The following is a 57,671-nucleotide window of genomic DNA, read 5'->3' as shown; positions in this document are numbered from 1 at the left end:
CCAGCCTCCTGTTTTTTGTGGCTTTTGCCCATTGACGGCGGTGGAAAAGCCGGGTATGATAAAGCCAGACCAGAGATCTGAAAGGTCCCGGCTTTCTCACTCACCCGGCCTTATGTTTTCCGGCGGTTCCGCCAAAGTTTCCCGAAGAAATCGTTGACTTTTTCCTGGAAGTATATTATGATTGGAATATAACAGAACATTTGTTCGCATTTGGAGGATGAATATGAATAAAGAAGATAAATTGAAAGCCCTGGACGCGGCCCTGACCCAGATCGAGAAGGCCTATGGAAAGGGATCTGTGATGAAGCTGGGAGACTCCGGCGCAAATATGAATATCGAGACGGTGCCCACCGGTTCCTTAAGCCTGGATATTGCCCTGGGACTGGGAGGCGTTCCCAAGGGACGTGTGATCGAGGTCTACGGCCCGGAGTCCAGCGGTAAGACCACCGTTGCCCTTCATATGGTGGCGGAGGTACAGAAGCGGGGAGGGATCGCCGGCTTTATCGATGCGGAGCATGCCCTGGATCCCGTTTACGCGAAGAACATCGGCGTGGATATCGATAACCTGTATATTTCCCAGCCGGATAATGGAGAGCAGGCCCTGGAGATCACAGAGACGATGGTGCGTTCCGGAGCGGTGGATATCGTGATCGTGGACTCAGTGGCAGCCCTGGTGCCCAAGGCGGAGATCGACGGCGATATGGGAGATTCCCATGTGGGCCTTCAGGCCCGGCTCATGTCCCAGGCCCTCAGAAAGCTGACAGCAGTGATCAGCCGGACCAACTGTATCGTGATCTTTATCAACCAGCTCCGTGAAAAGGTAGGCGTGATGTTCGGAAATCCGGAAACCACCACCGGCGGCCGTGCGCTGAAGTTCTACTCCTCCGTCCGTCTGGATGTGAGAAGGACCGAGTCCTTAAAGCAGAGCGGTGAGGTGATCGGAAACCATGTGCGGGTAAAGGTAGTAAAGAATAAGATCGCACCGCCGTTTAAGGAGGCTGAATTTGATATTATGTTCGGCAAAGGGATCTCCAGAGAAGGCGATGTGCTGGATCTGGCGGCAGATGCCAATATCGTGGAAAAGAGCGGCTCCTGGTACGCCTATAAGGGCGCAAAGATCGGTCAGGGCCGGGAGAATGCCAAGCAGTACCTGGCCCAGAATCCGCTGATCTGCGAGGAGATCGAAAACCAGGTGAGAGAGCTCCACGGCCTGGAGGCCCAGCATGTGGCGGCCGGAGAACCGTCTGGTGAGGCGGCCGGAGAGAGCGTCGCGCCGGCAGATGCTGGAAATATGACCGCTGGAATGGAAAAGGAAGAGGCGGAGAGATAATGAAGGAATGGAAGCTGGAAGGCGTATCCGGGTTGGAGGAACCGTCCTTACAGTCTGGGAATGCCGGGGATGAAAAAGAGGCCAGGAACAAGGCCGTCTACTATCTCCAGTTTTCCAGTAAGACCGAGTGGGAACTGCGTAAGAAGCTGGCAGAACAGGGATTTCTGCCGGCTTCTGTTGATTCTGCCATCCGTTTTGTGAAGGCGCACCGGTATCTGGACGATGGAGAATATGCAGCCCGTTATATAGAGCGGAACCAGAGGAAGAAAAGCAGGAAGCAGATGGTCTTTGAGCTGCGTCAGAAGGGGATCGATGAGGAGACGTTAAATGCGGCCTTTGAGGAAAATCCTGTGGACGAGGAGGAGCAGATCCTAAGGCTCCTGGAAAAGAAGGGCTACCGGGGAGAGGAAGCCGAAAGGGAGGAAAAACAGAAAATCTCCGCCTATCTGGCCCGAAAGGGCTTCGCTTATGAGGCCATCCAGAGGGCTATGATTAATTATGCACGGAAAAACAGAGATTGAAAGCAATATACTTGACATAATGTATAAAACAGTTTAAAATTGAAGTGTTGTACAATGAAAACTAAATAAAGGAGGTGCTCCTGTGTCACCAATAATAAGCGCGTTGATCGCAGCGGTTATTGTGGCTCCTATTACCTGGCTTGCAGCTGTGGCTTACCGGAAGAAAAGCTATGAGAGCAAGATCGGAAGCGCAGAGGAAAAGTCCAGAGAAATAATAGATGAAGCATTGAAGGTCGCAGAGACGAAGAAAAAAGAAGCTCTCCTGGAAGCCAAGGAAGAGAATTTGAAGGCAAAAAATGAGCTGGAGAAGGAAACCAGGGAACGAAGGGCAGAGATTCAGCGCTATGAGCGCCGCGTACTCAGCAAAGAGGAAAATCTGGATAAAAAAGCAGAGGCAATGGAACGGAAAGAGTCCAGCCTGGTGTCCAGAGAGGACTCTTTAAAGAAACGCACTGCCGAAGTGGAGGAACTGTTTGCGAAAGAGCAGGAGGAGCTGGAAAAGATCTCCGGTCTTACTTCTGATCAGGCAAAAGAGTATCTTCTGAAGTCTGTGGAAGCGGATGTGAAGCACGACACTGCCAAGCTCATCAAGGAGCTGGAAGCCAGGGCAAAGGAAGAAGCAGACAAAAAGGCCAGGGAGTATGTGGTCACAGCCATCCAGAGATGTGCGGCTGACCATGTGGCAGAGACCACAGTTTCTGTGGTACAGCTCCCCAGTGATGAGATGAAGGGACGCATCATCGGAAGAGAGGGACGGAATATCCGTACTCTGGAGACCATGACCGGCGTTGAGCTGATCATCGACGATACTCCGGAGGCCGTCGTACTGTCCGGCTTTGATCCGGTCCGCAGAGAAGTTGCCAGGATCGCCCTGGAGCGTCTGATCGTGGATGGACGTATCCATCCGGCCAGGATCGAGGAAATGGTGGAGAAAGCGCAGAAGGAAGTCGAGAACATGATGCGCGAAGAAGGAGAGGCAGCCGCCCTGGAGGTGGGGATCCATGGAATCCATCCGGAGCTGGTGAAGCTCCTTGGAAAGATGAAGTTCAGGACCAGCTATGGGCAGAATGCATTGAAGCATTCCATCGAGGTTGCCCAGCTTTCCGGTCTGCTGGCTTCTGAGATCGGCGTGGATGTGAGACTGGCAAAGCGTGCCGGTTTATTACACGACATTGGAAAATCTGTCGATCATGAGATGGAGGGCTCCCATGTACAGCTGGGATCCGAGCTCTGTAAGAAATATAAGGAGTCGGCTACGGTCATCAACGCAGTGGAATCCCATCATGGCGATGTGGAACCCACCAGCCTGATCTCCTGTATCGTCCAGGCAGCAGATACGATCTCTGCCGCAAGACCCGGTGCCAGAAGAGAAACGCTGGAAACATACACCAACCGCTTAAAGCAGCTGGAGGATATCACCAATTCCTTCAAGGGAGTGGATAAGTCCTTTGCGATCCAGGCAGGACGCGAGGTACGTATCATGGTCGTACCGGAACAGGTCAGCGATGACGATATGGTTCTGATGGCCAGAGAAATTTCTAAGAAGGTGGAGTCCGAGCTGGAATATCCGGGACAGATCAAGGTCAATGTGATCCGGGAATCCAGAGTAACGGATTATGCAAAATAAGAGCACAGAACGATAAGAAAGATCCGGAGGTATACGGGGAGACCTTGTACCGCCGGATTTTTTATGTCATAGGGGCGGAAGGGGGACTGGATCCGGACACCGCATTGGGGCAGACGTTTATCGGCGTTAATTTGTGACAGTTCAGCCATGCGGAGAACCAGACAGGAAAACGCTTATGAAAACAAGTTTTCAACGCTTTTTCCCATCTGGTTCTCCGCATGGCTGAACTATTACGTTAATTTGTAAAAAAGTATTGACGATTCAGAAAATGTGGTGTAAAATCCAGAGTAACGAAAAGTTACCAGAGAAAGCCGGGGCGGTACAAACGCCCGGGAGGAAACAGGATGAACAAGAAAACGGCGATCGTATCAGTACAGATGAATATGATGGGTCTGATGTGCGGCATGGCCATGTGCGGCATGATTTTTTGCGTGGAAAAAATTGCAGACCAGAATCATTCCTGTATGGATTGTGAGTAGTCAGATATCCTGTGATCAACAAAGAGGGTAAACCGCAGTTCCTGAGGGGCTGCGGTTTTTTGTTTGCGCGGGCGGCGAAAAAAAGCGGCCGGTCCGCCGGAGAAAAGGAGAAAAACATGGAAAATAAGACTCCGATCATCCGTATGGATGGTCTTGGAAAAGCGTTTACAGGGAGCCAGGGAACGGTCCGGGCGCTGGAGGACATCAGTCTGGAGATCATGCCTGGGGAGATCTTCGGGATCATCGGCCTTTCGGGGGCAGGAAAAAGCACCCTGGTGCGGTGTATGAATTATCTGGAAGTCCCCACCGAGGGAGAGGTCTATTATGATGGAAAGCCCCTGTCGGAAATGCAGGATGCTGAGTTAAGAAAGGTCCGCCAGTCCATGGGAATGATCTTCCAGCAGTTCAATCTGCTGGCCCAGAGGACAGTCCTGGGAAATATCTGTTTCCCCATGGAGATCGCAGGGACGCCCAAGGAGGAGGCAAAGGCCAGGGCCCGGGAACTTTTAAAGCTGGTGGGACTGGAGGACCGGGAAAACGCATATCCGGCACAGCTTTCCGGAGGCCAGAAGCAGAGGGTAGCCATTGCCAGGGCCATTGCCACCAATCCAAAGGTACTCCTCTGTGACGAGGCCACCAGCGCCCTGGATCCCAATACCACCAAAGCGATCCTTCAGCTTTTGAAGGAGATCAACCAGTCCATGGGCATTACAGTCGTCATCATCACCCATGAGATGGCCGTGATCGAAGCTGTCTGCGACCGGGTGGCCATCATCGACAAGAGCCACATTGCAGAGATCGGCGAGGTGTCCCGGGTGTTCGCAGAGCCCAAGTCCAAAATCGGCCGCCAGCTGATCCTGGGCGACGCAGCGGAAAAAGTAGAATTTGGAACGGGACGGCTGTTCCGTATTATCTTTGACGGCCTGGCGTCCAGTGAGCCGGTGATCTCCAACGTGGTACTGGCATGCAAGGTGCCGGTGAACATCATGTACGCAGCCACCAGGGATATAAAGGGAAAGGCCGCAGGACAGATGATCATTGAGCTGCCGGATCATGAGCCGGACATCGAAAGGGTCCTCCAGTATCTGGACCGGGCGAAAGTACCTTATGAGGAGGTTGGAAAAAATGAACTCTAATCTGGCATTTCTGTTTTTAGAAGAACTGGGAAATACCCTGATCATGACGTTTGCATCGTCGGCTCTGGCCTATGTGATCGGGATCCCCCTGGGAATCCTGCTTGTTGTCTGGGCAAAGAACGGGATCCGTCCCAACCCCAGGGCCCAGGAGGCCCTGGGCGTGGTCATCAACCTGATCCGTTCTGTTCCGTTCCTGATCCTGGTGATCGCCATCCAGAACTTCACCAGAAAGCTGGTGGGCACCAGCGTGGGAACCAAGGCCATTATCGTGCCTCTGACTCTGGCGTCGGCCCCCTATGTGGCCAGGATCGTGGAAGCATCCTTAAACGAAGTGGATCCCGGGGTCATCGAAGCGGCCAAATCCATGGGCGCTTCCACCTGGCAGATCATCGTAAAGGTGCTCCTTCCGGAGGCGAAGCCGTCTCTGATCACCAACGGGGCCATTGCAGTGACCACCATTCTGGGATACTCGGCCATGGCCGGCTTCTGCGGGGCCGGAGGCCTGGGAGCCGTTGCCATCAACTATGGCTACTACCGGTTTGAGGACGGCATCATGTGGATCGCCATTCTCTTCTTAGTGATCCTGGTACAGGCGATCCAGTCCCTGGGCATGACCCTGGTGAAAAAGGTGGACCGGAGGGCCCGTTAGGCTTACGGAAGAAAGCTCTTTAAACGTATGGATCAGATCCTGACCGGCCAAAACCAAAGCGCGCAGGCGGAGGGCGGAACGGTTTTGATATAAATGAAAACATCAAAAGGAGAAAGATCATCATGAGAAAAAACATTTATACATTCCTGGCAGTCGCTTTTGCGGCCGGACTTTTAGCCGGCTGCGGTTCCAAAGATTCCGGTAAGGACACCACCATCGTCGTAGGAGCCAGCCCGGCTCCCCACGCAGAGATCCTGGAGGCGGCGAAGCCGGTGCTGGAGAAGGCAGGCTATACCCTGGAGATCAAAGAGTATAACGATTATGTACAGCCCAATGTGGCCCTGGATGCCGGAGACCTGGACGCCAACTATTTCCAGCACCAGCCGTATCTGGATGAATTTAATGCGGAGAAAAAGAAGGAGCTGGCTTCTGCGGCTGTGATCCATTATGAGCCCTTTGGGATCTATGCCGGAAAGACCGCTTCCCTGGAGGAGCTGGCAGACGGAGCCCAGATCGCCGTTCCCAATGACACCACCAATGAGGCCAGGGCTCTCCTGCTTTTAGAGGCCCAGGGGCTCATCGGCCTGAAGGAGGGCGCAGGACTTACGGCAACCAAGCAGGATATCGTTGACAATCCGAGAAATTTCGATATCATTGAAATGGAGGCAGCCCAGCTTCCCCGTTCTCTCCAGGACGTGGATCTGGCTGTCATCAACGGAAACTATGCCATCGCAGCAGGTTTAAAGGTGGCGGACGCTCTTGTATGTGAGGATTCAGAATCCATCGGCGCCACTACCTACGGAAATGTGGTAGCTGTTCAGAAGGGCCATGAGAATGATGAAAAGATCAAGGCTCTGGTGGAAGCCTTAAAGAGCGGGGAAGTAAAGAAGTTTATTGAAGAAACGTATGAGGGGGCCGTGGTTCCGCTTTCATAGAAAAGCGGCCCTCCCCTGTGCGGGAACATCTCAGGAGGGAATGGAAATGGCAAAAATCGGTTTTATTGGAATGGGCAACATGGCGACTGCCATCATGAAGGGGCTTTTAAAGGAATTTTCCCCGGAGGATATGATCTTTTCCTCTGCCCATGAGGAAAAAATGGAGCAGGTCACCAGGGAGACGGGGGTTCCCCATGCGGGCTCCAACGCAGAGTGCGCCAGACAGGCAAAGTACCTGGTCCTGGCTGTAAAGCCCCAGGTGCTGCCCCGGGTTTTTGGGGAGATCAAAGACGTGGTGACGAAGGACCAGGTGATCATCTCCATCGCAGCCGGATACACCATTTCCGACCTGACAGAGGGCCTGGGAGGCCAGGTCCGGGTGGTCCGCTCCATGCCCAACACACCGGCTATGGTGGGTGAGGGCATGACGGGAGTCTGCTATGATGAAGCCCTGTTTACCCAGGAGGAAAAGGAGCTTCTCCATACACTGTTCACTTCCTTTGGAAAAATGGAACTGGTGGAGGAGCGGCTCATGGATGTGGTGGGAAGCGCCAGCGGCTGTTCCCCGGCTTATGTATACATGTTCATCGAGGCCCTGGCCGACGGCTGTGTGAAGAACGGCCTGCCCCGCCAGATGGCGTACCGGATGGCTGCCCAGGCAGTCCTTGGAAGTGCAAAAATGGTCCTGGAGACCGGAAAGCATCCCGGCGAGCTAAAGGATATGGTCTGCTCACCCGGCGGCACCACCATCGAGGGTGTGGCGGCCCTGGAGGAGGGAGGCTTCCGCAGCTCCATCATAAAGGCCTGCGACGCCAACTACGAGAAAAATAAGCGGTTAAAATAGGCGGGAGGAGAAAGCGGTTATGGAAAAAACGATCCGCCTGGAGCGGGAGCTGGCGTACACCGGGACGATCCTTAAGGTATACAGGGATACGGTGGTGGCTAATGGGATCCAGGAAACGTATGATTATATCCACCACGACGGGGCGGCAGCAGTGCTTCCGGTGACAAAGGATGGAAAGCTCTTAATGGTGCGCCAGTACAGGAACGCCCTGGACCGGTTTACCCTGGAGCTGCCGGCCGGAAAGGTGGATGCGCCGGACGAGCCCCGGATCGAATGTGCGTACCGGGAGCTGGAGGAGGAGACCGGGTTTAAAGCGGAGACCATGGAATACCTCATGACCATCAACACAACCGTGGCATTCTGCGACGAGGCCATCGATCTGTTTGTGGCCAGGGATCTGGTAAAGACAGAGCAGCACCTGGACGCAGACGAAAGCATCGATGTGGAGGAATGGGAAGTAAAGGACCTGCTGGAGCTGATCTACGGAGGAAAGCTCACCGACGGGAAGACGGTGGCTGCCATCATGGCATATGCCCAGCGGGAAGGGATCCGGTGAACGGATAAAAATGGAATAGACCGGACATGGCCGTCATATAGTGGGAACAAAAGAAGCCTGTACTGTATGGGGGATGCCATGGGAAATTTCGGAAACAGGAAGGACAGCCCAGGATTCTGGCTGTCCTTTTTTCTGCTCCTGGGAGCCGCCGCCGGGACGCTGTTCTGCAACTGGCCGGATTCCGGATGGAAGGAGGCGCTTAGGGATGCGGGGAGTGGGATGGTCACGGCAGCCATGCTGTTAAAGCTGGATTTCATGGGGCTGTTTTTTACGGTTTTAAGAAAACGGCTGGGGGAGGCCTTCTGCCTAATCTTGTTCTCCATGACGCCGACGGCTCCGTTTCTTTTTATGGGGACGGCGGCCTACCTGGGTTTTTCCACGGCGGTGATCGTCAGCAGCCTGACCATGGGGAGCGGGCTTTCCGGGATCTTCCGGTATCTGGCCCTGGTCTTTCCCCAGGCTGTGCCGTACATGGCTGTATTTTATGTGACGGCCTGGTGGATGGAGGAGGAGAAAAAGAAGATGACCGCGCCTGCGGCCCTGGCGCTGGTCTTGGCAGCGGTCCTGGGAGCGGCGGCGGAAAGCTTTGTGAATCCGTGGATAACTGCCTGGATCACCGGATGAACGGTGGAAAATTCTTTTTACAATATGTGGAAGGCCGCTGTCCGGGGAGCGCCACATGTTGGGCTTTTTATGGAAACCGCCTGGAAAGTGGGAGAAAAGGGGTAAAAATGTGTTTGATTTTATGGAAAAGTGAGACTATAATGAGGAAAACAGCCCGTTTTGGGCAGGATCGTGTATGAGAGAAGATCACGGGGGATCGTGCAGATTGAGATGAAAGAAGAGATCAGACGGTTCGCGGAGTATCTGGAGGCGGAAAAGCATGCTTCAGAAAATACCCGCGTTTCCTATCAGAGAGATTTAATGCAGATGGCGGCGTTCCTGGAAGGAATGGGGATCCGGGAGCTGTCCCGGGTCACAAGGACAGCGCTGAATTCCTATGTGCTGATGCTGGAAAAGGAAGGGAAGGCGGCGTCTACGGTGTCCAGGAACCTGGCGTCCATGAAGGCGTTTTTCGGATACGAATTCAAGCGCGGGCGGATCAGAAAGGATCCGTCAGAATCCATCCATGCGCCCAGGATCGAAAAAAAGGCTCCGGTGATCCTGACCGTGGAGGAGGTGGACCGCCTGCTGGCCCAGCCGTCGGGGGATTCTGCCAAGGAGATCCGGGATAAGGCTATGCTGGAGCTCCTTTACGCCACCGGGATCCGCGTATCGGAGCTGATCCATCTGGAGCTTTCCGATGTGAATATGGCTGTGGGCTTCATTACCTGCCGGGACGAATATAAGGAGCGGGCCGTACCCTTCGGCCGCGTGGCCAAGGAGGCACTTTCAAGATATCTGGAAACAGCCCGCCCGGCTCTTGTAAAGGGCGGGGACGCGCCCTGGCTTTTCATCAACTGCAGCGGCGGCCTCATGAGCCGCCAGGGCTTCTGGAAGATCGTGAAATATTACGGGGAAAAGGCCGGGATCCAGGAGGACATCACGCCCCATACCCTGCGCCATTCCTTTGCGGCCCACCTGATCGGCGGCGGGGCCGATGTGAAGGCCGTCCAGACCATGATGGGCCATGCCGATCCCGCCACCACCCAGATGTACGCCGCCTATGCCGGACTCTGCGGGACAGACCCGGAAGCACATCACAGGAGATAGGAGATCCCCCTTCCCAGAGAACGCGCCGCTCTGTGAAGGGGGATCTTCTGGATGCATACCTGGCAGAAGAACTGGAAGAGGAATACCGGAAAACGCAGATACCGGATCAGGAGGAGGAAAGAGAATGACACGACAGGAACTGTTCGCCTGGTGCATGGACCAATACGGCACAGAGCCGGAGTATCCGTGGAAGGACAGAAACGCTGTCCTCCGTCACAAAGACAACAAAAAATGGTATGGAGTGATCCTGGAAACAGGAAAAAATAAACTGGGGCTTCCGGGAGAGGGGACCGCAGAGCTTCTGAACGTAAAATGCGACCCGGTCCTGGCCGCCTCCTGCCGCACCCAGCCCGGATTCTTCCCCGCCTGGCACATGAACAAAGAAAAATGGCTCAGCATCCTTTTAAACGAACCAGAGCTGGACACCGCCATAAAAAACCTCCTGGCCCTAAGCTTCGACCTGACCTCCCCCAGCTCCAGACCCCAGCATTCAAAATAATCCCTCCAGAAGTTCCCAACCCATCCCCATCCCTCACTCCCCCATATCTTACCGCAGCCCGCACTTTATCAAAGCCCCCATGTCCTCCCAAAGCGATGCTTTCTTTGGGAGGATATGGGGGCGTCCCTATTTTACAGCTTCCCCAGAATACTCCTTGCCACCGACAGTCCGTTGGCGGAGGCCTGCTGGAGTCCGCGGGTCACAGACGCGCCGTCTCCGATGGCCCGGAGTCCCGGGATACTGGTCTCGAAATCCTTATTTACCACCACCTTATTGGAGTAGAATTTCACCTCCACGCCGTAAAGCAGGGTCTCGTCGCTGGCGATCCCGGGCGTTACCTTGTCCAGGGCCAGGAGCATTTCCTTGATGTCCACCATGATCCGGTGGGGCAGCACCAGGGACAGATCTCCAGGCACCGCGTCCTTTAAGGTGGGGATCAGATTGTTCCGGCAGAGCCGTTCCTCAGTGGTCCGGCGGCCCCGGAGGAAATCGCCGAAGGTCTGCACCAGGATCTTTCCGTCACACAGCATGTTGGAAAGCTGGGCCACATGCTTGCCGTATTCGATGGGCGTCTTAAAGGGCTTGGTGAAGTTTTTGGACACCAGAAGGGCAAAGTTGGTGTTGTGGGTCTTATATTCCTGGGACTTGTAGGCATGGCCATTGACCACCGCCAGGCCATTTTCGTAATACTCTGTGGCCACCTCTCCCGACGGATTGGTACAGAAGGTACGCACCTTATCGTCGAAGGTGGGGGTATAATACACCAGCTTGGCCTCGTAGAGGTTCTTATTTAAAAACTCCATGACCTCGTCCCGGACCTCCACGCGGACGCCGATGTCCACGGTGCCGACCTTTGTCTCGATCCCGTGATCCCTGCACACATGGGAGAACCAGTCGGAGCCCTCGCGGCCAATGGCGGACACGATCTCCCTGGCGTAATACGTTTCTCCCTTATCGGAGATGATCCCTCTGGCACAGCCGTCCTCGATGAGGATATCCTGGACCATGGTATTAAATTCGATCCGTACCCCGCTGCTTAACAGGTGTTCCTGGAGGCGGGTGTAGATCTTATAGCCCTCTTCAGTGCCCAGATGACGGATGGGACATTCGATGAGCTTTAAGTTTGCCATGATGGCCCTCCGGCGGATCTCCTGGATCTCCTTCTGCTTATCGACGCCGTAGACATTTGTGTCTGCCCCGAATTTCAGATAGATATCGTCGGATTCATGGATCAGCTCCAGGGCCTTGTCATATCCCAGGATATCCGGCAGGTTCCCTCCCACATCCGGAGACAGGGAGAGCTTTCCGTCAGAAAACGCGCCGGCTCCCGCAAAGCCGGTGGTGATGCTGCATGGCCTGCACCCCACACATACCTTGGTGGTACGCTTGGGGCATACCCGCTTTTCAATGGGACGGCCCTTTTCCACCATGAGTATGTTTAAGGAAGGCCGCTCCTTTATGAGCTCGTAGGCGCAGAAGATGCCCGACGGCCCCGCGCCGATGATGATCACATCAAAATCTGTTCTGTTGTTCATAGAATACCCCCAATCATAAACTGGCCGCAGTCCGGGAACCGCAGCCAGTCTATTATACCATAAAATACGTCTGGGAACAATCGATCAGAACAGCACCGGCATTTTCAGCCAGCGGCCCCGCAGCAGGCGGATCAGGAACACGATGCCGCGGGTGATCAGCTCGGCAGTCATAGAGATCCATACGCCGGTGACGCCGAACCGATGGGTGAACACCAGAACCGTCATGACACGGACGCCCCACATGGTAAACAGGTTGATGAAGAACGGGGCCTTGCTGTCCCCGGCTCCCCGGAGCGCGCCGGTGGCGACGATGCTGACGGCAAACAGCGGTTCTGAGAAGGCTACGATCCGCAGAAGTCCGGCGCTGACCTCCGCTACCTCCGTGTCAGCTGTCAGGAGGCTGGTGAGGAAGGGCGCGAAGCCGAACATTAAGAGCGCCATGAAAAATACCAGGATGGAGCCTAAGATCGTGGTCCCGTAGGCGAACCGCTTTGCCATATCCAGCCGCCGGGCTCCGATGCTCTGGCCCACAAGGGCGGTGGCGGCAGAGGCGACGCCGAAGGCGGGAAGATAGCAGATGCTCTCAGTCTGGACAGCTACGTAGTTGGAGGCCACGGCCACGGTGCCCATTCCGGCCACCACAGAGGTCATGACGATCTGAGCCAGGGAAAGGGCCATGCGCTCCAGGGCAGTGGGCGTGGACAGGCGCAGCATGTTGTTCATGCACGGCTTTGTGAAGCGCCAGGTCTCGTTTCCCTGGAAGCGGAGCGGTCCCCTGCGGCAGATGATGCCCAGAAGAAGGGTCACGGCCACGCAGGCCTGGGCAAGTCCTGTGCCCAGAGCCGCGCCCTGGACGCCGAGGCCGGCTCCCCAGACGTGGAAGCCGCCGATGTCCCGGGACGGGTAAATGAAGATAAAGTTAAAGATCACGTCAAACACGCACATGCCCACGTTCATGATGCTGGGCAGCAGGATGTTTCCGCTGCACCGCAGGATGCTGGAGTACAGGGCGGAGGCCATGGAAAACGGGAAGAAGAAGGCCACCGTACAGAAGTAGGACCTGGCCGCCGGGGCGATCTCCGGATCAGAGCCCAAAAGCTCCGGCAGGACCTGGCCGATGCCGATGGCTGCTGCGGCCATGACCACACCGAACAAAACGTTAAACAGGATGGACTGGCACAGGACGTTCCGGCTGTCTCCGTCCCGTCCGGCTCCCAGGTACTGGGCGATCTGGACGGAAAAGCCCACGGCAATGGCGCTGGTCAGGCCGTTCATTAGCCAGATGGAGCTGGCTACCACGCCGATGGCCGCCGTGGCTCCCGGACCCAGGCTGCCCACCATGGCGGTGTCGATATAGCTCATGAGCGTCATGACCAGCTGTTCCAGGATCGCCGGAATGGAAAGGGCGATGATCAGCTGGGTCTGGCTTTTTAAGGAGATGGAGCGGCCGTCCCGCATGGCCTCGCTCATCTGAAGCATGTTCATAAAAGATACCCCCAATGTAAGAATTTAATAAAATACCCCATGCCCATAGTATACTGGAAAACGGCAGGAATTGGAAGAGGAGGAGCAAAGGATTTGGGACTTGTAAGTCATGGATAAAACTGATAGAATAGTAAAACCATAAATCATGGGATAAAGGAGAAAATATACCATATGTTTTTAATAGCAGGTCTCGGGAATCCGGGAAAGGAATATGAAAATACACGCCATAACGCCGGCTTCATGGTGCTGGACGCCCTGGCAGATAAGCTGGGAGCCGACATATCGGAGAAAAAGCACAAGGCCCTCTGCGGCAAGGCTGTGATCGGAGGGCAGAAGGTGATCCTTTTAAAGCCCCAGACGTATATGAATTCCAGCGGCGAGAGCATCCGGGCGGCTGCCGATTATTATAAGGTGGACCCGGAGGACATCCTGGTGGTCTATGACGACATCAGCCTGGCTCCCGGCCAGCTTCGGATCCGGGCCAAGGGAAGCGCCGGAGGCCACAACGGGATCAAGAGCATCATCGCCCATCTGGGGACCCAGGAGTTCCCCAGAGTCCGGGTGGGCGTGGGAGAAAAGCCGCCCAGGATGGATCTGGCCGACTATGTGCTGGGCCATTTTTCCCAGGGCGAGAGAAAGATCATGGAGGACGCAGTAAAGGAAGCGGCCGACGCGGTCATGGAGGCAGTGGAGGAAGGGATCGACCATGCCATGAACAGCCATAACCGGAAGAAGGACGGCCAGGCGTAAAAGGATCGGGAGAGGAGAAGAATGGGAGAGATATTTGCAAATCCGCTGACGGAGCTGGCAGAATATGGAGACATGAAGCAGGATCTTATGAAAGGGAAAGGACCCGTCCAGATCTGCGGCGTCACCGATTCCCAGAAGGTCCATGTGATGTACCAGGTTTCGGAGGAGAAGGCCTGGAGGTTAGTTGTGACTCACGACGATACCAGGGCCAGGGAGCTTTACGATGACTTCAGCTATTTTGAAAAGAATACATGGCTGTATCCCGCCAGGGATCTTCTGTTTTACAGCTCCGATATCCATGGAAACCTTCTGACCAGACAGCGGATGCAGGTGTTTAAGCACCTGATGGAGGATGTTGGCGGGACCGTGGTGACCACGGTGGACGGCCTCATGGACCATCTTCTCCCTCTTTCCATGATGAAGGAGCGGCGGATCCTGGTGGAGTCCGGAGAGGTCCTGGATATCGGGGATATGAAGGAACGGTTCCGGGATCTGGGCTACGAGCGGACGGGCCAGGTGGACGGAATGGGCCAGTTTTCCATCCGAGGAGGAATCATTGATATTTTCCCTCTGACCGAGGAGCTTCCGGTGCGGATCGAGCTGTGGGGAGACGAGGTGGACTCCATCCGGTCCTTTGATCCGGAGAGCCAGAGATCCATTACCCAGATGGATTCGGTGCTGATCTATCCGGCGGCGGAGCTGACCTTAACAAAGGAACAGATGGAAAACGGCACAGACCGGATCGAAAAGGAAGGGAAAAAGCAGGAAAAGGCCTTCCGGGAGGCAGGAAAGCCCGAGGAGGCCCACCGGATCAAGACTGCCGTGGGGGAATTGTGCGAGGCCTTAAGGGAGGGCTTTGACATCCACGCCCTGGACGGATATATCCGGTATTTCTGTAAGGAGACGATGTCGTTTCTGGAGTACATGAAGGAAGCGGCGGGAACGGACCGGACGGACGGAGCTCTCGCCGGAAACGGCGGCTCTGGGGAGCGCGCAGGCCTTGCCATATTTTTAGATGAGCCCCAGAGGCTTTTGGAAAAGGCAGGAGTGGTGGAAACTGAGTTTCGGGAGAGCATGAGCCACCGTCTGGAAAAGGGGTATCTGCTTCCGGGCCAGACGGATCTTTTATTTTCCGCAAAGGCTGTGCTGGCGGCGGCCCAGACGCCGGAGGCCATTTTTATGACGGGCCTGGACCAGCGGCTTCCGGGCATGGCCGTTAAAAAGAAATACAGCATCACGGGAAAAAATGTCAGTTCCTACCAGAACGGCTTTGAGCTTCTGATCAAGGACCTGACCCGCTGGAAAAAGGAAGGCTACCGGGTGGTGCTCCTTTCTGCATCCCGGACCAGGGCCAGCCGTCTGGCAGGGGATCTGAGAGAGTACGATCTGCGGGCCTTCTGCCCCGAGGATCCCAGCCGTCCGGTGAGCCCGGGGGAGATCCTGGTGACCTATGGAAAGCTCCATAAGGGCTTTGAATATCCGCTGATCAAATTTGTGGTCATTACGGAAGGCGACATGTTCGGAAACGAGCGCCGCCAGAAGAAGAGGAAAAAGTACAATTACGAGGGCAAGAAGATCAGCAGCTTTTCCGAGCTGTCCGTGGGAGACTATGTGGTCCATGAGAGCCATGGCCTGGGTATCTACCGGGGGATCGAAAAGATCGAGCAGGACCATGTGATCAAGGATTATATCAAGGTGGAGTATGCCGACGGCGGAAATCTCTATCTTCCGGCCACCCGCCTGGACGGGATCCAGAAGTACGCCGGAGCCGATGCGAAGACGCCGAAGCTCAATAAATTAGGCGGGGCCGAATGGGGAAAGACAAAGACCCGGGTACGCACGGCCGTGCGGGAGATCGCAAAGGAGCTGGTGGAGCTTTACGCCGCCCGCCAGGACGCCGAGGGCTTCGTTTACGGGGAGGACACGGTCTGGCAGAAGGAATTTGAAGAGATGTTCCCCTATGAGGAGACCGACGACCAGCTTTCCGCCATCGAGGACACAAAAAAGGACATGGAGAGCCGGAAGATCATGGACCGACTGATCTGCGGCGATGTGGGCTACGGAAAGACCGAGATTGCTCTCCGGGCGGCCTTCAAGGCGGTCCAGGAGGGAAAGCAGGTGGTCTACCTGGTTCCCACCACCATCCTGGCCCAGCAGCACTACAATACCTTTATCCAGAGGATGAAGGACTTTCCGGTGCGGGTGGATCTGATGTCCCGGTTTAAGACCCCGGCGGATATCAAAAAGACTCTGGAGGGGCTGAAAAAGGGGTTTGTGGACATCGTCATCGGTACTCACCGGGTGCTCTCCAAGGACGTGCAGTTCAAGGACCTGGGCCTGCTCATCATCGACGAGGAGCAGCGGTTCGGCGTGGCCCACAAGGAAAAGATCAAGCAGCTGAAGCAGAACGTGGATGTGCTGACCCTGACTGCCACCCCCATTCCCAGGACTCTCCACATGAGCCTCATCGGGATCCGGGATATGAGCGTTTTAGAGGAGCCGCCCATGGAGCGTGTGCCCATCCAGACGTATGTGATGGAGTATAACGACGAGATGGTCCGGGAGGCCATCCACCGGGAGCTGGCCCGCGGCGGCCAGGTATACTACGTATACAACAGAGTCAGCAACATCGACGAGATCGCAGGCCATGTGGCCTCTCTGGTGCCCGATGCCCAGGTGGCCTTTGCCCATGGGCAGATGAACGAGCGCCAGCTGGAGCGGATCATGCTGGATTTTGTCAACGGCGACATCGACGTTTTAGTATCCACCACCATCATAGAAACAGGGCTGGATATCCCCAATGCCAATACCATGATCATCCATGACGCGGACCGGCTGGGCCTTTCCCAGCTTTACCAGATCCGTGGGCGCATCGGCCGCTCCAACCGCACCTCCTTTGCGTTCCTCATGTACAAGCGGGACAAAATGCTGCGGGAAGAGGCGGAAAAGCGCCTCCAGGCCATCCGGGAATTCACGGAGCTGGGCTCCGGCATTAAGATCGCCATGCGGGATCTGGAGATCCGCGGGGCGGGGAACATCCTGGGAGCGGAGCAGCACGGCCACATGGAGGCCGTGGGCTATGACCTGTACTGCAAGATGTTAAATGAGGCCGTCCTGGCCCTTAAGGGAGAGACCACAGAGGAGGAGAGCTTCGAGACTGTGGTGGACTGCGACATCGACGCCTTTATCCCCGACGGATATATTAAGAACGAGTATCTGAAGCTGGATGTATACAAACGGATCTCGGCCATTGAGAACGAAGAGGAATACATGGACATGCAGGATGAGCTCATCGACCGGTTTGGAGACATCCCCGGACCGGTGGAAAACCTTCTGAAGGTGGCGGAGTTAAAGGCCGCGGCCCATCGGGCCTATGTGACCGAGGTGGCTGTCAACCGTCAGGAGATCCGTATGGAGCTGTATCCCAAGGCGAAGCTGGACGTTTCTGGTATTCCGGGACTCATCGGGGAATACAAGAACGCCCTGCGGTTCGTCCAGGGAGAAAAGCCCATGATGTTCTACCAGGATAAACGGAATAAGAACAAGGACTGCGGCCCCATGATGGAGAAGGCCAGGGAGATATTGGAACGGCTGGGGGGACTGGCAGGCCAGAGGGGGTGAACCCGGTATGAGAAAAAATGATATGTACTGGTTCCTGTTCCAGATCGCATGGGGACTGATCTGTCTTTTTTCATGGACACAGCCAGGCCAGGCAGCCCGGTATCTTTTACTGGGGATCATGCTTTTGCGGATTGCATTGTTTCTGCTGGTCTGGAAGAACGGAGACCGGGCGGTCCGATGGCTGGCGGGCCGGCACACGCCAGTGGGAGATCTGGAACTGAAGGAGCTTCGAGGGGAACTTTTTGATGTGTTGGTCCTTGCCGAATTTATGATCCTGGGAAACGCGGTTCCGAGACTGGCCGCCCATGGGCCGGAGTTTCGCCGCTATGATGCTCTTGCATGGTTTACCATAGCACTGGTGATTTATTACCTGGTAAATTCTCCGGGTCTGCGGCTTTTCTTAAAAGGGGGCTGGTTTTGGGGGATCCCGTGGATAAGCATTGCACTGCTCCTATTGGTGTATAAAAATTCTGGGATTTTTATCGCAGATGCCGGTGATCAAATGTTTGTCGTAATGGTGATCATGCACTTGGAACTGGTGGCCAGTACGCTGGTAAGGATGTATCTGAAGGGAAAAGAAAGAGGCTCTTGAAGAAAAAGCCATGTTCCGCATCGGGACAGCCAGTGAGGATCCGGCGACCCGTCTGCCTCTCCATAACGGAGGGATCCGGTTTGACGAGCGGGCAGTCCTGGCCGGGGCTGTGACCTTTGGAAGGCTTGCCGCAGAATATTTAAGATAATATATCTTGACAAACCCTCCCGCCCTCCCTATAATGTGGCTTATAGCCGGTGACGGCTGAAAACCAAACAGGTATCAGCAATGAAGAGAACCAGTAACGGTCCACAGGATCCGCACAGAGAGCTGCCGGAGGGTGAGAGGCGCGCGGGATCGGAGCCGTGAATACATCTCGGAGCTTCGCACCGAACCGCGAAAGCCTGCCTGGAATCCCGGAGCATGTCTGGGAGGAAGAGCGGCAGTCCGTTCAGTAGGCTGCGACGGAGGGGCCCACGTTAAAGGGCCGGAGTCCTGTAAGGAGACTTCATAAGCCGTATAATGTGAGTTATGCGGGAACATTAGGTGGTAACACGAGCCGTTGGCCTCGTCCTTTTGAAACAGAAGGGCGGGGCTTTTTTGTTTTCACGGCGTTCCTGGGATTGGGATCCCGAGGCGCTTCATTTCTGCCCCTTCTGTGCGGAAATCGGCCAACGAAACAGAATACAGAGATCACAGAAAAAGGAGAATGAGAAGATGGGAGTTTATGAGGAATTACAGGCAAGAGGCCTGATCGCCCAGGTGACAAATGAGGAAGAGATCCGGAAAATGGTAAATGAGGGAAAGGCCGTATTCTACATTGGCTTCGACCCCACTGCCGACAGCCTGCATGTGGGCCATTTCATGGCTCTCTGCTTAATGAAGCGTTTACAGATGGCAGGCAATAAGCCCATCGCCCTGATCGGCGGCGGCACCGGAATGGTGGGAGATCCCTCCGGCAGAAGCGATATGCGCCAGATGATGACCGTGGAGACCATCCAGCACAACTGCGACTGCTTTAAAAAGCAGATGAGGCGTTTCATCGACTTTTCCGACGGAAAGGCCATGATGGTAAACAATGCGGAATGGCTCCTGGATCTGAACTACGTTGATTTCTTAAGAGAGATCGGACCGCATTTCTCTGTAAACCGTATGCTGACCGCCGAGTGCTACAAGCAGAGAATGGAAAAGGGCTTAAGCTTCCTGGAGTTCAACTACATGCTGATGCAGAGCTACGATTTCTATGAGCTGTTCCAGAGATACGGCTGCAACATGCAGTTCGGCGGCGACGACCAGTGGAGCAACATGTTAGGCGGCACAGAGCTGATCCGGAGAAAGCTTGGAAAAGACGCCCATGCCATGACCATCACCCTGCTTCTGAACTCCGAGGGCAAGAAGATGGGCAAGACCCAGTCAGGAGCCGTATGGCTGGATCCCAATAAGACAAGTCCCTTTGAGTTCTACCAGTACTGGAGAAACATCGCCGACGCCGACGTGTTAAAGTGCCTGCGGATGCTGACCTTCCTGCCCTTAGAGCAGATCGATGATATGGATAAATGGGAAGGAAGCCAGTTAAACGAAGCCAAGGAGATCTTAGCCTACGAGCTGACTGCCCTGGTACACGGCGATGAGGAGGCCAAAAAGGCCCAGGAGAGCGCAAGGGCCCTGTTTGCAGGCGGAAATGCAGCAGAAATGCCCACAGCCGAGCTCTCTGATGACGACTTTACCGACGGCGCCATCGATATCCTGTCCATCGTACAGAAATCCGGTCTCTGCGGATCCCGCTCCGAGGCCAGAAGAAATGTGGAGCAGGGCGGCGTATCTGTGGACGGCGAAGCTGTAAAGGATATTAAAACGGTTTACACAAAGGAACAGCTTTCCGGCGACGGCATCGTTGTAAAGAGAGGAAAGAAGAATTTCCGCCGTGTGACAGTAAAATAAGGAAATGCATGGACTGCGGGGCGTATGCCCCGCACCGTCTGCTGTGAGAGGAGAAAAAAATGGAGATCTTCAAAGAAGCACAGAAAAATTTTGATTATATGGTACGGATCCGGAGACATATGCATGAGTATCCGGAAATGACGGGGCAGGAATTTGAGACCCTGGAGTTTATTAAAAAGGAGCTGGATGCCCTGGGGATCGAGTATGTGGAGGTTCCCGACGGCGGCATCGTGGGCCAGATCCACGGCGGAAAGCCGGGAAAGACCGTTCTGATGCGCGCCGACATGGACGCTCTTCCCATCCAGGAAAATACAAAGAATTTATGCTGTGATAAGCTGTGCGTGTCAAAAAATGACGGCATTTCCCACGCCTGCGGCCATGATTCCCATACAGCCATGCTGCTGGGCGAGGCTAAGATCTTAAACGAGCACAAGGACGAATTGAACGGAAACATCGTCCTCTGCTTCGAGCGGGGCGAGGAGGGCGGCGGCCAGATCGCCAACCTGCTCCCCTACATTGTTGAGACCATGAAGCTGCCCATCGACACCTGCATCGCCACCCATGTGAAGTGGGACGTTCCGGCGGGTCAGGTTTCTGCAGAGCCTGGTGCGGTATTCTCCGGCGGCTACGGCTTTGCCATCCGCTTAAAGGGTCTGGCCGGCCACGGCTCCCGTCCGGATCTGGCCCACAGTGTTCTGGACTGCTTCAACTCCATCTACAATCATATGAACATGATCCGCATGAAATACGTGTCTCCCACAGATATCCTGACCTTCTCTGTGGGCAGTGTCCACTGCGGAACGGCCATGAACATCGTGCCCGACGAGCTGGTATTCGACGGTACCATCCGCACCTTCAACGTGGCGGGGGCCGGAGCCAGCTTTATGAAGCAGTTTAAAGAGGTCCTGGAGGCAGAATGTAAATTAAACCAGTGTACCTATGAGATCATTTCCATGAAGGATCCTCTGTTTGAGAATTACAACAACGAGACCTGCAGCGAGATCGCAAGGAACGCCGTTAAGAAATACATGGGAGAAGAGGCTCTGGCAAAGGCCCAGCCGTGGATGGCCTGCGAGAGCATGCAGGCGTACTTAAAGTACTGGCCGGGCGTGATCACCTTCACCGGGATCCAGAATCCGGAGCTGGGAACCGGAGCCAACCACCATACGCCGGAGTTTGACCTGGACGAAAAGGGCATGATCTACGGCGCAGCCGCAGCCATCGGATATGTGGTGGACTTCTTAAACTACGAGGGCGAGATCCCGTTTACTCCCTATAAGGGAAATATCCGGGAGCTGGCTGCAAGAAATATTAAATAAATATGTTTGCCCCTAACCTGTGCGGGCTTCGTTTTGCGGATGTCTGACCATGAACGTCAGATATCTGCAACCCGGAAGTCCGTTTTCTATGCGGTCCTATTTTATATGCTGGAATAAGCGGAATTCCAGGAAAATTGAAAGGAGATTGTCATGACAACCAATGAGAAGCTTTCTCTGCTTCGTGAAAAAATGGCGGAAGCCGGGGTACAGGCATATCTGATCCCGTCCTCGGACCCCCACATCAGCGAATATCTTCCCGATCACTGGAGGGCCAGGGCCTGGCTTTCGGGCTTCGACGGCTCTGCCGGAACCCTGGTGGTCACGGAAACGGAGAGCGGTCTGTGGACCGATGGCCGTTATTTTATCCAGGCGGAGCGGCAGATGGCCGGCAGCGAGATCGTCCTCTACCGTATGAAGGAAAAAGGCGTGCCCACCATCCAGGAATTTCTTCTTTCCAGGCTGAAGAAGGGACAGGTCCTGGGGATCGACGGCATGGTCACTGCGGCGGAGATGGTACTGGATATGGAGACAGCGTTTTCTGCCCAGGGGATCGGGATCCGGTCGGAGGATCTGATCACACCCATCTGGAGCGATCGTCCTGCCATCCCCCAGAGTCAGGTCTATCTGCTTCCGGAACAATATACAGGCCTTTCTGCGGCAGAAAAGATCGCCCAGGTCCGCTCCCGGCTTAAGGAGAACGGGGCGGACGCCATGGCCGTTACCCGCCTGGACAGCATTGCCTGGCTTCTGAACCTGCGGGCCTCTGATGTGGTGTACAATACCTCCTTTGTGTCCTATGTCCTTCTGACCCAGGAAGCGGCAGTCCTTTATGTGGACAGCAGCCGCGTGTCGGAGGAGGCTATGGATTACCTTAAGAAAAACGGAGTGGCTGTGCGGCCGTATGGGGAGATCCTGGACGGGATCGCCGCCATCGATGTGCCCACGGTCATGCTGGTGAGCGTGGAGAACGTCAATTACCGGCTGTATCTGGCCATGGAGGAGAATCCCAGGGTGACCATTGTAAAGGGAGAGGAGCCAGTCTTCTGCCTGAAGGCCGTGAAGAATCCAGTGGAGATCGCCAATACCAAAAACGCCCATATTAAGGAAGGTGTGGCCATGGCCCGGCTCCAGATGTGCCTGGAGGAGAAGCTGGCTGCTGGTGAGACCGTTTCTGAAACAGACGTGGGAGAGCTTCTGGTGGATTTCCGTAAGGAACAGGAGGGATATATGGAGGACAGCTTTGCCGTGATCGCAGCTTACGGAGCCAACGCCGCCATGATGCATTACCATCCGACCCCGGAAAACCATGCGGTTCTTCAGCGGAAGGGCTTCCTTCTTCTGGATACCGGCGGCCAGTACGTGGACGGAACCACGGACACCACCCGTACCTATGCCCTGGGCGAACTGACCGACGAGGAACGGCGGTATTACACCTATGTGTTAAAGGCCAACATCGGCATCGCCCGGACTGTCTTTATGGAGGGCTGCTCCGGTGCCAACCTGGATATCATGTCCCGCACCCAGGTATGGAAGTACGGCCTGGACTACCGCTGCGGCACCGGCCACGGCGTGGGCTTTGTGGGCCCCATCCACGAAGGCCCCCAGAGCCTCAGGATGACCAACCATGTGCCCTTCCAGCCAGGCATGACCATCACCGATGAGCCTGGAATTTATGAAGAGGGCCTTGTGGGCGTCCGCATTGAGAATGAGCTTCTGGTGGTGGAGCATATGGAAACGAAATACGGAAAGTTTTATGCCTTCCAGCCCTTTACCTATCTGCCCATCGATACCACGCCGGTGGTGCTGGAGCTGATGAACGAGGAGGAGATCTCCTGGCTCAATGACTATCATCATATGGTCTATGATACCTTAAGCCCCCGTATGACAGAGCGGGAGCGTATCTGGCTCAAAGAAAAAACAAAACCATTGGAGAAATAAACCGGAATGAATATATTTATCGGAATCCTTCTGCTCTGTGCCTTCCTGGGGCTCTGGGATAAAATTTCCGGAGGGAAAATGGGCCTGGCGGCTGAATTTGACGGCGGCCTGGCCTCCATGGCCTCTCTGGCCCTTTCCATCGTAGGGATCTACTGCATCGGGGTCACGGCGGTCAGGAGCAATCCGGAGGCCATTGCCTCCTTTGCGTCCCGGCTGCCCTTTGATGCCTCTGTTCTCATCGGAAGCCTGCTGGCTCCCGACTTGGGCGGCCACGCCATTGCAAAGGAGCTGGCAGCCACTCCGGCCCTGGGGATCTATTCCGGAGTCATGGTATCCTCCTGTCTGGGAGCCATGATCTCCTTTACCCTGCCCATTGCCCTGACGGTCATCCGCAGGGAGGACACATCCCTGTTTATGCAGGGCAGCGTCTGGGGGATCGTAACGATCCCCGCGGGAGTGGCGGTGGGCGCTCTGCTCACCGGCCTGCCTGTGAAGGAGCTGGTCCGCAATCTTCTGCCGATCCTCCTTCTGTGCGCGGGTATCTGCCTGGCCCTCATAAAGGCCGCTGAGGCCACCATCCGGGTGCTGTCGGTGGTGGGGAACCTGGTGCGGATCGCCAGCCTGGTCCTGTTTGGCCTGGTGATGCTGGGGCTCTTCCTTCCCGCGTGCCAGATCGCATCGGACACCCTTATTTTTGAGTCCCTTACCATTGTGGTAAAGATCGCGGTGGTGGTGGCCGGATCCATGGTGGCGGCCTCTCTGATCCTTCGGTTTTTCCAGAAGGGGATCAGCCGGATCGCCGGATGGCTGGGGGTCAATTCCTATTCTGTGGTGGGACTGATCATCAGCCTGGCCACCTGTATTTCCATGATCCCGATGATGGAAAAAATGGACGATCGGGGAAAGGTGATGAACGCGGCCTTTGCAGTCAGCGGTTCCTTTGTGCTGGGAGGCCAGCTTGCCTTCATCGCCAGTGTGGAGCCCCCGGCGGTGGTGTCTGCCTTTATTGCCGCCAAGCTGGTGGGCGGCGTCTGCGCAGCGGCCGCCGCCATGGCATTTGCACCGAAGTCCGGCGCTGGATCCGGGGAATCGGCATCCCTGGAGTAAGAAAACAGCCGTCTGTCCCTGCCCTGTGAAGATCCGGGCGGGAACGGGCGGCTGTTTTGTTTTGCGGAGTGGGAGCGTTGGATATAATTTTAAATTATCACAAAAAATATAAAAACAGGAAAAATAAACTTTTTCTTACAAATTGACAAATCCATTTACAAACTTTAATCAGTATTGTACTATGATTATATAAAATATGGGGAAGGAGGGAAATGTCATGAAGAAGATATATGCTGCTGTTCTGGTTTTATTACTGGTTTCATGCGCCCCTAAGGAAGAGGCGGCTGTGGTGAAACCGCTTTCCATTGAGGATGTACCGAAGTCCGAAGAGACCCGGAAGCTGGACCGGAAGGAGATCTATACACTGAAACGCCAGCTGGAACAGATTCCGGTTGCTTCCAGCGAGGAATTTTTTACTGGAGAGGTAACGGAATTTTTAAAAGGATATGAAAATACGGAGCTGGAGAGCCTGGAAGTGGTCCAGGACACGCTGTCTCTGATACCGGGAAAAAATAAAAAGTCGCTGTACAATCTGAGTTTCCGGGTCCGTCTTGTGACAGACAGAATAAGGGATGAGGAGGGGATGAAACAGGCAGACCGCCTTGCGGAGGAAATTACGGACTTTTTGAAGCAGTACAGCTATGTGGGATTAAAATCAAAGGATGTATGGGTAAAGGTATACAACCAGAATGGAGAGGTGCTGTCGGATATGCAGAGCAGTGTTTCCATTTCAAACGAAACTATGTTTGTGGAAATACCAGAGGACGAATATGAAATCCAGACCCGGGCATTTAAATATTCTGGAAATGGACGAAAATTCCAACTGAAAAAGTTTGGTCCCTTGAGTGGAACTGGGGAATTATATGTGGAGTATGCGGTGGATGACGGCTATTTTGACTTTGACGATCTGGACGGCAGTATTGCCGGACTAGAGGCCATCGGTGAGGAGATCCGGGAATATCTTTTGTCATCGGAAAAAACGGAAAAATATATGGAATCCTATCATTTGAATGTTTTAACCATTTCCTTTTACAGCGGGAATTTTGATGATGACTATGTGACGTTTAACTTCGATATATAGGGATATGTCCAGGTCTCCTGGATCATGGAAAATGGAAGAGGAAAGAAGGATTTCTTTTGCTGCATTCCCGATGTGGGGGGGGGTAAAAACCGGATTCTGGAGGGGATATAAATGGATGGGGTTATTTTTACGATTCTGCTGTTTTTTGTGTTTCTTATACTCATGGTATTTTTAATTTTTAGCCTGAAAGGGAAACCGGCCATGTATCTGACTGCCATCACTGCGACTTTATCTGCATGGTTTATCGGACTGGTTCTGGATGCAAATATTGATTTTAAGCCCGCAGGCTTTTTAAATCTCCGGGTACTGTTTCCCATATTGGCTATGGGGCTTTGTATTTTAAATGCGGTCAGTAAAAAATCCGACTGAGAATGATAAAAGCACTGGAATACCCACCGGATCCAGCCTCCGGATCACGGGATATTCCAGTGCTTTTTCTATTTAAGCCGGAAGGAACTGCAAGGCCTCCCTACCTGTACTGTGCCTGGTGCATCTCATAGTAAAACCCTTTCTGACGCATCAGCTCCTCATGGGTGCCCCGCTCTACCACGTTTCCGTCCCGCACCACCAGGATGCAGTCGGCATTCCGGATGGTGGAGAGCCGGTGGGCCACCACGAAGCAGGTCTTGTCTGCCATCAAGGCCCGCATGGCGGCCTGGATCTGGTGCTCGGTCCGTGTGTCCACGTTGGAGGTGGCTTCGTCCAGGATCAGCATGGGCGTCTGCATCAGCAGGGCCCTGGCAATGGTCAGAAGCTGCTTCTGGCCCTTGGATATATTGGTGCCGTCGTCGATAAGGAGCGTATCATAGCCCTGGGGAAGGCTTTCGATGTAGGTGTGGATCCTGGCCGCCTTTGCCGCAGCGACTACCTCTTCCCTGGTGGCGTCGGGCCGCCCGTAGGCGATATTTTCGTAGATGGTGCCGTAAAAGAGCCAGGTGTCCTGGAGGACCATGGAGTAGGAAAGCCGGAGGCTTTTCCTGGTGATATCGGAAATATTCCGGCCATCCACCAGGATGGAGCCGCTGCCGATGTCATAAAACCGCATCAGCAGATTGATGAAGGTGGTCTTTCCGGCTCCTGTGGGGCCAACGATGGCGATGAGGCTGCCCTTGGGGGCCTTCATGCTGAAGTCCTTTAAGATCACCTGGTCCTTCTGGTATCCAAAACTCACATGGGAAAGCTCCACGTCGCCCTGGGCGTTTTCCAGCGGAGCGGCGTTTTCCAGATCTGCCGGCTCCGGGGGCTCGTCGATGACCTTAAAGACCCGCTCTGCCGCCGCCAGGGAGGACTGGAGCTCACCGTAGATCTCTGCGATCTCCCGGATGGGCCCGGTGAACTTCCTGGAGTAGAGCACGAAGGCAGAGATGCTGCCAATGCTGATGGAGCCATGGAGATACAGGATGGCTCCGAACACGGAGATCAGGGCCAGGGCCAGGTTGTTGATGGCGTTGGTGGCCGGGCCCATGATGCTGGCATAGTAGTCGGTCTTATAGTAGGCGTCCACCAGCTTCTTATTCTGCACGTCCATGTCCTGAATGACACGTTCCTCCTGGGTATAGGCCCGGAGGGTCTTCTGGCCGGAGATCATTTCCTCCACATAGCCGTTTAACTCTCCGGCAGCCCTGGACCTGGCCCGGAACATGGGCTGTACCATGTGGGTCAGATAGGAGGCCAGAAGAAGGGCCAGGGGGATGGTGACGGCAAAGACCAGGACCAGCCTGGGGCTTAGGCGCAGCATCATCACCAGGGAGCCGACGATGGTGACGGAGCTGGACACCACCTGGACCACGTCGTTGGATAGGGAGGCATTGATGGTGTCGATATCATAGGAAATGCGACTTAAGATGTCTCCGGTGGTGGTGCCGTCGAAAAAGCTCACGGGAAGAGTCACCAGATGGTTGAAGGTATCCTTTCTTAATGTATAGGTGATCCGTCTGGACAGGGTGATCATGGATACGTTGACCGCATAGCTCATAAGAGAGCTGGACACATAAAACAGCAGCATAAAGGCCGCATACTTATAAACTCCAGGCAGATCCATGCTCCCGTCCATGCCCTCGGCGATGAGGTTGATGGCAGCGCCGGACAGCCTGGGACCGGCCAGGGCCAGAAGATTCCCCAGGAAGGACAGGGAGAGGATAAAGGCCAGCTGGCGCTTGTGCTGGAGCAGATAACCGAATATGCGGATCAGAGTGGCTTTTCGTTTCACAGGTCCTCACCTCCCATCTGGATCGTACTGATCTCACGGTATGCGTCACACGTCTTTAAAAGTTCCTCATGGGTCCCCAGCCCCTGGGGAATGCCGTCCTCCAGCACCAGGATCTTATCACAGTGCATGATGGAGCTGATGCGCTGGGCAATGATGATGGTGGTGGTGCCGGAGAAGGACTTGGACAGGCTCCGGCGGAAGGCGGCGTCGGTCTTATAATCCAGGGCGCTGGAGGAGTCGTCCAGGATCAGAAATTCCGGTCTGCCGGCCAGGGCCCTGGCAATGAGGACCCTCTGCTTCTGGCCGCCGCTTAAGTTGACGCCCTTGACTGCGATGGGCTTTTCATAGCCGCCGGATCCTGCAATGAAGGAGGCCGCCTGGGCCACCTCCACAGCCCGGTCGATGGCATCCATATCCAGCTTACGGCCCATGTCGATGTTATTCAGGAGACTGTCCTTAAACAGAACGTCATTCTGGAACACCACGCCGAATTTCTGACGCAGCTCCTTTAAGGGGAAGGTGGAGATATCCCGGCCGTCGATGCGGATCTGGCCGCTGTCGATGTCGTAAAGGCGTAAAAGAAGCTGGGCCAGGGTGCTCTTTCCGGCTCCTGTGGGGCCGATGATGCCTAAGGACTGGCCATGCTCCAGGGAAAAGCTCAGATCCGACAGATTATAGGCACGTTTATTATAGGAAAAGGACACATGATCAAATTCCATGTGGGGCGGACGTTTCCCGGAGGTCCTGTCCGGAGCGTCCGGACTGGCGCCGGGGGCAGTCTCAGGCCGGCCGGTCCAGGGGCGGATCTCCATGTCCTGGGGCGTCATCATGACCTCCTCCACACGGCCTGCGCTGGCAATGGCCTTGGAGGACATGGTGATCAGACGGGAGATGGCCATGACGGAATTTAAGATAATGGTGAAATAGGTAAGGAAGGCCACGATGGCCCCGGGCTTCATAGCTCCAGTGGAGACACGCCACGCACCCACCACGATCACCGCAGCCAGTCCTGTGTTTAACATCAGATTGATCAGGGGACCGGAGGCGGCCATGGTGATGCTGGCCTTAGCCTCAGCGGCGTTTAAGCGGCTGTTGACCGTTTCATACCGGTCCTTTTCATATTCTGTGCGGCTTAAGGCCTTAATGACCCGGATCCCGGTGGCGTTTTCCCGCACCACGCGGATCATGGCGTCAGCGGCGATCTGGGCCTTCCCGAACAAGGGGATGCTTTTCCGGCTGATCCTTGCCACCGCCAGGATCATAAAGGGGATCAGGAAGCAGAGAATGGCAGAGAGCCAGGGATCGATGAACATGGTCACCACCACGCCGCCCAGCATCAGGATCGGCGCACGGACGCCCATGCGCTGGATCATGTTCAGGGTCCGGTGCAGGTTGTAGGTATCTGTGGTCATACGGGTCACCAGGGATGGGATCGTAAAGGCATCCACCTGGCTGCTGGAAAGATAGGAGATCTTATAGAAAAGGTCGTGGCGGAGGGCCTCGATGGAATCCCTGGAAACGGCGGAGGCCACCCGGTTGGCCCAGACGTTGCAGACGAGGACCAGAGCGGCGCAGACCGCCATCATAAGTCCCCAGCGGATCACCAGGCCGATGTCGTTTCTGGGAGTTACCTCATCAATAATATAAGAAAGGATATAGGGGATCATCAGATCCAGGATGGTGCCGGTGAACTTGATGGTGAAGCCAAAGATCATCGTAGGGATGTGGGGCTTCACATAGCGGATCACATATTTCATGGACGGACCTCCTTTTCCGGAGCAGGGGCGGCTGCCAGCGCCTTCCCTTTTTCCAGCATACGGCCCAGGAGCTGGTCCAGAAGCTCCCGTTCTTCAGTGGAAAAGTCTCCAGTGACCTGGTCGAAGAACTGCTCTGAAAGGCCCTTTCCCTGGGAGTGGATCTCCAGCGCAGGGGGCAGGGCGCGCACATTTTTGGAACGGGCGTCGTTCTCGTCCTCAGTGCGGACCAGATAGCCCTTGGCCTCCAGCTTCTGGAGGATCCGGGAGATCATGGCTTTATCGACGCCCATCTCGTCGGCCAGGTGACGCTGGCTGACCTCTCCATGGAAGCCCACATGGCGCAGGAGCTGGAGCTCCGACTGGGTCAGCTCCGGCTGCTCCATGCGGCTGGCGGCGTATTTCTGACTCTGGCGGTAGAGGCGGCGTATCTTTTTATAGGTGCTGACGGACTGTTCCATAAGATCCCTCCCTTTTCTGATACGGAAATCGTTGATAAGTCAATTATAATCCAGAACAGTTGATATGTCAACGGAAAGGCGGACGAAATGGCGGTGAATCCCATTGACACCTATGGAAGAATATAGTAAAATTGGGGCTGTATACATAAAAACCAGCCGGAGTTTTTTCGCCGGCCAGACCAAAAACATATAGAAATAGGAGTTGATTTTCTTGGATTCAGGGCAAGCCCTGCAGATACTCATTGTAATCGGGCTATTGGCATTATCAGCATTTTTCTCATCATCGGAAACAGCGATGATGGCAGTCAACAAGATCCGCGTAAGGAATCTGGCGGACGCAGGCTTAAGCAGCGCCCAGACCTTGATGAAGGTACTGGATAACCAGCCGAAGATGTTAAGCGCGATCCTGATCGGCAACAATATTGTAAATATCTCCGCCTCGTCTCTGGCGACGATCCTCGTGACACGCGCCTTCGGAGACATGTATGTGGGTGTTGGAACGGGGATCCTGACGCTGTTGGTCCTGATCTTCGGCGAGATCACCCCAAAGACCAGCGCCACCCTTTATTCGGAGACCATGGCCCTCAGGTTTGCAAAACCCATTTACATGATCATGCAGGTACTGACGCCGGTGATCTTCATCGTAGATAAGCTGTCCCAGGGCGTTCTCCGTCTGCTCCATGTGGACCCCAATAAAAAGCAGGACGCCATCACAGAGGACGAGCTGCGTACCATTGTGGAGGTGAGCCACGAGGAGGGGGTCATCGAGTCGGACGAAAAGAAGATGATCTACAACGTGTTCGACTTTGGGGATTCGGTGGCCAAGGATATTATGGTGCCCCGGATCGATATGACTTTTATCGACGTGGACGCCACCTTCAGCGAGGTGATCGAGGTCTTCCGGGAGGTGAAATATACCCGGTATCCGGTCTATGAGGAGACTACGGACAATGTGATCGGGATCATCAACATCAAGGACCTTCTGCTGACAGAAAATCAGAAAAAATTCTGCATCCGGGATTATCTCCGGGAGCCGTTATATACCTATGAGTTCAAAAAGACTGCGGAGCTGATGGTGGAGCTTAGGAAGACCCAGAACAACATCGCCATCGTCCTGGACGAGTACGGGGCCACGGCAGGCCTCATTACCCTGGAGGATATGCTGGAGGAGATCGTGGGCGAGATCCGGGACGAGTACGATGAGGACGAGGAGGATCTGATCCGCCGGATCGGACCCAGGGAATACGTGGTGGAGGCGGCCATGAAGCTGGATGACTTAAACGACCAGCTGGGCCTGGACCTGGAATCCGAGGACTACGATTCCATCGGAGGCTTTATCATCGGCCTTCTGGATCATCTGCCGGAGGAGGGGGAGGAAGTCACCCATAAAACTCTCCGCTTTGTGGTGGATAAGGTGGACCGGAACCGGATCGATAAGATCCATCTTTACATTCAGGAGGAAGAAACGGAACCAGAATCCGTTAAATAATTGTAAAGAAAATTAAAAATGTGGGAAAGTGCTATTGACTTTTTCTTTTTTACCAGTTATATTCTCTTCAAAAGGGAGTAGTTGAAATGCATGGTCAACAAACGCGGCGGAAACGTCTGGCTGTGCATACCGGTTCTGGTAACGAGACTTTTTGCAGGCGGTGAAACGTCTGCAAAAGGTCTTTTTTTTACGCAGGCATCCGGTTTTAACTCCTGGAAAATAAGTCAATACTTTCAGTATCTAAGGAGGAAGCAGTATGGAATTTTTATGGAACGGCTTACTGTCCATCACATGGCAGCAGGCCGTAATGTATGCGGTAGGCTTATTGCTGATCTACCTGGCGATCGAGAAGGATTACGAGCCGGCCCTTCTTTTACCCATGGGCTTTGGCGCGATCCTGGTGAACATCCCGTTCAGCGGCGCTTTAAACCAGATGATGGAGGGCGTAGGCGAGACCCACGGTATCGTACAGTGGCTGTTTGAGACCGGCATCGAAGCCTCTGAGGCCTTCCCGCTGTTATTATTCATCGGTATCGGAGCCATGATCGACTTCGGTCCCTTATTATCCAACCCCAAGATGTTCCTGTTCGGCGCGGCAGCCCAGTTCGGTATTTTCTTTACCATCGTAGTGGCAGCGTTCCTGGGATTTGATATCCGCGATGCAGCATCCATCGGCATCATCGGTGCGGCTGACGGCCCCACCTCCATCCTGGTATCCCAGGTGTTAAAATCCAACTACATCGGCCCCATCGCCGTGGCCGCGTATTCCTATATGGCCCTGGTTCCCATTATCCAGCCCATGGCCGTAAAGGCAGTTACCACAAAGAAAGAACGTATGATCAAGATGCCTTACCAGCCCGGTAAGGTAAGCCGTCTCACAAGGATCGCCTTCCCGATCATCGTTACCTTCATCGCAGGTCTGGTGGCTCCGGCCTCTGTATCCCTGGTGGGCTTCTTAATGTTCGGCAATCTGATCCGTGAATGCGGCTGCTTAAACAGCCTTTCTGAGACTGCCCAGCATACCCTGGCCAACCTGATCACCCTCCTTCTGGGTATTACGATCTCCTTCTCCATGCGTGCAGAGCAGTTCGTAACGGTTCAGACCCTGATGATCATGGTGCTCGGTCTGTTCGCCTTCGTTTTCGATACCGTAGGCGGCGTATTATTTGCAAAGTTCTTAAACCTGTTCTCCAAGAACAAGATCAACCCCATGATCGGCGCTGCCGGGATCTCCGCATTCCCCATGTCCGCCCGTGTCATTGAGAAAATGGGTGTCGCTGAGGACAGCACCAACCATCTTCTGATGCACGCCATCGGCGCCAACGTATCCGGACAGGTGGCCTCCGCAGTGGCAGGCGGCATTGTCCTTGGATTCTTTATGTAGGAGGTAGAAACCATGAATGCAAATGTTCTGGAAGCTTTCAATATCATGTGGCAGGGCATGGCCGGTATTTTCGTTGTGATCGGTCTTCTGGCTCTGGTGGTCTATGCCATGGCAAAAGTTGGAAATAAATAAATACAGAAAATAAGAACAGCGCCCTGGCTCCGGAAACGGAGCGGGGCGCTTCTTTTTTCTGTCCGTCAGCTGATCATCCCCCCGGCCATGGCGCTTAAAGAGCACATGGCAAAGACCGTGCCCAGCCGGACGGCGTCGGCGGTGATGGTCCGGTCCTGGAGAAAGGACATGATAAGGAGGAAGGCAAAGTAAAGGATCCCTGTGAGGAGCCCCCAGAGGAATTTTCTGGATCTCATGGCCTTTCCTGCCATGAAGCCACCCATAAAGCAGGAGAGGATGTACACGCCGCTGATGCCCAGGGTGATCTGGCTTTCCGGCAGACGGAACTTATAAAGGGCAAAGGCCAGGGCCGTTAAAAGGACTCCGGAGACCAGGTAGGTGAAGATAAGGGTACGGATCATACGCCAGGCTTTCTGTGCCAGCATAAAACGACCTCCTTTTTCATAAAATACGGGGGCCTGGGGCCGTAAGGGACAGCCGCCCCTGTTTCTACATGGATATTCCCGTTTCCAGGGAATTATCCCTATTGCATAATGGAAAATCGTATGGTGCCGATGTTTCCAGCGTGGACTTGAATGTAGCGTTAAAATCGCCGGATTCCTATGGAAATATCTGCTGAAGGAGAAAGGAAGTTGGTGAAAATGTGCTTCCGGGGAGTTTGGACTATATTGAGGACAAGGTGATATCTTCAGACTTCACCGGCGATTCCCATTCCCCCTGGCTTTGATGCGAGGAATGGTATTTGGGTAACCTCCTGATTATTTAGAGGGGGCGTGTTCTGCGACAATGAAAGGGGTTGCATCAATGAGATTTTCCATTTAATCATATATATGAATAGAGAGGACCTAGCATGGTCCTACCACAAATTAGCTGGTACAAAAGGCAATGACCGGAAAATATAGGAATAGCAGCCGTACCCAGACCATTATACATAATTACGATGATGAACCATACGATAAAAGATAGGCTGTGGAGCAGCGTTTTCTTTTTTAATAAATATGTGTATAAGGTAAGTTTGTAATAGTGGTTATTGAGAGATACATTTCCAAATGGGATAGATTTGTCCAAAAATGATATGGAAAGACTACTAGATTGTGTGTATTGTGCTATTTTGAACAGCAAGTATGAAACATTTTATTCTAGTATGAATATACAATGAAAATAATGCTGTCACCTATCAGTGGTGAGGGATTTATAAGATTTCAATTATTTTTAAAATTTTTTCTTTCTTTATATTGTCGCAATTTTTTATCGCTCTCAATATCTCGTTGTCCAATGCGAGAGATCGGTTTTCATATTGTTCGGATAAGAGATAGTCTATAGATGTGTTGAGAGCATTGGCGATAGACAGTAACATAATAAGAGAAACCTTGGTATGATTATTTTCGATGTTGGAAATGTGACTTACATTACAATCGACCAACTGAGCAAGGTTTTCCTGCGTTAAATTTTTACTGATACGTATAGATTTTATTCGTAACCCTAATTTTTTATAATCTATTCTAGATTGCAATTAAAATACCTCTCTTTGCTTGGATAAATATATTTATGTTCTAATTGTAAAATAATCAATGTTATGATAGAATAATCTATAAGAGTAAAAAATACTTATATAAGCAAATGGAGGAATGCAGTATGGAAAGAAAAGCAGAAGCAATAGGCAGTGCAGGAGGAGCGATTGCAGGAGCTGCTGCAGGAGCAAAAATAGGAGCAGGTATTGGTATTGCAGTAGGTGGACCCATTGGGGCATTCGCAGGAACTATCCCATGTGCCATTGTTGGTGGGGTGATTGGTTTATTAGGTGGAAACAAAATAGGAAGTGAAATTGACCGATCCAAGGAATAACCGAAAAGCGGTTGCCCTAAAAATGTAATTCAGCCACAGCCTGTAAATGCGCATTCTTAATAAGCTCACCTTTGGGTGGGCTTATTTGTATATAATAAATTCAGAAACAACTTATTTCGGCTGAATAATTACGTATGCTCTTAAGTTTTCCGGCGAATGAAGATATCCTTCAATTATCTTTTTTGTTAATGCCAGAATAATAATCAATGCTTGCAACAAAATACGGAACTTTATATGATGGATTTTCTTTTGAAGGAATGGAAAAGAATCTGGGATGCTATTCCCTAATTTTAACAGATAATTTTGTTCTATGATAAGGAAACGTCGATGAAGGAGAGGCTATTGCCCGTTTCCTGGGAATTATCCCTATTGCATAATGGAAAATCGTATGGTATAATCTCATAACAAAGTGAGATGCTGTGGGCGTTTATGCCCGCATGAATAAAAGAATAACAGGAGGATCTACCTATGAAGCACGTTAAGACATTAAGCTCCAATACTTTAAAGAACAGCATGAAGAAGGGCGGCTGCGGCGAGTGCCAGACATCCTGCCAGTCCGCATGCAAGACATCCTGCACAGTAGGAAACCAGAGCTGCGAAAACAGCAACCGCTAATGGCGGGGGCCTGTACAATCAGGAACGCTTAAAGATGACCCCTACGGTCCTATGATTGTAGGGGTATTTATTGTCTCAAAGGAAGACGTTTAGTTTACGACACAGATAGGAGAATTATTTTGATTCATCAGTATATCAACAACGGATATCATATCGTCCTGGATGTCAACAGCGGCTCTGTCCATTCGGTGGACGCCCTTTTTTATGATGTGGTAAAGGCCCTGTCGGACGTTGTGGCCGATATGGAAAAGCCGGAGAAGCTCACAGAGGATCAGAAGAACGCAGTTTTTTCTGCCTTGGATGGAAAATACCCGAAGGAGGATCTGGAGGACGCCCTTTCCGACGCCCAGGAGCTGATCGATGCCGAGGAACTGTTTACCGCAGATATCTATAAGGATTATGTGGTAGACTTTAAGAAACGCCAGACCGTGGTAAAGGCCCTGTGCCTTCATATTGCCCACGACTGCAATCTGGCCTGTCAGTACTGTTTTGCAGAGGAAGGCGAGTACCATGGCCGCAGAGCCTTAATGAGTTTTGAGGTGGGGAAAAAGGCCCTGGATTTCCTGATCGCCAATTCCGGAAACCGGGTAAACCTGGAAGTGGACTTTTTTGGCGGAGAGCCCTTAATGAACTGGAATGTGGTAAAGCAGCTGGTGGAGTACGGCCGCTCCCAGGAGAAGGCCCACAATAAGAAGTTCCGCTTCACTCTGACCACCAACGGCGTTCTTTTAAATGATGAGATCATGGAGTTCTGCAATAAGGAAATGAGCAACGTGGTCTTAAGCCTGGACGGACGGAAGGAAGTCAACGATAAGATGCGTCCCTTCCGCAACGGAACGGGAAGCTATGACCTGATCGTTCCGAAATTCCAGAAATTCGCGGAATCCAGAGGAGATAAGGATTATTTCGTAAGAGGGACCTTTACGAGAAACAACCTGGACTTTTCCAATGACGTACTGCACTTTGCAGACCTGGGCTTTAAAAAGCTGTCGGTGGAGCCAGTTGTAGCGCCGCCGGAGGCTCCTTATTCCATCCGTGAAGAGGACCTTCCCCAGATCATGGAGGAGTACGACCGTCTGGCAAAGGAATTTGTAAAGAGGGAAAAGGAAGGCCGCGGCTTTAAATTCTTCCACTTTATGCTGGATCTGAGCCAGGGACCGTGCGTGGCCAAGAGGCTTTCGGGCTGCGGCTCCGGAACGGAGTATCTGGCTGTGACGCCCTGGGGCGATTTTTATCCCTGCCATCAGTTCGTTGGTATGGAGGATTTCCTGTTAGGAAATGTGGACGAGGGGATCACCAATACAAAGGTCCGCGACGAGTTCAAGCTGTGCAATGTATACGCCAAAGACAAATGTAAGGACTGCTTTGCCAGATTCTACTGCAGCGGCGGCTGTGCGGCCAACTCCTACAATTTCCATGGAAAGATCACAGACGCTTATGATATTGGCTGCGAGATGCAGAAAAAACGCATCGAGTGCGCGATTATGATAAGGGCCGCGCTGGCAGAGGAATAGGCGCGGGGGCCGGCAGGGACCGGCCGGGAAATTTTTTAGATTAAGGAGACAATGTATCATGAAGAGCAGCAAAGGAAAGGGGCTTCTGAGCCTCCTGGCATTGGTGCTCGTTCTCGGGGTTTTCGGCTATTTTGGGTATGATACGCTTATGCGCAGCAAGCTGGTGACCGATGAGAACGGAGTAACGTCCCAGGAGGGCGGCATTAAGCTGGGCCTGGATCTGGCCGGCGGTGTCAGCATCACCTATCAGGCAAAGGAAGCAGATCCCAGTCCAGAGGACATGGCCGATACCCAGTATAAGCTCCAGCAGAGAGTACAGACGTACAGCTCTGAGGCGGAGGTATACCAGGAAGGCAGCAACCGTATCAACGTGGATATCCCGGGCGTTACCGACGCCAATAAGATCCTGGAGGAGCTGGGAAAGCCAGGCTCCTTACAGTTCCTGGATGAGAACATGCAGGTGGTCTTAGAGGGAACGGATGTGGCCACAGCCAGTCCTGTGATCTATAAGGACGAGACCGGTGCCAACAAATACGAGGTATCCCTTACCTTTACAGAGGAAGGCACAAAGAAGTTTGCAGATGTGACGGCTGCAAATGTAGGAAAGCACATTGCCATCGTGTATGATGGGATGATCTATTCCAACCCTGTGGTCCAGGCTGCCATCACCGGCGGCAAGGCCTCTATTTCCGGCATGAGCTCCTATGAGGAGGCGGACAAGCTGGCCTCCACCATCCGGATCGGCTCCCTTTCCCTGGAGTTAGAGGAGCTGCGCTCCAATGTGGTGGGCGCGAAGCTGGGACAGGAAGCCATTTCCACCAGCTTAAAGGCCGGAGTCATCGGCTTTGGGATCGTGTGCGTATTCATGATCATCGTATACCTGATCCCGGGCCTGGCCGCATCTTTGGCCCTGTGCCTGTATGTGGCACTGATCATCATCCTCTTAGCGGCCTTCGAGGTGACACTGACCCTGCCGGGAATCGCCGGCATCATCCTGTCCATCGGTATGGCCGTGGATGCCAACGTTATCATCTTCACCCGTATCAAGGAGGAGATCGGCCTGGGCAAGACTGTAAAATCGGCTATTAAGACCGGTTTTGCAAAGGCATTATCCGCCATCATCGACGGAAACGTTACGACGCTGATCGCAGCGGCTGTCCTTTACTGGAGAGGCTCCGGTACGGTCAAGGGCTTTGCAACGACCCTGGCCATCGGTATCGTGCTGTCCATGTTCACAGCCCTGTTCGTGACAAAGTTTGTACTGAACGCCCTTTACAGCCTGGGCTTTACGGATAAGAAGTTCTACGGCACCAAGAAGGAGAAAAAGGCCATTGACTTCCTTGGAAAGAGGAACGTGTGCTTTATCATTTCCTTAGTGATGATCGGCGCAGGCGTGGCTGGAATGGTGATGAACAGGTCCTCCATCGGCGGAGCCTTCAACTATGGCCTGGACTTCAAGGGCGGTACGTCCACCAGCGTGACCTTTAATGAGGATATGTCCTTAGAGCGGATCTCCAGCGAGGTGGTCCCGGTGGTGGAAGGCGTTACAAAGAGCGCCGATACCCAGACCCAGAAGGTGGCCGGTACCACAGAGGTCATCATCAAGACCAGGACCTTAAGCGTGGAGGAGCGTCAGGCCCTGGATGCAGCCCTGGTGGAGAACTTCGGTGTGGATGAATCCAAGATCATCGCAGAGAGCATTTCCGGAGCCATCAGTGCAGAGATGAAGAGCGACGCCATTGTGGCGACTGTGATCGCAACGATCTTTATGCTGCTTTATATCTGGGTGCGCTTCAAGAATATCCGTTTTGCGGCCAGCGCAGTCATCGCCCTGGTACACGACGTACTGGTGGTGGTTGCCTGCTACGCCCTGGCAAAATGGTCCGTGGGCTCCACAGCCATTGCCTGCCTCCTTACCATTGTCGGATATTCCATCAACGCCACCATCGTTATCTTCGACCGTATCCGCGAGAACTTAAAGCTCCAGGGACCGAGAGCGGATCTTAAGGAGGTCGTAAACGAGAGTATCACACAGACCTTTACGAGAAGCATCAACACTTCCCTGACCACCTTTGTTATGGTCCTGGTGCTGTTTGTCATGGGTGTTTCCTCCATCCGTGAATTTGCCCTGCCGTTGATGGCGGGCATCATCTGCGGCACTTACTCTTCCGTATGCTTAACGGGAGCCTTATGGTACGTTCTGACCACAAGAAAGGGCAAAAAGGCGGCGGAGAAGTCCGGTAAGTAAAAACAGGAAAAAATATGAAATATCAAATTCTGGCAAAGGACGGACGTGCCAAAAGGGCCGTTGTGGAGACGGTCCACGGCACGATCCAGACGCCGGTCTTTATGAACGTGGGCACTGTGGGAGCCATCAAGGGAGCCGTATCCACCGACGATCTCCGGGGGATCGGCACCCAGGTGGAGCTTTCCAACACGTACCACCTTCATGTGCGGACCGGAGATAAACTGATCAAAGAGCTGGGCGGACTCCATAAGTTCATGAACTGGGACCGCCCGATCCTTACGGATTCCGGCGGCTTCCAGGTGTTTTCCCTGGCAGGCCTCCGCAAGATCAAGGAGGAGGGCGTTTACTTCAACTCCCACATCGACGGCCACAAGATCTTCATGGGGCCGGAGGAGAGTATGCAGATCCAGTCCAATCTGGGCTCCACCATCGCCATGGCCTTCGACGAGTGTGCCCCCCATCCCTGTACCCGGGAATATATGGAAAATTCCGTGGCCCGGACGGTGCGGTGGCTGGAGCGGTGTAAGGCGGAAATGGCCAGGCTCAACTCCCTTCCCGATACGGTGAATCCCCATCAGCTCCTGTTTGGCATCAACCAGGGAGGAACCTTTGAGGATATCCGCATCGCCCATGCCGATACCATATCGGCCATGGACTGCGACGGCTATGCCATCGGCGGCCTGGCAGTGGGGGAGAGTCATGAGGAGATGTACCGCATCCTGGATGTGACCGTTCCCCATCTTCCGGAAAACAAGCCCACCTATTTAATGGGGGTTGGAACACCGGCCAATATTTTAGAGAGTGTGGACCGGGGCGTGGACTTTTTTGACTGCGTCTACCCCACCAGAAATGGCCGTCATGGCCATGTATACACCAATCACGGAAAGCTCAACCTGTTCAACGAGCAGTTCGCAAAGGATATGCGCCCCATTGAAGAGGGCTGCCAGTGTCCGGCCTGCCGCTCTTACAGCAGAGCCTATATCCGTCATCTGTTAAAGGCCAAGGAGATGTTGGGCATGCGCCTGTGCGTGCTCCACAACCTTTATTTCTACAATACTATGATGACGGAGATCCGGGAAGCCATTGAGAACCACAGCTACGCCGAATACAAAGCAAGAAAGCTGGAAGGCGTAACTGGTAATTACAAAGATAAGCAGAATTAGAAACGGAGGTGCAAGACAGCATGAACAGTCCCGCATTCTGGATCGGCTACGTGATCCTGATCTTTGCGTTTATGTATTTTATCGCGATCAGACCGCAGCAGAAGGAAAAGAAAAAAATGCAGGAATTGATGGCAAGTATCGCAGTTGGTGACAGTGTTCTGACATCCAGCGGCTTTTACGGAGTGATCATTGATATGACAGACGACACGGTAATCGTTGAGTTTGGAAGCAATAAGAACTGCCGCATTCCAATGCAGAAGCAGGCCATCGTCCAGGTTGAGAAGCCGGAGGCGTAAGGCCGAAAGGGAGCCGGACACCGAGAAGGTGGTCCGGCTCTTTTTAGTTTGGTGCGGACAACGAGCCAGGGTCCGTGCCTGCATGGTATAAAAAGTATGCTGGCGAAAACCATTGCCTCATAAAAAGATAGGATATTGACAAAAAGCGATCATATAGTTATAATAATGATAGAAAAAAATAAAAATAATATCATTTGATCTTCGGAGGATAAAGGATTGGATATAGATAAAAAGGATATAGAACTGTATCTTTCCGAGGTGAAAGAGGCAGTGGAGAACGGCAGATACCGGCTTGACCGGAACGCCAGACGGCAGGACAATATTAACCTTTTTTTAGATTATGTTATTAATGAAGCAAAGGCAAGGGAAATTATACTGAGCCTTACTGAGATGGACTTTTCAGGGATACTGAGGAATGAGCATAAGGGCTTTGAACATGAGCAACTTTATGTATTTGGCAAGGATGTCATTCTTTTGGAGAGAAATGGAACAGAGGAAAAAACAGTTTCCCTGTATATTAAATTTAATAAACTGGATAGCTGCTTTGTGATCGTTATTTCGTTCCACGAACAGAAATATCCGCTTACATATTATTTCAGATGACCAGGAGACGATGGGAGGGAGCCGTTATGACAGAAAAGATGAGAAGGGATTTCTGCATTGAGTGCAGAAAAGAGACGGAGTACCTTTTGCAGAAGAGGGACATGGTTAAGACCATAAAAGATAAGAGCTATAAATTTGAAATCACCGTGGCTGTATGTATGGAGTGCGGCAGCGAAATGAGTATTCCTGGACTTATTGATAAGAATGTCCAGGAGATCGACGAGCAATATAGGGCGATGGAAGGCCTTGTTTCGATGGAAGACATTGAAAAGCTCATGAAGATCTATAAAATTGGCAAAGCGCCGCTGTCTCTGGCTCTCGGATTTGGTGAGGTGACGATCCCGCGATATCTGGAAGGACAGGTACCTTCCAGAGAGTATTCAGATATTATAAAAGCAGCGCTGGCTTCACCGGCTTATATGAAGCAGAGGCTTATGGAAAACCGGAGTAAGCTGACGGATGCGGCGTATAAAAAATCTATGGCCGCCGCAGACAGCATAGAGAGGCTTTTTAATGTGTCAGATAAGATGCTCAGAGTGATCGCATATGTATTTGAGAGGCTGGAAGAAGTAACCCCGCTTATGCTTCAGAAGCTGCTGTACTTCATTCAGGGTATTTATTCTGCCTTGTATGGAAGGCCGATTTTTACGGAGGACTGCAGGGCATGGGTACATGGACCAGTTTATCCGGAAGTATACGATCTGTTCAGGGATTTTAAATACAATCCCATTGATGATGCGCGTTTTGCATTGCTGAAAGTGACAGAAGAAGCACTGACGGATGACGAGAAGCGGGTGATCGATATTGTTGTAAATACATTTGGCATGTATGGAGGAAAAGTGCTGGAGAGGATCACGCATAATGAAGCACCGTGGATGGATGCGAGAAAAGGCTATGGTGACGGCATTCCTTCCAGCGAGCTTCTGCCGAAGGAAAGGCTCATGGAGTATTTTACTGCCGTGAACCGGAAATATGGCGTAGATTCAGAGGATGGTCTGCGGGCTTATATCTGTGATATGCTTAAAAAAGAAGCTTGAATAAGGGCGCTGCAAAAAGACGGTATTGAAGTCTTTGCAGCGCTCTTTTGCGTTCACATTGAGAAAAAAACAGGCCCGGCGGCTGCCGTTAAGGAAGAGAGCTCCGGCTCACCGGAAGGGCAGGACTCTGCCGGAAAGAGCAGCAGCACGGCTCCCCTGGAGGAGCGGATGGTATCGGGCAGGGGTACAAGACAGTCTTCATTTCCCAGAGGGATGCGGAGGCTGTCTTTTTCTGTTTTTATAAGACAGAAAAAGAGCGGGGGAGCATCCGGTTCATGTTCTGGAATGGGAGTGAGCCCGGGACGCAGGGAAAGCTTAAGGCTGTCTCCATTCAGGACCCAGTGGAGGACCGGCCCGCGGGTCACACAGGTCCGGCAGCGGCGGACGGCCTGTGCCAGGGCCTGGGAGGCCTCCGGAGGGGGTTCTGGAGCGTTGTCCCCGTCTGTCTCAATAAATGTGGAAAAAACTCCGTCCAGGTCCATGGGGCGGTGGAGATCCAGGCCGCTGACCGGGGCGATGGGAAAGCCGGAGCAGGCCAGCCGGATCCACCACTGGATGGCCTGGCAGTTATCGGGGACCATGGGATGGGCGTTGTTTACGATCTCAATGAAATCCATGAGCCCGGGATCGTGAATGGTCATATCCCAGCGCATACCATTGGCAAAGGGAGAGGGCAGGGAAAAGGGATGGGCAGGCCCTGCCAGTCCGCCGGCCTCGTGGACCCGCTGGAACAGAGGGTCGGCGTTATCCCGGTCGATGTCATCCCAGGGAATATAAGAGGTTACGTTCTGGCAGAGCAGATGCCCGTAGTAGGACGTGAGCTCGTAGCCGCAGACGTACTGGAGCCGGTTTTTGCAGGCCGCGGGCAGATCTGGGAAGCCGGAGACTGTGTTGTGGTCCGTGAGGGAAAACCAGGGGATCCCCTGGGCTTCCATAAATGCAGCCAGCTCCTTTACGGTCATGGAGCCGTCAGACTCCATGGTATGATTATGCAGTTCGATCCGTTTCCACATGAACGGGACCTCCTTTGATCTCCAGGTTCCAGGGGGTATTCTCCTCCACCACCTGGTATACGTTGACAATGATCTTCACCATGCCGTTTCTTCCGTCATAGGGAAGGCAGCCTCTGGAGCGGACGCCTTCCTTTAACAGGATCTCCTTTCTCGTCCCCGGCATATGGACATTTCCGGCAAAGACGCCTCCGATCATGGCACAGAGCTGGATCTCGGTCTTCATGGCCTGCACCATCTCCTGAAGCTGCCGGTCAGTGGGGATCCGGCCCAGGTAGGGAACAGCCTGCCGGATCAGTGGATGCCGGAAGCGTTCGATATAGGAAGCCGGGTCCTGTATGCGTTCTTTTTCATAGGTAAGGATCACGGAAAGCTCATGGATCCCGTGGGGAATATGGAACTGGAAGCTCATATTTCCAGTGAACCCACGGTCGAGAACTCCGTGAAAGGTCTGAAGTGTTTCCATGGATCGCTCCTTTCATTGGTTCTAACCATATGAGGATAACGGAAAGAATGTAAAAAGAGAAAGAACAGAAATGTAAAAAACAGGTAATATTTAAGATGATTGTATGAATATACGAACAACAGATACAATTTACATAAAATTTAGCCAACCTGTCTTTTTTGTTTACAGGACTCCTGGTATATTAAAGCCGTGCCAGAGAGAGAAAAGGAAGGAGAATGAGAGATGTGTGAGATCACAGCACATTCCGGCTGCGATGGAACGCCGGATAATTCCATGGAATTTGTAAGATATGCCCTGGCCTCCGAGGGAAACTGCCTGGAGGCAGATATCAGGAGAAACAGGGACGGGGAGCTGATCCTGTCCCATGACGAGACCGCGGAGGAGGCGGTCAGGCTGGGCCAGGTGTTTGAGCTTTTAAAGGAAAAGCCGGAAAAAAGGATCAACTGCGATCTGAAAACGCCGGGGCTGGAGATCCCCGTATACCAGCTGGCAAAGGAGTATGGCGTGGAGGGACAGCTGATCTATTCCGGTACGGTGAGTTCCTTTTTCATGAAGGCCAGACCGGAAAAATATCCGGAGGTCCGCGTATACTGGAACATTGAAAATCTGATCCCGGAGCCGGATCTGGGAAGGAATATCTGCATGAAGCAGATGGAACAGGCGTTCCGTACGGCAGTGCGTTATTCAGCCCAGTGCATCAATATGGAATACCGTCTGTTCACAGACAGGGTGATGGAGCTTTTAAAAACCATGGGCCTGGGAGGCTCTGCCTGGACGGTCAACGATCCGGAGATCATCCGGAGCCTGATGGAAAAGGGGATCGCCAATATCACCACACGGAGCCTTAAGACGGCAGTGGCAGTGCGGAAGGAGATGGAAGGATGAAGCTCATGTCTCCCAAGGCCTTTTACTATACCGTAGGAAAAAAGAATTTTTTCCAGTACATCCTGTTTGGGATCTTTGTCCTGTTCTTCTATCTGCCGTTAATGAACCTGTGCATGCTGGCCTTTGCGGATAAGTACGAGGTCCCGGCCATCATTCCCCAGAAATTCGGCTTCCGCTGGTGGGAGTTCGTTCTGGGACAGGGAAGTCTTCTGAGTTCCATTGCCACCTCCTTTGTGCTGGCGGCCATTGTGACAGCAGTGTCCCTGCTGATCTGCATTCCTGCGGCTTACGCCCTGGCCCGGTATAATTTCAAAGGAAAGCGGGTGTTCCTGCTATCGTTTCTCTTAAGCAACGCGTATCCCAGGATGGGGCTGTACATCTCCATCGGTATCCTGTTCTACCGGCTGAACCTCATGGGGACCTTTGTGGGCGTGATCATCATCCATGTGCTGAACTCCATGATGTTTATGACATGGATCCCGTCGGGAGCCTTCCGGGGCGTGTACAGACAGCAGGAGGAATCTGCCAGGGACGCCGGGGCCGGCCCCTTCCGGACATTTTTCCGGATCACGCTTCCGTTAGCCATGCCGGGCATTGCCGTTGCCAGTGTGTTCACCTTCCTGGGATCCCTGGAGGAGGCCCAGGGAACGCTGCTGGTGGGCTTCCCCCAGGTGAAGACCATGCCGGTGGAGCTCTACGGAGTCATCATGGAATATCCGCTGACGGCGGGACCGGTGCTGTCACTGATCCTGATCATACCCACCGTGCTGATCCTGTTCCTTATGCGGAAATACATCAATGCAGATAATCTTTCCCAGGGCTATGGGATGAAATAGGAGGAATTGAAATGGAAAGAAAAGTAAAGCTCCAGATCACTGGTATGGAGAAGAAATATAAAAACGGGGACGGCGTGGAAAATATCAACATCGATGTGTACGAGGGAGAGTTTGTGACCATGTTAGGGCCCTCCGGCTGCGGAAAATCCACGATCCTGCGGACACTGGGAGGATTTCTGGACATCGATAAGGGCGACATCCTCATCGACGGCCAGTCGGTGAAGGACCTTCCGCCGGAAAAGCGTCCCACCGCCATGGTGTTCCAGAGCTACAACCTCTGGCCCCATATGACCGTATATGAAAATCTGGCCTTCGGCCTGGAGATCAAGAAGGTGCCGAAAAATGTGATCAGAAGTGAGATCGAGCGGGGGCTTAAGCTGGTGAACATGAGCGGCTATGAGAAGAAGTATCCGGGGCAGCTTTCCGGGGGACAGCAGCAGAGGATCGCCATTGCCAGAGCCCTGCTGTTAAAGCCGTCGGTCCTTCTCCTGGACGAGCCCTTTTCGGCCCTGGACGCCAAGATCCGGGCCCAGATGCGGGAGGAGCTGAAGCGGATCCAGGAGGAATTAAATATCACCGTGGTGTTCGTCACCCATGACCAGGAGGAGGCCATGGCCTTATCCCACCGGATCGTGGTCATGAACAAGGGCTTTATCGAGCAGATCGGAACCCCCACGGAGATCTACGATCATCCGGCCACCCGGTTTGTGGCTTCCTTCATTGGAGAAATGAATTTCCTGACAAAGCAGGACGGAAGTTCTGTGGCTGTGCGACCGGAGGATGTGACCATCACCAGAGGAGAGGTCCAGGGGCAGATCTCCGGAGATGTGAGGACCATCATGGTCCTAGGCCATTTTGTGGAGGTCAATGTGGAGGTGGAAAACCGCCAGGTGATCAAGACCTATGTGGCCAGAAATGTGGCCGATCAGCTCCATATGAAGGACCGGGTATCCCTTTCCTTCGCGAAAACCTTCCAGTACTGCGCCTGATGGGAAGCAGACGGGAGTTTTATATAAAATCATGAACCATGAATGAGAAATCAAAAAAGAGGAGAAAAATGATGAAAAATTGTAAGATCGTAAGCTGCGGAAAGAAAACTGCTGTGATGGCCCTGGCTGTGTCTGTGGGAGCCATGCTGATGACAGGCTGCTCCACCAGCGCCAGTGCGTCGGGGAGCACTGCTTCTGCCGGAAAGCCGGTGGTGACCGTTTGGGCTGGAGGCTCTGATAATGTGCGGGTACAGTTTGAAAAGCAGATCCAGCAGTTTAACGCATCCCAGGATCAGTATACGGCAGAGCTTCAGTTTATCACCTCGGGAACCGGAGCCCAGGGGCTGTTTGAGCGTGTGGTAGCCGCGAAAAAGGCGGGCCAGACGGATACGGATTACGATGTGATCGAGCTGGGCGGCGACGAGGTGACGAAATACGTGGACGAAGGCGGAGAGGATTTCTTTGTTCCCCTGGATAAGAGCAAGATCCCCAATATAGACACTCTCCAGGTGGAATCCACCTTCCGGAACGACCTGGTGATGCCGTACAGAGGGACCACAGTGGTCCTGGCCTATAATTCGGAAACGGTGGAAAATCCGCCTGAGACAGCGGAGGAGCTTTACCAGTGGATCAAGGACCATCCGGGCCGTTTCGCCTACAATACCCCGTCCTCCGGCGGTGCAGGCGGCTCCTTTGTGACCACCAGCATTTATAATTTCATGGACGAGTCGGCGCTCACCTCCTCCGATCCGGCCAACAAGGAGCAGTGGGGCCAGGGCTTTGAGCTTTTAAAGGAGCTCCATCCCTATATGTATAAATCCTCCGGCAAGGTGGTATACCCCAATAAGAACCAGGGGACCCTGGATCTTCTGGCCAATAAGGAGGTGGACATGATCCCGGCCTGGGCCGATATGGCCATCACCCAGATGAAGCAGGGAACGCTCCCGGAATCCATTAAGATCACCCAGATCGATCCGTCCTTCACCGGAAGCCCGGTGGTGCTGGGGATCCCGTCCATCGGATCCGACCAGGACGGAGCCTATGCCTTCCTCAACTACATGCTGACTCCCGAGGCCCAGAACATTGCCCTGGATTCCATGGCGGCGATCCCGGTCATCGACTTTGGCCTTCTGGATCAGGAGCTGACAAAGACCATCGAGGATCTGAAGATCGAGGAATTCCGCATCGGAAGCCTGGGCAATCTGGGAACCGAGCTCTATGAGGAATGGGACAGCCAGATCGGAACTCTTGAATAAGCGTAAGGAGAGACGGAACATGAAACAAAAGACCCTGGGAAAGCTGTTTCCCTACCTTCTGATCCTTCCCTCCCTGGTCATACTGGCGGGAGTCGTATTCTATCCCATCGCGGCCAGCCTCCTCCGCAGCTTCCAGCTGGAGGAGGGCGGCTGGGGCCTGGACAATTATATTTACTTCTTTACCGACCCGATCCAGAGGAAGAATATCCTGTATACGCTCCAGATCGTGATCGTAACAGTGGTCCTGGCCATCGGGATCTCTTATTTCCTGGCTATTTATCTGCGGTTTTCCAACAGCTGGGCCAGCCGGATGATCGGGCGGCTGTATCTGCTGCCACGGTTTATTCCGGGTCTGGTGGCAGTCAACGGCATGATCACCGTGATCCGTGATTCCGGGCTGATCAACCGGATCTCTCGGCTTCTGGGAATGAACCTGCAGCTGGGACTTATGTACAATGGAAAGGGGATCGTGCTGATGAATCTGTGGTTTAACATTCCCTTTGCCACCATGCTGATGGCGGCTGCCCTCTCAAAAATCCCGGATTCCACCATTGAGGCGGCCAGGGATGCGGGAGCGGAGCGGTTCCGGATCTTAAGGCAGATGATTCTGCCCCTGACCTACCGGGATCTTTTCGTGGCGGCCACCTTTGTGTTCATGAGCAATATCAGCTCCTTTACAACGCCGTATCTCATGGACGGGAATAATCCCCAGATGATGGGAATTTCCCTGTACACCCAGTTCAACAACGGCCACTATGAAAAGGCGGCGGCCCTGTCGGTGATCATGTTCCTGTTCTCCGTGCTGTCGGCGGCGGTCTATGTGTACACCAATATGAAAGAAAATGAATGGGAGAAAGGAAATGGCTGATTTTAGGAAGGAAGGACGGCCCTGCCCCATCGCCCACAGAGGCTGTATGGAGGCCGGGCCGGAAAATTCTCTCACAGCCTTTGAGGAGGCGGCGGCCCTGGGGGCCGGAGGCGTGGAAATGGACGTCCGCAGGACCAGGGACGGAAAGCTGGTGGTATTCCACGATGCAGATGTGAGGCGGCTTACCATGGGCTGGCAGGGGCCGTATAACAGCGGAAAGGTAAAAGATATGACCTGGGAGAAGCTGAGCCAGGTGCGCCTTCCCTTTGGCGGCCATCTGCTGAAGCGGTTCCCGGAGGGAGGATACTCCAATGAGAAGCAGTATTATTATCCCTGGGCTGTGGCGCCGGAGCAGGAGGTCCTTTACCAGATGGAACGGTTTGAAAGCCGGGCGGAGAACGAGGAACAGGTCCTGTCAGCCGTGTACCGGCGGTATAAGGAGGAGTATGAACGGCGGTGCCTGGAGGACGGAAGGCTGGAGCGGATCTTAAGTCTCCGGGAGTTCTTCCAATGGCTCCGGACGCAGCCGGAGGGCTTTTTTGCTGAGGTGGAGCTGAAGGAAAGAGGGATCGCAGGGGCTGTGATCCAGATGGCGGAAAAGTGCCATGCAGCAGACCGGTGCATCGTCTTCTCTGGGATGGACGAGGTGGTCTGGGAGATCCAGGACTGGTGCCGGAGCCATAAAAAGCCAGAGGGTCTCCGGCTGGGAGCCAACATCCGCTTCCTGAAGGATGAGCAGAAGGAGATGCTGGACAGGGGGGATTTTTATGAGGTGGGACTGAATGCAGGGAGCTTTGGCAGAGAAGAGGTGGAGTATCTGCACCAGAAAGGGATCCAGGTCTTTTCCAACCTGGGAGACACGCCGGACTGGTGGGAATCCCTGGACCGCCTGGGTGTGGACGGCTTTAAGACCAACTGTCTCGGGCAGTACAGGAAATGGAGGCAGAAATGGGAGCGGAAGTAGAAAAGAAAGAAATGCGGGGGATAGAAACCATGACGGTCCAGGTGCCCTGGAAAGCCATTTTACGGTTTTCTATCCCTCTTTTTATAGGAAGCCTGTTCCAGCAGATATACAGCATGGCTGACGCAGTGATCGTGGGCCGGCTGGTGGGGGTAAAGGAGCTGGCGGGAGTGGGAGCCACGGGGGCCATGAGCTTTCTGGTCATCGGATTTGCCACCGGGATCACCAGCGGCTTTTCCGTGGTCATCGCCCAACGGGCCGGAGCCGGGGACAAAGAGCAGATCCGTACCTCGGCTGCGGCCTGTGGCTGGCTGTGTGCGGCGGTGACGGCAGTCATGACCCTTTTAAGTACGGTCGGGGCAGATCCCCTTCTTCGGCTCATGAATACGCCGGAGGATATTTTCCAGTACGCCTCCGGCTATATCGGCATTATTTTCGGCGGTCTGGGAGCCGCCATCTACTACAATATGATCGCAGGGATCCTAAGGGCCGTGGGGGACAGCCGCACACCTCTGTATTTCCTTATTTTTTCTTCTGTCCTCAACGTGGTCCTGGATCTGGCGGCAGTCCTGGTATTTCACGGAGGCGTGGAGGGGGCGGCCGCAGCCACGGTTCTGGCCCAGCTGGCTTCCGCGGTCCTCTGCCATTGGTACGCATGGAGGAAATATCCGGACATCTGGCCGGAACGGAGGCACTGGTCTCAAAGTCTTTCCCAGGGCTGGCAGCACTTAAGGATCGGCCTTCCCATGGCACTCCAGTTTTCCGTGACAGCAGTGGGGATCATGATCCTCCAGGCCTACTTAAACGGCTTCGGCTCGGCGGTGATCGCCGGATACACGGCAGCCGGGAAGGTGGAAAACCTGGTGACCCAGCCCTTTACGACCCTGGCTGCGGCCATGGAAGTGTACTGCGGTCAGAATTATGGAGCCGGACGGCCGGACCGGATCCGCCAGGGCATCGTCTCCAGTCTGAAAATGGGAGGGGCTGCGGCTTTTGGAATGCTGGTCCTCAATGTGTGTTTCGGACGCCAGATGATCCGGCTGTTTCTGGAGCCCTATGATCCGGTGATCGTGGAGTACGGATATACATATCTGGTGATCATCGGCGTATTCTCCATGGCTCTGTGCGCTCTCCAGATCGTCCGCAGCTCTCTTCAGGGCATGGGAGAGGCTCTGGTGCCCATGGCAGGAGGCGTCCTGGAGCTGGCGGCCCGGTGGGGCGGCTGTGCGCTCCTGCTGCCCTTCGGCTACGCGGGAATCTGCTTTTCCACGCCCCTGGCCTGGCTTCTGGCGCTGACGCTCCTTTGTCTCTATTATAAAAAAATCCAGGGAGGAAAGCTGAATGTTAGACAAGAGTATTCCGTATAAGGACCTGATCATGAAGTGGGACGGGAACCGGCAGTGTCTGCTGCCGGTCTGTGTGCCTCCAGGATACCGTCTGCGTACCTGGCGGGAAGGAGACCAGAAAAACTGGGCCAGGATCCAGAAGGAGGCCGGGGAGTTTGGGGACATGACACTGGAGCAGACAGAGGCATGGTTTTTACAGGAATATGGAGATAGGAAAGAAGAACTTTCCTTCCGATGCCTGTTTGCAGAAAGCATGGACAAAGAAGCAGACGGCGTCTGCATGGCATGGACAGAGGCGGGAACGGATGGGAGCCTTATTCCCTCCCTTCACTGGCTGGCAGTGCGGGATGCAAAAAAAGGCCAGGGCATTGGAACTGCCCTGGTCCGAGAGGCCCTGCGGGTATTCGCGGGCCGGGGAGAGGTCCCGGTCTTTCTGCACACCCAGCCCTGGAGCTACGAGGCTGTTGGCCTGTATTTAAAGGCTGGTTTTTTCCTGTGCAGGAGCGAGACCTTTGGAACCCATAAAAATCAGTTTCAGGAGGGGATCCGGATCCTGGAGCAGTACCTGGAGGTGGACCCCAGGCTGTGTCGGTAGGCCGGATCCCTTTTTTTCGTTTTACTGGAGATCCTTATACGTCTGCCAGGCTGGCTTCTTTGTCCCGTCAGTGCCGATGAGACCGAAGGCGTAGTGGGCGCCCAGAAGAGAAGGCTCGTCATGCATGCGGTTTAAGAAAAAGCCTTCCACATAAGGGTTGGCCTTGGCCGCCTGGTAGGCCTCGGCGATGGACTGGGCCTGGAGCTCCAGGACCTGGCCGCCCCGCTCCGGAGAGTCGGAGGTGAAGCCCTGCTCGGAGAGGATCAGATGGCGGACCTTCCCCTCGGGAGAGAGCATATCCGGCTGCTGCATATAATCCGTGAGCACATGAAGGTTTTTCAGATTGATAATATACGTATCTGGGGTATCAAGTACGTGGATATCATCGGAAAATACAGGATCGGTGAAGGTCTCCGGATATGCGTGCCATGCGATTCCGTAGTCCGTATCCTTTAACAGGGCGTTGAGCCTGGGGAGCATGTCCATGACGCCGTACTTAAAACCCTCCAACTGGCCGCAGTTCCAGCGGAAATCAAAGGGCATATACACCCGGGCCAGGGAATTGGAGGCCTTGATGGTGTCATACCAGGTACGGAAGGAGGTGGCATAGTTGGAGCAGTAGGTGTCAATGTCCATGGAGCCTAAGTAGTTCCATACCTGACCGTCGTTGACCTCGTTGCCGATGACCCAGTTGGATACCAGGTTCCCGAAATTGCTGGTCAGGATCCCAGCGGTGTCCCGGATGGCCTGGACTCCCTGCTCATTTAAGGTATTGAAGCCATAATAGCTGACTCCGGCCACAGGGGCGGATACAGGCAGCAGCTCCGGCTTATAGGCCGCTGCGTTCCAGTCGTTTAAAACGATCATGGTAACGGTGATCCCGGCATTGTCCATGGCCCGCAGGAAGCTTCCGTAAGCGTTCATCATATTAGGCTGGGAGGCCCAGGACATGGGAAAGTTGCAGACCACCTGGGAGGCTCCCACCTCCACTACATCAGCTACCTCGCTTTCGCTGTTGATGAGCACGCCCTTTATATTAGACGGCTGACGGTAAAAATCCGCGTAGGCTGGCATCACAGAGCCCAGGCAGAGAATGGCCGCCGTCATAAAGGCGGTTAGTTTTTTCATAAGTCTCATATGGAATCCCCTTTCTTATTTATACTTACAATATACCCCGGATCCCCATTTGTGTCAACTGGGGATGAGGAAGCCGCTGTATGGAAAGCTCCAGCTCTCATTTTTTCATTAGTTTATAGATATCTGTGCCAGGAAAAACATTTTGCCGCTTCTGGAATTGTGCTATAATAAAACCGAAATCACAGCAGATCGGGAAATAGAAGAAAGCCAGACTGGAATTCATGGAGGTTAAGGTATGATGACAGGGTTGAAGCGGGGGACGGTGAAATTAATACCTCATCAAGAAGAATGGGATCAGAATGCAAAAGAAATGATCGGAATTTTATTTGAACTTTTAAACGATGCGGCCATTGATATCCAGCATGTTGGAAGTACCGCCATTCAGAGCATACATGCAAAACCCATTCTTGATATCGCAGTCGGCGTTGGAGAATTGAATGATATTTTGCCGTATATTGAATTATTAAAACAGCACGGTATTATTTACCGGGGAGAGGATGTTAAAGGGCAGATGCTGTTTGTGATGGGGGATTTTCAAAATGATACGCGAACCCACCATATCCATGTAGTTAAGTGGCGTGAAATGGAATGGGATCATTACATCAGCTTTAGGGACTATCTGAACACTTATCCGGAAAAAGCAATGATATATGACGAATGTAAGAAAAAATTAGCGGCACAGTTCCCAGATGACCGGAAAAGTTATACTGAGGGCAAGCAGGGACTGATTGAGTGTTTATTAAGGGAAGCAGATAGATGGAAATCTGGAGCCCCAGTATCATAACCGCCAGACTCCGAAGCACTGGTTTCGGAATGAAGGATGCCCCGGGGGAGGAGATACGGAATGGTTAAGGTGATAAAGGAAAAATTTGTTGTCATTGGAAAAGAGGGATCAACATCAGACGGCGACGGCTTTATCCAGAAACTGTGGTATGACGCAGACAGCCATTTTAGTGAAATCGCGCATCTGGCAAAGAGAGACGCAAAAGGAAGTATTGTGGGGATATGGGGTGCCATGTCGGATAGTTCCCGTTCATTTAAACCGTGGGAGGACGGCTTCCGTAAAGGCCTGTATCTGGCGGGAGTGGAGTGTGACGATCATGCAGAAGCACCTGATGGCTGGACGAAATGGATAGTACCTGGTTATGAATATATGGTCGCGGAAAACCACAAGGGAGTGTTTGAAAAAATCATCAGACAGATGAGCGAGGATGGGATTTCGCTGGCTGGAGCCGTTCATGATTACACTGACCCTGCAACGGGAAAGAGCTATCTGTATTTTCCCATAAGAGAAGTTTAATAGATCCAGGAAAGTTGCCTTTAGCGCAAGATGGCTTTGGATCTTTGAAGAGTTGGCGGCAGGGAATTAAAGAAGGGGTAGAGTGTGGGTGAATTTATGAAATCCTTTTCGCATATAAGAGAGCTGCTGGTAATTGCAGATGATTTTGAGAGATTCTTTTATGAAACAGAGTATATAAAGTGTAAACGGCCAGTCCCCCATCCTTAAAACGGGGACTGGCCCTTCCCGCTGTCCTCCAGGTAATGGATCATGTCCTGGAATTCGTCCTTGTACCTGCGGGAGGAGGCGGTGGGATTGGAGCGGAGGACGAAGCGCAGGAATTTCCTCCGGCGTTCCCGGATGGCTGCCAGGGAGGCCTCCTTTTCCTTTAAAAGCTCCAGAAGCTGGGATTCGGATTTTCCCCGGAGCCCTTCCAGCCGGTTTCCGGTCCTGGAGCGAAGCTCCTCCAGCCGCGCCTCCAGGTCCGCCCGTCTTCCAGCCAGCCGCGTCTCCAGGTCTGTCCGGGTCTCATGGAGACGGTCCTCTGCATCCATCCGTAAAAGCGCCGTCTGGACCCGGAGCATATCCAGATCCTGGCGCAGCTTCCGGGCGGCCTCCAGGGATCTGCCGAAGGCCAGGGCCTCTTTGGTGCAGACAATGGCATCAGCGGTGAAGACAACGGTCACTACGGCTACAAAAAGAATATCCCACATGACGGGCAGGGAAAGGACGGCCCGTTCAATGGGCTTGTGGATCACATGGGTCATAAAAATAGTCAGAAAGCCCCAGGCAATGGACGAGCTCAGGCAGATATAGCCGTGGAGATTGAATTTCTGATTGCTGTAATCCCAGTAACGAACCTTAAAGAGCTGCTCCATGGCCCAGCCAGTGACATATTCCAGGATAGTCGCTCCGATAACGCCGGAAACCCAGGTGAGGAGCAGGCTGTCCTGGAACGGCTCCGACACCACCAGCATCATCACCGCCCCGCTGCCGTACAGGGGAAGCATGGGGATCCGTAGAAAGCCCCGGTTCACAAACCGGCGTTTTAAAATGGAGACGTAAGAGGATTCAAAGATCCAGCCAAAAAAGCAGTATAGATAAAAAAAGGTAAGCCATTGATACCAGGTATAAACGTGCATGATGTCCCTCCTTGAGATGTGTGAAAAGTAAGATAATGATACGGCAGAACAGGGACTTTTGCAAGGAAAATCGTTTCCCGGCCGCAGCGGCTTGTTTTTGCGGCTGGCAGCGGGTATAATGGAAATTAAGATCAAGAAAAAGAAGGACAGAAAACATATATATAAGGAACATTCATGAATAAATACGAAATTTTGAAAACATATTTTGGCTACGATTCCTTCCGGGGAGCGCAGGAGCCCCTGATCGACCAGATCCTGTCCGGAAGGGACGTGCTGGGGATCATGCCCACGGGAGCGGGCAAGTCTCTCTGCTATCAGATCCCGGCTCTGATGCTGGATGGGATCACCCTGGTGATATCGCCCCTGATCTCCTTAATGAAGGACCAGGTGGGGAGCCTGAACCAGGCCGGGATCCATGCAGCGTACCTGAACAGTTCTCTTACTCCGGGCCAGTACCGGAAGGCCCTGGCCTTTGCCAGACAGGGAAGATATCCCATCATCTATGTGGCCCCGGAACGGCTTTTAACGCCGGAGTTCCTGGATTTTGCCAGAAATGCGCGGATCTCCATGGTGGCGGTGGACGAGGCCCACTGTGTTTCCCAGTGGGGACAGGACTTCCGCCCTGGCTATTTACGGATCGCGGACTTTATCCGGGAGCTTCCGGCGCGGCCTGTGGTCAGCGCCTTTACGGCCACGGCCACCAGGGAGGTGCGGGACGATATCCTGGAGCTTCTGGACCTTCGGGATCCTGCGGTCACGTCTACTGGATTTGACCGGGGAAATCTGTATTTTGCAGTGGAGACGCCCAGAGACCGGTACGGAGCGGTGAAAGGCTATATAGAAGAGCATTCTGGTGAAAGCGGTATCGTCTATTGCCTGACAAGAAAACAGGTGGACGAGGTGTGCGGCCATCTGATCCGGGACGGCTTTCCTGCTACCCGCTACCACGCCGGCCTGTCTGACGAGGAGCGGAGGAAAAACCAGGAGGATTTTATTTACGACCGCGCACCTCTCATGGTGGCCACCAACGCCTTTGGAATGGGCATCGATAAGTCCAACGTCCGGTTCGTGCTCCATTACGGGATGCCCAAAAACATAGAAAGCTATTACCAGGAGGCGGGCCGGGCCGGCCGGGACGGAGAACCGGCGGAGTGCATCCTGTATTACAGCGGCCAGGATGTGATCACCAACCGCCTGTTCATTGAGAACAACCGGGACAATCTGGAGCTGGATCCGGAAACGGCGGAGCTCGTCCGGGAAAGGGACCTGGACCGGTTAAAGAAAATGACCTTCTACTGCTGTACCAACGAATGTCTCCGGGATTATATCCTGCGGTATTTCGGGGAATACGGGTCCAATTACTGCGGAAACTGCGCCAACTGCCGGAAGGAGTTTGAAACGGCGGAGGTGACGGAGGCAGCCAGGATCATGATCGGCTGTGTAAAGGCCTGCGGGCAGAGATACGGGATCAACGTGATCCTGGATACGGTCCGGGGAGCGGAGACAGAAAAACTGCGCCAGTACCGGATGACGGAAAATCCCTGTTTTGGAAGTCTTTCCAGAGTGCCGGCATACCGGCTGCGCCAGATCATGAACCATCTTCTGCTGAACGGATATCTGGAGACCACAGACGGCAGCTATTCTGTGGTAAAGCTCACAGAAAGATCAGAGGGCGTGCTCTGCGGCGCAGAGACCGTGACCATGAAGATGGCAAAGGAGCCGGAGCGGAGACCTGGGAAGGTCCAGGAGGCGAAAAAGAAAAAGCCAGTCCTGGCCTCCGGCCTGCGGGAGGGGGACGAGCCCATGTTTGAAAAGCTCCGTTCCCTGCGGGCTTCCATTGCCAGGGAAGAAAAGGTGCCCCCGTACATTGTCTTTTCTGACAAGACACTGGTCCACATGTGTATCGTCCGGCCATCGGATAAGGAGGAAATGCTGACAGTCACCGGCGTGGGCGAGTTTAAGTACCAGAAGTACGGAGAGCGGTTCCTGGAGTGTGTAAGGGAGGCGGAAAAATGGAACTCTACCAGTTAAAATACTTTCTGTATGCGGCAAAATATGAAAATATCTCCAAGGCGGCCCAGGCGCTCCGGGTCTCCCAGCCTTCCATCAGCCGCGCGGTGGTGGCTTTGGAAAAGGAGCTGCAGGTGGAGCTGTTCGAGCGCCAGGGGAAACGGATCATCCTGACCCGTGCGGGGCTGACCTTCCGGGAGCAGATCTCCCCCCATTTTGTGGAAGCTGGAGGGGCTGGGGGATGAGATGAAAAAGGTGCAGAAGGGCGGGGATACGATACGCCTTAATGCCATGTCTGCGGTATCGCTCCTTTCCGGTATCATAAAAAAGTTCCGGGAGGAGGAGCCGGATGCCGCCTTTGTAGTGACCGATCAGAAGGAGAGCATGGACTGGCATCTGTGCATCTTAAGCGCTGGACCTGGCATGTCCTACCAGGGGGGACAGGAGCTTTTATCAGAGGAGGTCTTTTTGGGGACATCCTCTTCCTCCTGGCTCGGGGAAAAGGACGAAACCTCTTTAAGGGATGTGGAAAATGAGAATTTT

At 53.6% G+C, this 57,671-nt stretch carries 56 protein-coding genes; 45 read left to right on the top strand and 11 right to left on the bottom strand.

Going from position 1 to position 57,671, the window contains the following annotated elements; genetic code table 11:
* Positions 1-223 precede the first annotated feature (223 nt).
* The 12 genes from recA (at position 224) to WIH05_RS06480 (ending at position 10,289) form a co-directional block, all read left to right on the top strand.
* A complete protein-coding gene (recA, locus tag WIH05_RS06535; RefSeq protein WP_215654128.1) occupies positions 224-1,330 on the top strand; it encodes a recombinase RecA in 1,107 nt (368 codons plus the stop codon).
* Positions 1,330-1,851, top strand: a complete 522-nt coding sequence (locus WIH05_RS06530; RefSeq protein ID WP_022272992.1) for a regulatory protein RecX — start codon at positions 1,330-1,332, stop codon at positions 1,849-1,851. Before recA ends, WIH05_RS06530 begins: the two co-directional genes overlap by 1 nt.
* Positions 1,852-1,933: 82 nt before the next feature.
* Entirely contained in the window at positions 1,934-3,478 is a 1,545-nt protein-coding gene (gene rny / locus WIH05_RS06525) for a ribonuclease Y (RefSeq protein ID WP_022272991.1), read from the top strand.
* Between the two features lie 344 nt (positions 3,479-3,822).
* Entirely contained in the window at positions 3,823-3,957 is a 135-nt protein-coding gene (locus WIH05_RS06520) for a hypothetical protein (protein WP_022272990.1), read from the top strand.
* 116 nt (positions 3,958-4,073) lie between these two features.
* Positions 4,074-5,093: an ATP-binding cassette domain-containing protein gene (locus tag WIH05_RS06515; protein ID WP_022272989.1), complete on the top strand. Its 1,020-nt coding sequence runs from the start codon at positions 4,074-4,076 to the stop codon at positions 5,091-5,093.
* Complete coding sequence (locus WIH05_RS06510; protein ID WP_337425148.1) at positions 5,083-5,742, top strand: methionine ABC transporter permease; 660 nt, start codon at positions 5,083-5,085, stop codon at positions 5,740-5,742. Before WIH05_RS06515 ends, WIH05_RS06510 begins: the two co-directional genes overlap by 11 nt.
* A gap of 122 nt (positions 5,743-5,864) precedes the next feature.
* Positions 5,865-6,677 (top strand): MetQ/NlpA family ABC transporter substrate-binding protein, encoded by an 813-nt coding sequence (locus WIH05_RS06505; RefSeq protein ID WP_022272986.1) that lies wholly within the window; start codon positions 5,865-5,867, stop codon positions 6,675-6,677.
* Between the two features lie 46 nt (positions 6,678-6,723).
* Entirely contained in the window at positions 6,724-7,521 is a 798-nt protein-coding gene (proC, locus tag WIH05_RS06500) for a pyrroline-5-carboxylate reductase (RefSeq protein ID WP_022272985.1), read from the top strand.
* Positions 7,522-7,540: 19 nt separating this feature from the next.
* Positions 7,541-8,077, top strand: coding sequence for an NUDIX hydrolase (locus WIH05_RS06495; RefSeq protein ID WP_022272984.1), 537 nt, complete (start codon positions 7,541-7,543; stop codon positions 8,075-8,077).
* 78 nt (positions 8,078-8,155) lie between these two features.
* Positions 8,156-8,701, top strand: a complete 546-nt coding sequence (locus tag WIH05_RS06490) for a hypothetical protein (protein WP_337425147.1) — start codon at positions 8,156-8,158, stop codon at positions 8,699-8,701.
* A gap of 210 nt (positions 8,702-8,911) precedes the next feature.
* Positions 8,912-9,790: a tyrosine recombinase gene (locus WIH05_RS06485; RefSeq protein WP_158358834.1), complete on the top strand. Its 879-nt coding sequence runs from the start codon at positions 8,912-8,914 to the stop codon at positions 9,788-9,790.
* Positions 9,791-9,914: 124 nt separating this feature from the next.
* Complete coding sequence (locus tag WIH05_RS06480; protein WP_022274063.1) at positions 9,915-10,289, top strand: MmcQ/YjbR family DNA-binding protein; 375 nt, start codon at positions 9,915-9,917, stop codon at positions 10,287-10,289.
* 131 nt (positions 10,290-10,420) lie between these two features.
* Here the strand turns inward: WIH05_RS06480 and WIH05_RS06475 are convergent, their stop codons facing one another.
* Both WIH05_RS06475 and WIH05_RS06470 read right to left on the bottom strand, forming a co-directional pair.
* Positions 10,421-11,824, bottom strand: a complete 1,404-nt coding sequence (locus WIH05_RS06475; RefSeq protein ID WP_022274062.1) for an NAD(P)/FAD-dependent oxidoreductase — start codon at positions 11,822-11,824, stop codon at positions 10,421-10,423.
* Positions 11,825-11,908: 84 nt separating this feature from the next.
* Positions 11,909-13,309: an MATE family efflux transporter gene (locus tag WIH05_RS06470; protein WP_022274061.1), complete on the bottom strand. Its 1,401-nt coding sequence runs from the start codon at positions 13,307-13,309 to the stop codon at positions 11,909-11,911.
* A 171-nt stretch (positions 13,310-13,480) separates the two neighbouring features.
* On the opposite strand from WIH05_RS06470, the gene pth reads away from it, so the two are divergent.
* The 10 genes from pth to WIH05_RS06420 all read left to right on the top strand — a co-directional run bounded on the left by pth (position 13,481) and on the right by WIH05_RS06420 (position 25,967).
* A complete protein-coding gene (pth, locus tag WIH05_RS06465; protein ID WP_022274060.1) occupies positions 13,481-14,059 on the top strand; it encodes an aminoacyl-tRNA hydrolase in 579 nt (192 codons plus the stop codon).
* 21 nt (positions 14,060-14,080) lie between these two features.
* Positions 14,081-17,680 carry a transcription-repair coupling factor gene (mfd, locus tag WIH05_RS06460; protein WP_022274059.1) on the top strand — a complete coding sequence of 1,200 codons (3,600 nt, stop codon included), beginning with the start codon at positions 14,081-14,083 and terminating at the stop codon, positions 17,678-17,680.
* Positions 17,681-17,687: 7 nt separating this feature from the next.
* Positions 17,688-18,272, top strand: coding sequence for a hypothetical protein (locus tag WIH05_RS06455; protein ID WP_022274058.1), 585 nt, complete (start codon positions 17,688-17,690; stop codon positions 18,270-18,272).
* Positions 18,273-18,282: 10 nt separating this feature from the next.
* A complete protein-coding gene (locus WIH05_RS06450; protein WP_337425146.1) occupies positions 18,283-18,420 on the top strand; it encodes a hypothetical protein in 138 nt (45 codons plus the stop codon).
* 509 nt (positions 18,421-18,929) lie between these two features.
* Entirely contained in the window at positions 18,930-20,153 is a 1,224-nt protein-coding gene (tyrS, locus tag WIH05_RS06445; RefSeq protein WP_337425145.1) for a tyrosine--tRNA ligase, read from the top strand.
* 59 nt (positions 20,154-20,212) lie between these two features.
* Positions 20,213-21,472, top strand: coding sequence for an amidohydrolase (locus WIH05_RS06440; RefSeq protein ID WP_215655185.1), 1,260 nt, complete (start codon positions 20,213-20,215; stop codon positions 21,470-21,472).
* 150 nt (positions 21,473-21,622) lie between these two features.
* Positions 21,623-23,410, top strand: a complete 1,788-nt coding sequence (locus WIH05_RS06435; protein ID WP_022274055.1) for an aminopeptidase P family protein — start codon at positions 21,623-21,625, stop codon at positions 23,408-23,410.
* A gap of 6 nt (positions 23,411-23,416) precedes the next feature.
* Entirely contained in the window at positions 23,417-24,517 is a 1,101-nt protein-coding gene (eutH, locus tag WIH05_RS06430; protein WP_337425144.1) for an ethanolamine utilization protein EutH, read from the top strand.
* Positions 24,518-24,734: 217 nt separating this feature from the next.
* Complete coding sequence (locus WIH05_RS06425) at positions 24,735-25,598, top strand: hypothetical protein (RefSeq protein WP_022274052.1); 864 nt, start codon at positions 24,735-24,737, stop codon at positions 25,596-25,598.
* A 111-nt stretch (positions 25,599-25,709) separates the two neighbouring features.
* Positions 25,710-25,967: a hypothetical protein gene (locus tag WIH05_RS06420; RefSeq protein ID WP_022274051.1), complete on the top strand. Its 258-nt coding sequence runs from the start codon at positions 25,710-25,712 to the stop codon at positions 25,965-25,967.
* 100 nt (positions 25,968-26,067) lie between these two features.
* On the opposite strand, the gene WIH05_RS06415 is transcribed toward WIH05_RS06420, so the two are convergent.
* From WIH05_RS06415 to WIH05_RS06405, 3 genes are read right to left on the bottom strand one after another with little or no spacing between them, the layout of a single operon-like run.
* A complete protein-coding gene (locus WIH05_RS06415) occupies positions 26,068-27,807 on the bottom strand; it encodes an ABC transporter ATP-binding protein (protein WP_022274050.1) in 1,740 nt (579 codons plus the stop codon).
* The gene (locus WIH05_RS06410) at positions 27,804-29,564 is read right to left on the bottom strand and encodes an ABC transporter ATP-binding protein (protein WP_022274049.1); all 1,761 of its coding nucleotides are present in this window, start codon (positions 29,562-29,564) and stop codon (positions 27,804-27,806) included. Before WIH05_RS06410 ends, WIH05_RS06415 begins: the two co-directional genes overlap by 4 nt.
* Entirely contained in the window at positions 29,561-30,022 is a 462-nt protein-coding gene (locus WIH05_RS06405) for a MarR family winged helix-turn-helix transcriptional regulator (protein WP_022274048.1), read from the bottom strand. Before WIH05_RS06405 ends, WIH05_RS06410 begins: the two co-directional genes overlap by 4 nt.
* Before the next feature lie 211 nt (positions 30,023-30,233).
* Here WIH05_RS06405 and WIH05_RS06400 point away from each other — a divergent pair, with 211 nt between their 5' ends.
* Together WIH05_RS06400 and WIH05_RS06395 are read left to right on the top strand one after the other, a co-directional pair.
* Entirely contained in the window at positions 30,234-31,511 is a 1,278-nt protein-coding gene (locus WIH05_RS06400) for a hemolysin family protein (RefSeq protein ID WP_022274047.1), read from the top strand.
* A 256-nt stretch (positions 31,512-31,767) separates the two neighbouring features.
* Positions 31,768-32,895: a sodium ion-translocating decarboxylase subunit beta gene (locus tag WIH05_RS06395; protein ID WP_022274046.1), complete on the top strand. Its 1,128-nt coding sequence runs from the start codon at positions 31,768-31,770 to the stop codon at positions 32,893-32,895.
* A gap of 197 nt (positions 32,896-33,092) precedes the next feature.
* On the opposite strand, the gene WIH05_RS06390 is transcribed toward WIH05_RS06395, so the two are convergent.
* Positions 33,093-33,452 (bottom strand): TIGR04086 family membrane protein, encoded by a 360-nt coding sequence (locus WIH05_RS06390; RefSeq protein WP_022274044.1) that lies wholly within the window; start codon positions 33,450-33,452, stop codon positions 33,093-33,095.
* Between the two features lie 767 nt (positions 33,453-34,219).
* Entirely contained in the window at positions 34,220-34,540 is a 321-nt protein-coding gene (locus tag WIH05_RS06385) for a helix-turn-helix transcriptional regulator (RefSeq protein ID WP_337425143.1), read from the bottom strand.
* A 122-nt stretch (positions 34,541-34,662) separates the two neighbouring features.
* Here WIH05_RS06385 and WIH05_RS06380 point away from each other — a divergent pair, with 122 nt between their 5' ends.
* The 8 genes from WIH05_RS06380 (at position 34,663) to WIH05_RS06345 (ending at position 42,348) form a co-directional block, all read left to right on the top strand.
* Positions 34,663-34,872 (top strand): hypothetical protein, encoded by a 210-nt coding sequence (locus WIH05_RS06380; protein WP_337425142.1) that lies wholly within the window; start codon positions 34,663-34,665, stop codon positions 34,870-34,872.
* Positions 34,873-35,340: 468 nt separating this feature from the next.
* Positions 35,341-35,487 carry a six-cysteine ranthipeptide SCIFF gene (gene scfA / locus WIH05_RS06375; protein WP_015553081.1) on the top strand — a complete coding sequence of 49 codons (147 nt, stop codon included), beginning with the start codon at positions 35,341-35,343 and terminating at the stop codon, positions 35,485-35,487.
* 119 nt (positions 35,488-35,606) lie between these two features.
* Positions 35,607-37,001, top strand: coding sequence for a thioether cross-link-forming SCIFF peptide maturase (gene scfB, locus WIH05_RS06370; RefSeq protein WP_022274743.1), 1,395 nt, complete (start codon positions 35,607-35,609; stop codon positions 36,999-37,001).
* Between the two features lie 58 nt (positions 37,002-37,059).
* Positions 37,060-39,249, top strand: coding sequence for a protein translocase subunit SecDF (locus WIH05_RS06365; RefSeq protein WP_022274742.1), 2,190 nt, complete (start codon positions 37,060-37,062; stop codon positions 39,247-39,249).
* Positions 39,250-39,263: 14 nt separating this feature from the next.
* Positions 39,264-40,412 carry a tRNA guanosine(34) transglycosylase Tgt gene (gene tgt, locus WIH05_RS06360; protein ID WP_158359201.1) on the top strand — a complete coding sequence of 383 codons (1,149 nt, stop codon included), beginning with the start codon at positions 39,264-39,266 and terminating at the stop codon, positions 40,410-40,412.
* Positions 40,413-40,432: 20 nt separating this feature from the next.
* Positions 40,433-40,708, top strand: coding sequence for a preprotein translocase subunit YajC (gene yajC, locus WIH05_RS06355; protein ID WP_022274740.1), 276 nt, complete (start codon positions 40,433-40,435; stop codon positions 40,706-40,708).
* Positions 40,709-40,924: 216 nt separating this feature from the next.
* Entirely contained in the window at positions 40,925-41,311 is a 387-nt protein-coding gene (locus WIH05_RS06350) for a hypothetical protein (RefSeq protein WP_022274739.1), read from the top strand.
* Between the two features lie 26 nt (positions 41,312-41,337).
* Complete coding sequence (locus WIH05_RS06345) at positions 41,338-42,348, top strand: type II toxin-antitoxin system antitoxin SocA domain-containing protein (RefSeq protein WP_022274738.1); 1,011 nt, start codon at positions 41,338-41,340, stop codon at positions 42,346-42,348.
* A gap of 53 nt (positions 42,349-42,401) precedes the next feature.
* Here WIH05_RS06345 and WIH05_RS06340 read toward each other — a convergent pair whose 3' ends face one another.
* Together WIH05_RS06340 and WIH05_RS06335 are read right to left on the bottom strand one after the other, a co-directional pair.
* The gene (locus WIH05_RS06340; protein WP_022274737.1) at positions 42,402-43,361 is read right to left on the bottom strand and encodes a CehA/McbA family metallohydrolase; all 960 of its coding nucleotides are present in this window, start codon (positions 43,359-43,361) and stop codon (positions 42,402-42,404) included.
* Complete coding sequence (locus tag WIH05_RS06335; RefSeq protein ID WP_022274736.1) at positions 43,336-43,824, bottom strand: DUF6669 family protein; 489 nt, start codon at positions 43,822-43,824, stop codon at positions 43,336-43,338. Before WIH05_RS06335 ends, WIH05_RS06340 begins: the two co-directional genes overlap by 26 nt.
* Before the next feature lie 222 nt (positions 43,825-44,046).
* On the opposite strand from WIH05_RS06335, the gene WIH05_RS06330 reads away from it, so the two are divergent.
* The 8 genes from WIH05_RS06330 to WIH05_RS06295 all read left to right on the top strand — a co-directional run bounded on the left by WIH05_RS06330 (position 44,047) and on the right by WIH05_RS06295 (position 51,560).
* Positions 44,047-44,709 carry a glycerophosphodiester phosphodiesterase gene (locus WIH05_RS06330; RefSeq protein ID WP_022274735.1) on the top strand — a complete coding sequence of 221 codons (663 nt, stop codon included), beginning with the start codon at positions 44,047-44,049 and terminating at the stop codon, positions 44,707-44,709.
* A complete protein-coding gene (locus WIH05_RS06325; RefSeq protein ID WP_022274734.1) occupies positions 44,706-45,545 on the top strand; it encodes an ABC transporter permease subunit in 840 nt (279 codons plus the stop codon). Before WIH05_RS06330 ends, WIH05_RS06325 begins: the two co-directional genes overlap by 4 nt.
* An 11-nt stretch (positions 45,546-45,556) precedes the next feature.
* Positions 45,557-46,534, top strand: coding sequence for an ABC transporter ATP-binding protein (locus WIH05_RS06320; protein ID WP_022274733.1), 978 nt, complete (start codon positions 45,557-45,559; stop codon positions 46,532-46,534).
* A 68-nt stretch (positions 46,535-46,602) separates the two neighbouring features.
* Positions 46,603-47,790, top strand: a complete 1,188-nt coding sequence (locus WIH05_RS06315) for an extracellular solute-binding protein (protein WP_252207840.1) — start codon at positions 46,603-46,605, stop codon at positions 47,788-47,790.
* A 19-nt stretch (positions 47,791-47,809) separates the two neighbouring features.
* The gene (locus WIH05_RS06310) at positions 47,810-48,658 is read left to right on the top strand and encodes an ABC transporter permease (protein ID WP_022274731.1); all 849 of its coding nucleotides are present in this window, start codon (positions 47,810-47,812) and stop codon (positions 48,656-48,658) included.
* Complete coding sequence (locus WIH05_RS06305; protein ID WP_337425141.1) at positions 48,651-49,622, top strand: glycerophosphodiester phosphodiesterase family protein; 972 nt, start codon at positions 48,651-48,653, stop codon at positions 49,620-49,622. The genes WIH05_RS06310 and WIH05_RS06305 overlap by 8 nt, the downstream gene beginning before the upstream one ends.
* Positions 49,607-50,986 carry an MATE family efflux transporter gene (locus WIH05_RS06300; RefSeq protein WP_022274729.1) on the top strand — a complete coding sequence of 460 codons (1,380 nt, stop codon included), beginning with the start codon at positions 49,607-49,609 and terminating at the stop codon, positions 50,984-50,986. Before WIH05_RS06305 ends, WIH05_RS06300 begins: the two co-directional genes overlap by 16 nt.
* The gene (locus tag WIH05_RS06295; protein ID WP_022274728.1) at positions 50,961-51,560 is read left to right on the top strand and encodes a GNAT family N-acetyltransferase; all 600 of its coding nucleotides are present in this window, start codon (positions 50,961-50,963) and stop codon (positions 51,558-51,560) included. Before WIH05_RS06300 ends, WIH05_RS06295 begins: the two co-directional genes overlap by 26 nt.
* Before the next feature lie 21 nt (positions 51,561-51,581).
* Here WIH05_RS06295 and WIH05_RS06290 read toward each other — a convergent pair whose 3' ends face one another.
* Positions 51,582-52,697: a DUF5722 domain-containing protein gene (locus WIH05_RS06290; RefSeq protein WP_022274727.1), complete on the bottom strand. Its 1,116-nt coding sequence runs from the start codon at positions 52,695-52,697 to the stop codon at positions 51,582-51,584.
* A 235-nt stretch (positions 52,698-52,932) separates the two neighbouring features.
* Between WIH05_RS06290 and WIH05_RS06285 the strand changes: the two genes are divergently transcribed.
* Entirely contained in the window at positions 52,933-53,481 is a 549-nt protein-coding gene (locus WIH05_RS06285; RefSeq protein ID WP_022274726.1) for a GrpB family protein, read from the top strand.
* A 60-nt stretch (positions 53,482-53,541) separates the two neighbouring features.
* Positions 53,542-53,997 (top strand): GyrI-like domain-containing protein, encoded by a 456-nt coding sequence (locus tag WIH05_RS06280; protein WP_022274725.1) that lies wholly within the window; start codon positions 53,542-53,544, stop codon positions 53,995-53,997.
* 203 nt (positions 53,998-54,200) lie between these two features.
* Here the strand turns inward: WIH05_RS06280 and WIH05_RS06275 are convergent, their stop codons facing one another.
* The gene (locus WIH05_RS06275) at positions 54,201-55,118 is read right to left on the bottom strand and encodes a hypothetical protein (RefSeq protein WP_337425140.1); all 918 of its coding nucleotides are present in this window, start codon (positions 55,116-55,118) and stop codon (positions 54,201-54,203) included.
* Positions 55,119-55,292: 174 nt separating this feature from the next.
* Here WIH05_RS06275 and recQ point away from each other — a divergent pair, with 174 nt between their 5' ends.
* From recQ to WIH05_RS06260, 3 genes are all read left to right on the top strand, one after another.
* Positions 55,293-57,149 (top strand): DNA helicase RecQ, encoded by a 1,857-nt coding sequence (gene recQ, locus WIH05_RS06270; protein ID WP_022274723.1) that lies wholly within the window; start codon positions 55,293-55,295, stop codon positions 57,147-57,149.
* Entirely contained in the window at positions 57,131-57,373 is a 243-nt protein-coding gene (locus WIH05_RS06265; protein WP_337425139.1) for a LysR family transcriptional regulator, read from the top strand. Before recQ ends, WIH05_RS06265 begins: the two co-directional genes overlap by 19 nt.
* A 1-nt stretch (position 57,374) precedes the next feature.
* A partial coding sequence (locus WIH05_RS06260; RefSeq protein WP_337425138.1) for a hypothetical protein occupies positions 57,375-57,671 on the top strand: 297 nt, incomplete at its 3' end.

Origin of the sequence: Alitiscatomonas sp. (assembly GCF_037242085.1) — a bacterium.
In the GTDB taxonomy this organism is placed as follows: domain Bacteria; phylum Bacillota; class Clostridia; order Lachnospirales; family Lachnospiraceae; genus Alitiscatomonas; species Alitiscatomonas aceti.
Note: the sequence above shows the minus strand (reverse complement) of the source record. Positions and strands in the feature narration are given on the sequence as shown.

Coding starts and splice junctions, on each gene's coding strand:
- mfd (WP_022274059.1), top strand. CDS start 14,081: ATGGGAGAGATATTTGCAAATCCGCTGACGGAGCTGGCAGAATATGGA.
- WIH05_RS06405 (WP_022274048.1), bottom strand. CDS start 30,022: ATGGAACAGTCCGTCAGCACCTATAAAAAGATACGCCGCCTCTACCGC.
- WIH05_RS06285 (WP_022274726.1), top strand. CDS start 52,933: ATGATGACAGGGTTGAAGCGGGGGACGGTGAAATTAATACCTCATCAA.
- WIH05_RS06435 (WP_022274055.1), top strand. CDS start 21,623: ATGACAACCAATGAGAAGCTTTCTCTGCTTCGTGAAAAAATGGCGGAA.
- recA (WP_215654128.1), top strand. CDS start 224: ATGAATAAAGAAGATAAATTGAAAGCCCTGGACGCGGCCCTGACCCAG.
- WIH05_RS06495 (WP_022272984.1), top strand. CDS start 7,541: ATGGAAAAAACGATCCGCCTGGAGCGGGAGCTGGCGTACACCGGGACG.
- WIH05_RS06280 (WP_022274725.1), top strand. CDS start 53,542: ATGGTTAAGGTGATAAAGGAAAAATTTGTTGTCATTGGAAAAGAGGGA.
- WIH05_RS06295 (WP_022274728.1), top strand. CDS start 50,961: ATGTTAGACAAGAGTATTCCGTATAAGGACCTGATCATGAAGTGGGAC.
- scfA (WP_015553081.1), top strand. CDS start 35,341: ATGAAGCACGTTAAGACATTAAGCTCCAATACTTTAAAGAACAGCATG.
- tyrS (WP_337425145.1), top strand. CDS start 18,930: ATGGGAGTTTATGAGGAATTACAGGCAAGAGGCCTGATCGCCCAGGTG.
- WIH05_RS06345 (WP_022274738.1), top strand. CDS start 41,338: ATGACAGAAAAGATGAGAAGGGATTTCTGCATTGAGTGCAGAAAAGAG.
- WIH05_RS06450 (WP_337425146.1), top strand. CDS start 18,283: ATGTTCCGCATCGGGACAGCCAGTGAGGATCCGGCGACCCGTCTGCCT.
- WIH05_RS06290 (WP_022274727.1), bottom strand. CDS start 52,697: ATGAGACTTATGAAAAAACTAACCGCCTTTATGACGGCGGCCATTCTC.
- WIH05_RS06455 (WP_022274058.1), top strand. CDS start 17,688: ATGAGAAAAAATGATATGTACTGGTTCCTGTTCCAGATCGCATGGGGA.
- WIH05_RS06410 (WP_022274049.1), bottom strand. CDS start 29,564: ATGAAATATGTGATCCGCTATGTGAAGCCCCACATCCCTACGATGATC.
- WIH05_RS06265 (WP_337425139.1), top strand. CDS start 57,131: ATGGAACTCTACCAGTTAAAATACTTTCTGTATGCGGCAAAATATGAA.
- pth (WP_022274060.1), top strand. CDS start 13,481: ATGTTTTTAATAGCAGGTCTCGGGAATCCGGGAAAGGAATATGAAAAT.
- WIH05_RS06315 (WP_252207840.1), top strand. CDS start 46,603: ATGATGAAAAATTGTAAGATCGTAAGCTGCGGAAAGAAAACTGCTGTG.
- WIH05_RS06485 (WP_158358834.1), top strand. CDS start 8,912: ATGAAAGAAGAGATCAGACGGTTCGCGGAGTATCTGGAGGCGGAAAAG.
- WIH05_RS06300 (WP_022274729.1), top strand. CDS start 49,607: ATGGGAGCGGAAGTAGAAAAGAAAGAAATGCGGGGGATAGAAACCATG.
- WIH05_RS06470 (WP_022274061.1), bottom strand. CDS start 13,309: ATGAACATGCTTCAGATGAGCGAGGCCATGCGGGACGGCCGCTCCATC.
- WIH05_RS06325 (WP_022274734.1), top strand. CDS start 44,706: ATGAAGCTCATGTCTCCCAAGGCCTTTTACTATACCGTAGGAAAAAAG.
- recQ (WP_022274723.1), top strand. CDS start 55,293: ATGAATAAATACGAAATTTTGAAAACATATTTTGGCTACGATTCCTTC.
- WIH05_RS06275 (WP_337425140.1), bottom strand. CDS start 55,118: ATGCACGTTTATACCTGGTATCAATGGCTTACCTTTTTTTATCTATAC.
- WIH05_RS06395 (WP_022274046.1), top strand. CDS start 31,768: ATGGAATTTTTATGGAACGGCTTACTGTCCATCACATGGCAGCAGGCC.
- WIH05_RS06480 (WP_022274063.1), top strand. CDS start 9,915: ATGACACGACAGGAACTGTTCGCCTGGTGCATGGACCAATACGGCACA.
- WIH05_RS06390 (WP_022274044.1), bottom strand. CDS start 33,452: ATGCTGGCACAGAAAGCCTGGCGTATGATCCGTACCCTTATCTTCACC.
- WIH05_RS06440 (WP_215655185.1), top strand. CDS start 20,213: ATGGAGATCTTCAAAGAAGCACAGAAAAATTTTGATTATATGGTACGG.
- WIH05_RS06330 (WP_022274735.1), top strand. CDS start 44,047: ATGTGTGAGATCACAGCACATTCCGGCTGCGATGGAACGCCGGATAAT.
- WIH05_RS06335 (WP_022274736.1), bottom strand. CDS start 43,824: ATGGAAACACTTCAGACCTTTCACGGAGTTCTCGACCGTGGGTTCACT.
- WIH05_RS06475 (WP_022274062.1), bottom strand. CDS start 11,824: ATGAACAACAGAACAGATTTTGATGTGATCATCATCGGCGCGGGGCCG.
- WIH05_RS06310 (WP_022274731.1), top strand. CDS start 47,810: ATGAAACAAAAGACCCTGGGAAAGCTGTTTCCCTACCTTCTGATCCTT.
- yajC (WP_022274740.1), top strand. CDS start 40,433: ATGAACAGTCCCGCATTCTGGATCGGCTACGTGATCCTGATCTTTGCG.
- WIH05_RS06515 (WP_022272989.1), top strand. CDS start 4,074: ATGGAAAATAAGACTCCGATCATCCGTATGGATGGTCTTGGAAAAGCG.
- WIH05_RS06380 (WP_337425142.1), top strand. CDS start 34,663: ATGGAAAGAAAAGCAGAAGCAATAGGCAGTGCAGGAGGAGCGATTGCA.
- WIH05_RS06425 (WP_022274052.1), top strand. CDS start 24,735: ATGAAGAAGATATATGCTGCTGTTCTGGTTTTATTACTGGTTTCATGC.
- WIH05_RS06305 (WP_337425141.1), top strand. CDS start 48,651: ATGGCTGATTTTAGGAAGGAAGGACGGCCCTGCCCCATCGCCCACAGA.
- WIH05_RS06530 (WP_022272992.1), top strand. CDS start 1,330: ATGAAGGAATGGAAGCTGGAAGGCGTATCCGGGTTGGAGGAACCGTCC.
- WIH05_RS06505 (WP_022272986.1), top strand. CDS start 5,865: ATGAGAAAAAACATTTATACATTCCTGGCAGTCGCTTTTGCGGCCGGA.
- tgt (WP_158359201.1), top strand. CDS start 39,264: ATGAAATATCAAATTCTGGCAAAGGACGGACGTGCCAAAAGGGCCGTT.
- WIH05_RS06510 (WP_337425148.1), top strand. CDS start 5,083: ATGAACTCTAATCTGGCATTTCTGTTTTTAGAAGAACTGGGAAATACC.
- WIH05_RS06320 (WP_022274733.1), top strand. CDS start 45,557: ATGGAAAGAAAAGTAAAGCTCCAGATCACTGGTATGGAGAAGAAATAT.
- WIH05_RS06365 (WP_022274742.1), top strand. CDS start 37,060: ATGAAGAGCAGCAAAGGAAAGGGGCTTCTGAGCCTCCTGGCATTGGTG.
- eutH (WP_337425144.1), top strand. CDS start 23,417: ATGAATATATTTATCGGAATCCTTCTGCTCTGTGCCTTCCTGGGGCTC.
- proC (WP_022272985.1), top strand. CDS start 6,724: ATGGCAAAAATCGGTTTTATTGGAATGGGCAACATGGCGACTGCCATC.
- WIH05_RS06420 (WP_022274051.1), top strand. CDS start 25,710: ATGGATGGGGTTATTTTTACGATTCTGCTGTTTTTTGTGTTTCTTATA.
- WIH05_RS06340 (WP_022274737.1), bottom strand. CDS start 43,361: ATGTGGAAACGGATCGAACTGCATAATCATACCATGGAGTCTGACGGC.
- WIH05_RS06490 (WP_337425147.1), top strand. CDS start 8,156: ATGGGAAATTTCGGAAACAGGAAGGACAGCCCAGGATTCTGGCTGTCC.
- WIH05_RS06520 (WP_022272990.1), top strand. CDS start 3,823: ATGAACAAGAAAACGGCGATCGTATCAGTACAGATGAATATGATGGGT.